The sequence below is a fragment of the Micromonospora sp. CA-249363 genome (genome assembly GCF_050950185.1).
GTDB lineage: Bacteria > Actinomycetota > Actinomycetes > Mycobacteriales > Micromonosporaceae > Micromonospora.
Genome location: NZ_CP192020.1, coordinates 2,846,884 through 2,903,014, shown reverse-complemented (window position 1 = coordinate 2,903,014; position 56,131 = coordinate 2,846,884). Strand labels below are relative to the sequence as shown.

The 56,131-nt window shown below is 73.2% G+C and carries 54 protein-coding genes, 1 pseudogene and 1 riboswitch (2 of these 56 running past the window's edge); of the genes and pseudogenes, 33 read left to right on the top strand and 22 right to left on the bottom strand.

Annotated elements, in window-relative coordinates; translation table 11 throughout:
- The 3 genes in view from ACQPZK_RS13315 to ACQPZK_RS13305 are tightly spaced (at most 10 nt apart) and all read right to left on the bottom strand, a layout consistent with a single transcriptional unit that may run on beyond the window.
- On the bottom strand, positions 1-499 hold the 5' portion of the coding sequence (locus ACQPZK_RS13315) for a PH domain-containing protein (protein WP_433538594.1). It extends 29 nt beyond the left edge of the window; only the first 499 of its 528 coding nucleotides appear in the window; its start codon is at positions 497-499; the stop codon falls past the left edge of the window.
- 10 nt (positions 500-509) lie between these two features.
- Complete coding sequence (locus ACQPZK_RS13310; protein WP_433538593.1) at positions 510-971, bottom strand: hypothetical protein; 462 nt, start codon at positions 969-971, stop codon at positions 510-512.
- Entirely contained in the window at positions 971-1,450 is a 480-nt protein-coding gene (locus ACQPZK_RS13305; RefSeq protein WP_433538592.1) for a hypothetical protein, read from the bottom strand. Before ACQPZK_RS13305 ends, ACQPZK_RS13310 begins: the two co-directional genes overlap by 1 nt.
- A 44-nt stretch (positions 1,451-1,494) precedes the next feature.
- Between ACQPZK_RS13305 and ACQPZK_RS13300 the strand changes: the two genes are divergently transcribed.
- From ACQPZK_RS13300 to ACQPZK_RS13270, 7 genes are all read left to right on the top strand, one after another.
- Positions 1,495-2,472 (top strand): helix-turn-helix transcriptional regulator, encoded by a 978-nt coding sequence (locus ACQPZK_RS13300; protein WP_433538591.1) that lies wholly within the window; start codon positions 1,495-1,497, stop codon positions 2,470-2,472.
- A gap of 93 nt (positions 2,473-2,565) precedes the next feature.
- Positions 2,566-3,198, top strand: a complete 633-nt coding sequence (locus ACQPZK_RS13295) for an ATP-binding cassette domain-containing protein (RefSeq protein WP_433538590.1) — start codon at positions 2,566-2,568, stop codon at positions 3,196-3,198.
- Entirely contained in the window at positions 3,195-4,475 is a 1,281-nt protein-coding gene (locus ACQPZK_RS13290) for an ABC transporter substrate-binding protein (RefSeq protein WP_433538589.1), read from the top strand. Before ACQPZK_RS13295 ends, ACQPZK_RS13290 begins: the two co-directional genes overlap by 4 nt.
- Complete coding sequence (locus tag ACQPZK_RS13285) at positions 4,472-6,238, top strand: ABC transporter permease subunit (RefSeq protein ID WP_433538588.1); 1,767 nt, start codon at positions 4,472-4,474, stop codon at positions 6,236-6,238. Before ACQPZK_RS13290 ends, ACQPZK_RS13285 begins: the two co-directional genes overlap by 4 nt.
- Complete coding sequence (locus tag ACQPZK_RS13280; protein ID WP_433538587.1) at positions 6,235-8,634, top strand: tetratricopeptide repeat protein; 2,400 nt, start codon at positions 6,235-6,237, stop codon at positions 8,632-8,634. The genes ACQPZK_RS13285 and ACQPZK_RS13280 overlap by 4 nt, the downstream gene beginning before the upstream one ends.
- A gap of 72 nt (positions 8,635-8,706) precedes the next feature.
- Positions 8,707-9,330, top strand: a complete 624-nt coding sequence (locus tag ACQPZK_RS13275) for an ABC transporter ATP-binding protein (protein ID WP_433538586.1) — start codon at positions 8,707-8,709, stop codon at positions 9,328-9,330.
- A complete protein-coding gene (locus ACQPZK_RS13270; protein WP_433538585.1) occupies positions 9,327-10,757 on the top strand; it encodes a DUF6297 family protein in 1,431 nt (476 codons plus the stop codon). The genes ACQPZK_RS13275 and ACQPZK_RS13270 overlap by 4 nt, the downstream gene beginning before the upstream one ends.
- A 12-nt stretch (positions 10,758-10,769) precedes the next feature.
- Here the strand turns inward: ACQPZK_RS13270 and ACQPZK_RS13265 are convergent, their stop codons facing one another.
- Both ACQPZK_RS13265 and ACQPZK_RS13260 read right to left on the bottom strand, forming a co-directional pair.
- The gene (locus ACQPZK_RS13265; protein ID WP_433538584.1) at positions 10,770-11,801 is read right to left on the bottom strand and encodes an extracellular catalytic domain type 2 short-chain-length polyhydroxyalkanoate depolymerase; all 1,032 of its coding nucleotides are present in this window, start codon (positions 11,799-11,801) and stop codon (positions 10,770-10,772) included.
- A gap of 278 nt (positions 11,802-12,079) precedes the next feature.
- Positions 12,080-12,682: an MBL fold metallo-hydrolase gene (locus ACQPZK_RS13260; protein WP_433538583.1), complete on the bottom strand. Its 603-nt coding sequence runs from the start codon at positions 12,680-12,682 to the stop codon at positions 12,080-12,082.
- A gap of 42 nt (positions 12,683-12,724) precedes the next feature.
- Between ACQPZK_RS13260 and ACQPZK_RS13255 the strand changes: the two genes are divergently transcribed.
- Positions 12,725-13,537: an SDR family oxidoreductase gene (locus ACQPZK_RS13255; protein WP_433538582.1), complete on the top strand. Its 813-nt coding sequence runs from the start codon at positions 12,725-12,727 to the stop codon at positions 13,535-13,537.
- On the opposite strand, the gene ACQPZK_RS13250 is transcribed toward ACQPZK_RS13255, so the two are convergent.
- On the bottom strand, positions 13,503-14,135 hold the full coding sequence (locus ACQPZK_RS13250) for a hypothetical protein (protein ID WP_433538581.1): 633 nt from the start codon (positions 14,133-14,135) through the stop codon (positions 13,503-13,505). The two genes, ACQPZK_RS13255 and ACQPZK_RS13250, sit on opposite strands and share 35 nt — an antisense overlap.
- Positions 14,136-14,292: 157 nt before the next feature.
- On the opposite strand from ACQPZK_RS13250, the gene ACQPZK_RS13245 reads away from it, so the two are divergent.
- The 3 genes from ACQPZK_RS13245 to ACQPZK_RS13235 all read left to right on the top strand — a co-directional run bounded on the left by ACQPZK_RS13245 (position 14,293) and on the right by ACQPZK_RS13235 (position 16,747).
- Positions 14,293-15,393, top strand: coding sequence for a DUF5919 domain-containing protein (locus ACQPZK_RS13245; RefSeq protein WP_433538580.1), 1,101 nt, complete (start codon positions 14,293-14,295; stop codon positions 15,391-15,393).
- Positions 15,394-15,466: 73 nt separating this feature from the next.
- Positions 15,467-16,339 carry a pentapeptide repeat-containing protein gene (locus ACQPZK_RS13240; RefSeq protein ID WP_433538579.1) on the top strand — a complete coding sequence of 291 codons (873 nt, stop codon included), beginning with the start codon at positions 15,467-15,469 and terminating at the stop codon, positions 16,337-16,339.
- 165 nt (positions 16,340-16,504) lie between these two features.
- Positions 16,505-16,747, top strand: a complete 243-nt coding sequence (locus ACQPZK_RS13235) for a preprotein translocase YidC (protein WP_355049949.1) — start codon at positions 16,505-16,507, stop codon at positions 16,745-16,747.
- On the opposite strand, the gene rnhA is transcribed toward ACQPZK_RS13235, so the two are convergent.
- On the bottom strand, positions 16,744-17,214 hold the full coding sequence (gene rnhA, locus ACQPZK_RS13230; protein ID WP_433538578.1) for a ribonuclease HI: 471 nt from the start codon (positions 17,212-17,214) through the stop codon (positions 16,744-16,746). The genes ACQPZK_RS13235 and rnhA overlap by 4 nt on opposite strands.
- Before the next feature lie 83 nt (positions 17,215-17,297).
- On the opposite strand from rnhA, the gene ACQPZK_RS13225 reads away from it, so the two are divergent.
- Positions 17,298-18,026: a tyrosine-protein phosphatase gene (locus ACQPZK_RS13225; protein ID WP_433538577.1), complete on the top strand. Its 729-nt coding sequence runs from the start codon at positions 17,298-17,300 to the stop codon at positions 18,024-18,026.
- A gap of 29 nt (positions 18,027-18,055) precedes the next feature.
- Here the strand turns inward: ACQPZK_RS13225 and ACQPZK_RS13220 are convergent, their stop codons facing one another.
- On the bottom strand, positions 18,056-19,294 hold the full coding sequence (locus ACQPZK_RS13220; RefSeq protein WP_433538576.1) for a lycopene cyclase family protein: 1,239 nt from the start codon (positions 19,292-19,294) through the stop codon (positions 18,056-18,058).
- Between the two features lie 283 nt (positions 19,295-19,577).
- On the opposite strand from ACQPZK_RS13220, the gene ACQPZK_RS13215 reads away from it, so the two are divergent.
- The 3 genes from ACQPZK_RS13215 (at position 19,578) to ACQPZK_RS13205 (ending at position 21,984) form a co-directional block, all read left to right on the top strand.
- The gene (locus tag ACQPZK_RS13215) at positions 19,578-20,072 is read left to right on the top strand and encodes a hypothetical protein (RefSeq protein WP_433538575.1); all 495 of its coding nucleotides are present in this window, start codon (positions 19,578-19,580) and stop codon (positions 20,070-20,072) included.
- A gap of 88 nt (positions 20,073-20,160) precedes the next feature.
- Positions 20,161-20,772 (top strand): class F sortase, encoded by a 612-nt coding sequence (locus tag ACQPZK_RS13210; protein ID WP_433538574.1) that lies wholly within the window; start codon positions 20,161-20,163, stop codon positions 20,770-20,772.
- A 105-nt stretch (positions 20,773-20,877) separates the two neighbouring features.
- Positions 20,878-21,984, top strand: a complete 1,107-nt coding sequence (locus ACQPZK_RS13205; protein ID WP_433538573.1) for a magnesium and cobalt transport protein CorA — start codon at positions 20,878-20,880, stop codon at positions 21,982-21,984.
- 160 nt (positions 21,985-22,144) lie between these two features.
- Here the strand turns inward: ACQPZK_RS13205 and ACQPZK_RS13200 are convergent, their stop codons facing one another.
- The gene (locus tag ACQPZK_RS13200; protein ID WP_433538572.1) at positions 22,145-22,858 is read right to left on the bottom strand and encodes an MBL fold metallo-hydrolase; all 714 of its coding nucleotides are present in this window, start codon (positions 22,856-22,858) and stop codon (positions 22,145-22,147) included.
- Here ACQPZK_RS13200 and ACQPZK_RS13195 point away from each other — a divergent pair.
- A complete protein-coding gene (locus tag ACQPZK_RS13195) occupies positions 22,857-23,375 on the top strand; it encodes a YchJ family protein (protein WP_433538571.1) in 519 nt (172 codons plus the stop codon). The two genes, ACQPZK_RS13200 and ACQPZK_RS13195, sit on opposite strands and share 2 nt — an antisense overlap.
- Positions 23,376-23,470: 95 nt before the next feature.
- On the opposite strand, the gene ACQPZK_RS13190 is transcribed toward ACQPZK_RS13195, so the two are convergent.
- Both ACQPZK_RS13190 and ACQPZK_RS13185 read right to left on the bottom strand, forming a co-directional pair.
- Positions 23,471-24,775, bottom strand: a complete 1,305-nt coding sequence (locus tag ACQPZK_RS13190) for an MFS transporter (RefSeq protein WP_433538570.1) — start codon at positions 24,773-24,775, stop codon at positions 23,471-23,473.
- Positions 24,776-25,736: 961 nt separating this feature from the next.
- Positions 25,737-26,391 (bottom strand): annotated as a pseudogene (locus ACQPZK_RS13185) (mechanosensitive ion channel family protein); the annotation flags it as partial.
- 164 nt (positions 26,392-26,555) lie between these two features.
- On the opposite strand from ACQPZK_RS13185, the gene ACQPZK_RS13180 reads away from it, so the two are divergent.
- The 7 genes from ACQPZK_RS13180 (at position 26,556) to ACQPZK_RS13150 (ending at position 33,527) form a co-directional block, all read left to right on the top strand.
- The gene (locus tag ACQPZK_RS13180; protein ID WP_433538569.1) at positions 26,556-27,686 is read left to right on the top strand and encodes a peptidoglycan recognition protein family protein; all 1,131 of its coding nucleotides are present in this window, start codon (positions 26,556-26,558) and stop codon (positions 27,684-27,686) included.
- A 119-nt stretch (positions 27,687-27,805) separates the two neighbouring features.
- Complete coding sequence (locus ACQPZK_RS13175) at positions 27,806-28,219, top strand: VOC family protein (protein WP_433538568.1); 414 nt, start codon at positions 27,806-27,808, stop codon at positions 28,217-28,219.
- 61 nt (positions 28,220-28,280) lie between these two features.
- Positions 28,281-29,855: an FMN-binding glutamate synthase family protein gene (locus tag ACQPZK_RS13170; protein WP_433538567.1), complete on the top strand. Its 1,575-nt coding sequence runs from the start codon at positions 28,281-28,283 to the stop codon at positions 29,853-29,855.
- Between the two features lie 761 nt (positions 29,856-30,616).
- Positions 30,617-31,318, top strand: a complete 702-nt coding sequence (locus ACQPZK_RS13165) for a GNAT family N-acetyltransferase (protein ID WP_433538566.1) — start codon at positions 30,617-30,619, stop codon at positions 31,316-31,318.
- Between the two features lie 69 nt (positions 31,319-31,387).
- Complete coding sequence (locus ACQPZK_RS13160; RefSeq protein WP_433538565.1) at positions 31,388-31,825, top strand: VOC family protein; 438 nt, start codon at positions 31,388-31,390, stop codon at positions 31,823-31,825.
- Between the two features lie 57 nt (positions 31,826-31,882).
- Entirely contained in the window at positions 31,883-33,070 is a 1,188-nt protein-coding gene (gene dinB / locus ACQPZK_RS13155) for a DNA polymerase IV (RefSeq protein ID WP_433538564.1), read from the top strand.
- A 103-nt stretch (positions 33,071-33,173) separates the two neighbouring features.
- Positions 33,174-33,527, top strand: a complete 354-nt coding sequence (locus tag ACQPZK_RS13150) for a hypothetical protein (RefSeq protein ID WP_433538563.1) — start codon at positions 33,174-33,176, stop codon at positions 33,525-33,527.
- A 75-nt stretch (positions 33,528-33,602) separates the two neighbouring features.
- Here the strand turns inward: ACQPZK_RS13150 and ACQPZK_RS13145 are convergent, their stop codons facing one another.
- Positions 33,603-34,271 (bottom strand): transglycosylase family protein, encoded by a 669-nt coding sequence (locus ACQPZK_RS13145; protein WP_433538562.1) that lies wholly within the window; start codon positions 34,269-34,271, stop codon positions 33,603-33,605.
- A riboswitch (cyclic di-AMP (ydaO/yuaA leader) is annotated at positions 34,271-34,438 on the bottom strand. Its footprint overlaps the gene before it by 1 nt.
- 224 nt (positions 34,439-34,662) lie before the next feature.
- Positions 34,663-36,579 carry a molecular chaperone HtpG gene (gene htpG / locus ACQPZK_RS13140; RefSeq protein ID WP_433538561.1) on the bottom strand — a complete coding sequence of 639 codons (1,917 nt, stop codon included), beginning with the start codon at positions 36,577-36,579 and terminating at the stop codon, positions 34,663-34,665.
- A gap of 193 nt (positions 36,580-36,772) precedes the next feature.
- Here htpG and ACQPZK_RS13135 point away from each other — a divergent pair, with 193 nt between their 5' ends.
- Positions 36,773-37,471 carry an SDR family oxidoreductase gene (locus tag ACQPZK_RS13135; RefSeq protein WP_433538560.1) on the top strand — a complete coding sequence of 233 codons (699 nt, stop codon included), beginning with the start codon at positions 36,773-36,775 and terminating at the stop codon, positions 37,469-37,471.
- A gap of 110 nt (positions 37,472-37,581) precedes the next feature.
- Here the strand turns inward: ACQPZK_RS13135 and ACQPZK_RS13130 are convergent, their stop codons facing one another.
- Positions 37,582-38,088, bottom strand: coding sequence for a hypothetical protein (locus tag ACQPZK_RS13130; protein WP_433538559.1), 507 nt, complete (start codon positions 38,086-38,088; stop codon positions 37,582-37,584).
- 130 nt (positions 38,089-38,218) lie between these two features.
- Positions 38,219-39,973 (bottom strand): M28 family peptidase, encoded by a 1,755-nt coding sequence (locus ACQPZK_RS13125; protein ID WP_433538558.1) that lies wholly within the window; start codon positions 39,971-39,973, stop codon positions 38,219-38,221.
- Positions 39,974-40,176: 203 nt separating this feature from the next.
- Here ACQPZK_RS13125 and ACQPZK_RS13120 point away from each other — a divergent pair, with 203 nt between their 5' ends.
- The gene (locus ACQPZK_RS13120; protein WP_433538557.1) at positions 40,177-42,999 is read left to right on the top strand and encodes an ATP-binding protein; all 2,823 of its coding nucleotides are present in this window, start codon (positions 40,177-40,179) and stop codon (positions 42,997-42,999) included.
- A 95-nt stretch (positions 43,000-43,094) separates the two neighbouring features.
- Here ACQPZK_RS13120 and ACQPZK_RS13115 read toward each other — a convergent pair whose 3' ends face one another.
- From ACQPZK_RS13115 to ACQPZK_RS13105, 3 genes are all read right to left on the bottom strand, one after another.
- On the bottom strand, positions 43,095-43,250 hold the full coding sequence (locus tag ACQPZK_RS13115; protein ID WP_433538556.1) for a hypothetical protein: 156 nt from the start codon (positions 43,248-43,250) through the stop codon (positions 43,095-43,097).
- A gap of 428 nt (positions 43,251-43,678) precedes the next feature.
- A complete protein-coding gene (locus ACQPZK_RS13110; protein ID WP_433538555.1) occupies positions 43,679-44,428 on the bottom strand; it encodes a hypothetical protein in 750 nt (249 codons plus the stop codon).
- The gene (locus ACQPZK_RS13105; protein ID WP_433538554.1) at positions 44,425-44,925 is read right to left on the bottom strand and encodes a SigE family RNA polymerase sigma factor; all 501 of its coding nucleotides are present in this window, start codon (positions 44,923-44,925) and stop codon (positions 44,425-44,427) included. Before ACQPZK_RS13105 ends, ACQPZK_RS13110 begins: the two co-directional genes overlap by 4 nt.
- Before the next feature lie 140 nt (positions 44,926-45,065).
- Here ACQPZK_RS13105 and ACQPZK_RS13100 point away from each other — a divergent pair, with 140 nt between their 5' ends.
- Positions 45,066-45,887 carry a DUF3152 domain-containing protein gene (locus ACQPZK_RS13100; protein WP_433538553.1) on the top strand — a complete coding sequence of 274 codons (822 nt, stop codon included), beginning with the start codon at positions 45,066-45,068 and terminating at the stop codon, positions 45,885-45,887.
- A 9-nt stretch (positions 45,888-45,896) separates the two neighbouring features.
- Here ACQPZK_RS13100 and ACQPZK_RS13095 read toward each other — a convergent pair whose 3' ends face one another.
- Entirely contained in the window at positions 45,897-46,568 is a 672-nt protein-coding gene (locus ACQPZK_RS13095) for a hypothetical protein (protein WP_433538552.1), read from the bottom strand.
- Between the two features lie 229 nt (positions 46,569-46,797).
- Here ACQPZK_RS13095 and ACQPZK_RS13090 point away from each other — a divergent pair, with 229 nt between their 5' ends.
- On the top strand, positions 46,798-47,391 hold the full coding sequence (locus tag ACQPZK_RS13090) for an AMIN-like domain-containing (lipo)protein (protein WP_433538551.1): 594 nt from the start codon (positions 46,798-46,800) through the stop codon (positions 47,389-47,391).
- A 54-nt stretch (positions 47,392-47,445) separates the two neighbouring features.
- On the opposite strand, the gene ACQPZK_RS13085 is transcribed toward ACQPZK_RS13090, so the two are convergent.
- Positions 47,446-47,772 (bottom strand): L-rhamnose mutarotase, encoded by a 327-nt coding sequence (locus tag ACQPZK_RS13085; RefSeq protein WP_433538550.1) that lies wholly within the window; start codon positions 47,770-47,772, stop codon positions 47,446-47,448.
- Between the two features lie 160 nt (positions 47,773-47,932).
- On the opposite strand from ACQPZK_RS13085, the gene ACQPZK_RS13080 reads away from it, so the two are divergent.
- From ACQPZK_RS13080 to ACQPZK_RS13055, 6 genes are all read left to right on the top strand, one after another.
- Entirely contained in the window at positions 47,933-48,613 is a 681-nt protein-coding gene (locus tag ACQPZK_RS13080) for a response regulator (protein ID WP_433538549.1), read from the top strand.
- 13 nt (positions 48,614-48,626) lie between these two features.
- Positions 48,627-50,045, top strand: coding sequence for an ATP-binding protein (locus ACQPZK_RS13075; protein ID WP_433538548.1), 1,419 nt, complete (start codon positions 48,627-48,629; stop codon positions 50,043-50,045).
- Positions 50,032-50,949, top strand: coding sequence for a Gmad2 immunoglobulin-like domain-containing protein (locus tag ACQPZK_RS13070; RefSeq protein WP_433538547.1), 918 nt, complete (start codon positions 50,032-50,034; stop codon positions 50,947-50,949). The genes ACQPZK_RS13075 and ACQPZK_RS13070 overlap by 14 nt, the downstream gene beginning before the upstream one ends.
- A gap of 111 nt (positions 50,950-51,060) precedes the next feature.
- Positions 51,061-51,690 carry a TetR/AcrR family transcriptional regulator gene (locus ACQPZK_RS13065; protein ID WP_433538546.1) on the top strand — a complete coding sequence of 210 codons (630 nt, stop codon included), beginning with the start codon at positions 51,061-51,063 and terminating at the stop codon, positions 51,688-51,690.
- Between the two features lie 33 nt (positions 51,691-51,723).
- Entirely contained in the window at positions 51,724-53,217 is a 1,494-nt protein-coding gene (locus ACQPZK_RS13060; RefSeq protein ID WP_433538545.1) for an MFS transporter, read from the top strand.
- Between the two features lie 127 nt (positions 53,218-53,344).
- Entirely contained in the window at positions 53,345-54,136 is a 792-nt protein-coding gene (locus ACQPZK_RS13055) for a maleylpyruvate isomerase family mycothiol-dependent enzyme (protein ID WP_433538544.1), read from the top strand.
- A gap of 44 nt (positions 54,137-54,180) precedes the next feature.
- Here the strand turns inward: ACQPZK_RS13055 and ACQPZK_RS13050 are convergent, their stop codons facing one another.
- Positions 54,181-55,380 (bottom strand): RtcB family protein, encoded by a 1,200-nt coding sequence (locus ACQPZK_RS13050; protein WP_433538543.1) that lies wholly within the window; start codon positions 55,378-55,380, stop codon positions 54,181-54,183.
- A 362-nt stretch (positions 55,381-55,742) separates the two neighbouring features.
- A protein-coding gene (locus ACQPZK_RS13045) for a hypothetical protein (RefSeq protein ID WP_433538542.1) crosses the window boundary here: on the bottom strand, positions 55,743-56,131 show its 3' portion. Its footprint extends 73 nt past the window's final position; 389 of the gene's 462 nt are visible here — the last part of the coding sequence; the start codon falls outside the window, past its right edge — the gene reads right to left on this strand; its stop codon occupies positions 55,743-55,745.

Here is a 56,131-nt window from a genome sequence, read left to right as displayed (position 1 = left end):
GGCGGGAAGCCCGCTCGGCGTCGAGCCGAGCGAGCATCCCTTCGAAGTCGTCCCGGGAGAGGACCGGGCCGTTGTTCTTGCGCCAGCCCACCTCCCGGGAACGCCGCTGCACCGCCGACTCGAACGCCCCGCCGGTCGTGCGCACCCAGCAGGCGTCGCGCGCGGTGGGCTCGCCGAACAACAGCGCGGGACGCGCCTCGAATCCGGTCACCTCCGACCACCGCAGCGTCCGAGTGCCGAACACGTGCCGCAGCCGCACGCCCTCGTCGTTGACGTAGATACCGGCCAGGTACATCCGCAGGACGAAGGTCAGGCACAACCCGAGGAACGGCAGCGCGACGGCCAGACCGAGGGCGGCCGGCGCGACCATGCGGCCCTGCGCCAGCCCGCGTCCGGCACTGATCACCACGGCGACAACCATCGCCGACATGGCCAGCGCCATGAATCCGGCGAACGCCTGCGTCGCACCCCAGGGGTCCATTCGCCGCCATCTGCGCATGGCCCGCAGACTAGTCGGTGGACGCTCGTGTCGATTCCATGATCCAGTTCGTCTCCCAGGTGCGTTCGCCGTCGACCGAGAACGCCTGCTCCCAGCGGGCCGTCGTCGCGGTGATCCCGGACCAGATGAACCGGCAGCGGACCGGACGCCCCTCGTGCTGATCGTCAGCGTAGAAGCGGCCCACCCCGTCGACGAAGCGACCGACCACCGGCGGCTGCTCCAGCTGACCGAGACCGCTGTTCATCCAGTAGATCGACCACTGCTCGCTAGCCGGGTCGAAGATCCTGATCGTGGCACCGGAGAAACCCCTCGTGGGAAAGGTGATCTCGTCGAAGTTGCCGCCACCGCCGAAGAAGCTGCGCGCGACCGAGACACCGGGGAACTCGTCCCACTCGTCGCAGCCGGTCAGCCGTTCGCGGAGCCGCCGGTTGACCACGTTCCAGGTGCCCACGTAGAAGTCGAAGTCGCCCATCAGCGGCCCACCGGCCCTTCCGCTCGCAAGTCGCGCAGATAACCGGCCAGATCGGGGCTCTCCGGCGTCAGCAGGTGGCGGACCCAGGCAGCCCGCTCGTGCTCCAGCACCGCCAACTCCCAGACGCAGCCGACCTCGCGCCGCCCCAGCTCGACGAAGTGGGTCGGGTCGTCGTCCGGGCAGTCCAGCACCGGCTGACCGGCCGCCGCGACGTGCACCTGCACCGCGTTGTCCCACACCCAGGTGTACGCCAGCAGGTAGGCGCCGGTGTCCGCGCCCCGATGCAGCACCACCCACCCGGCGGCCGGCGTGTCGTCGCGCACTGCGCGGGCCAGCAGCGCCGGCAGTACGTCGTAAGCGGCCTTCTCCACCGCCGGTTCGAGCGGCTGCCCCGGCTGGTCGATGTGGTAACGCTTGAGTTGCCAACCGTCCACCGTGACCGGTCCCGGCGTTCGTAGGTCCTTGTCGTGAAATGCCATGCCGGGACGGTAGGGCCACTTCACTGACAGCTAGTGTCAGTGGAGTGCGGGCCAGTCGACTCATTTCCGTCCTGCTGCTGCTCCAGTCGCACGGCCGGCTGACCGCCGCGCAGCTCGCCGAGCGGCTGTCCGTCTCCCCGCGCACCATCTACCGCGACGTGGAGTCGCTGCACGCCGCCGGCATCCCGCTCTACTCCGAGGCCGGGCACGCCGGCGGTTACCAGCTCGTCGACGGCTGGCGGACCCGGCTGACCGGCCTGACCGCCGAGGAGGCCGAGCGGCTCTTCCTGGCCGGGCTGCCCGGCCCCGCCGACGAGTTGGGATACGGCGACGTGGTGGCGGCGCTGCGACTCAAGCTGCACGAGGCGTTGCCGACGCCGTTGCGCGCCCGGGCCGCCCAGCTCCAGCAGCGCTTCCACCTGGACACACCCGGTTGGTACGCGGACGGCGACGCCTCCCCCGAACTGGCCCGCACGGCCGAAGCCGTCTGGCGACAGCAGCGCGTGCGGGTGCGCTACCGCGGTTGGCGGGGTGAGGTGACCCGGGTGCTGGAGCCGTACGGCCTGGTGCTCAAGGGCGGCCGGTGGTACGTGGTGGCCACGCACCCCGGCCGGTCCGAGCCGGCGACCTACCGGATCAACCAGATCCTCGCGTTGACCCCGCTGGCCGAGGAGTTCGACCGGCCGGCCGACTTCGACCTGGCGGCCTGGTGGCGGGAGCACGTGGTGCGGTTCCGCGCGCAGCTGCACCAGGACGAGGCGACCGTACGCCTGTCCCCCGCCGGCCGGGCGCGGCTGCGGGAGATCGGCAGTGATCCGGTGGTGGCCGCCGTGGACGCCAGCGCCGGTCCCGCCGACGCCCAGGGATGGGTGACCGCCGTGCTGCCGATCGAGTCGTTGACCCACGCCCACGGTGACCTGTTGCGCCTCGGCGCCGACGTGGAGGTGCTCACCCCGGGCACGCTGCGCGACCTCCTGGCCGCCACGGCCGCCGGCCTGGCCGCCCTCTACGCCCCCCGGTAGGCGCCGCCGCCTTCCACCACATTGGAAGATCCACGGGACATCGACTGTCGGCCACGTGTGCCACCCTGGGACGGTCGCCAGCGGTCACCGGAGGTGAGGGCAACGTTACGACTACGCGCGCTGGTCGCCGTCCCCGGCACCGGGCCGGCCACCCTCGACGTCCCGGCCGGCCAGACGGCCGCGCTGGTCGCGCCGCCCCGGGTCGGCACGGCCGTGGCCCGGGTGCTGGCCGGGCTGGCCGCCCCGGTCACCGGCCGGATCATGGTGGGCGAGCGGGACGTCACGACGCTGCCGCCGCCGCGCCGGCAGATCGGCTACGTGCCGGCGGGCGGCGCGTTGCTGCCGCAGCTCACCGTGCGCCGCAACATCGAGTACGGCCAACGCAAACGCGAACGGGTGCACGAGATGGCCGAGGACTGGACGACGACGGTGGTGGAGCGGCTGGAGTTGGCGCCGACGCTCGACCTGCTCCCGCACGTGCTCTCCGACGCGCAGCGGTTCCGGGTCGCGCTGGCCCGGGCCGCCGTCTGTCTGCCCGAGGTGCTCGTCGTCGACCTGCCGGTCGAGCCGGCCGGCGGCAGCCGCCTCGGCGACCTGCTGCCCCGACTCGCCCCGTCGGAGACGCCGGGGGTCGCCACGCTCGTCTGCACCGCCGACCCGTCCACGCTGGCCGAGATCCCGACGCGGCACCACCTGGTCACCGAGCCCGACGAGGTCCCGCGGTGACGCCGGCCGGCGGCCTCACCCGCCGTACGCTGCTGCGCGCCGCCGCGGCCGGCGCGGCGACGACCGCGGCCGGGTGCGCCGGCGGCGCCCGCTCCCTACAGGTGGCGGTGGTCTGGAGCGGCAGTGAGCTGGACCGCTTCCAGAAGGTCGTGGACGCGTACCGCGCCCCCGCCCCGGTGCGGGTGGTCAGCGCCGGCAACGACATCGACGCGTTCCTGCGGGCCCGGCACCTCGCGGGCACCTCGCCGGACGTGGCGATCCTGTCGCGTCCCGGCCTGGTCACCGAGTACGCCGCGAAGGGCTGGCTCCGCCCGGTACGACCGTCGATCGAGTACGCGGTGCCGATCGGCCTCAGCGACCTGCTGATGGCCGAGGGGCAGCGCTACGGCCTCTGGGTCAAGGCGGCGCACAAGTCCCTGATCTGGCATCTGCCCTCGATGCTGCCCGAGCCGCCGACGAGCTGGGACGAACTGGTGTCGCTGACCCGTCGTCTCGGCGCGCTCGCCCGCGACGGCGGCCCGGCGCCCCTGGCCATCGGCGCGGCGGACGGCTGGGTCCTCACCGACTGGTTCGAGAACGTGCTGGCCGACCTCGCGCCCACCGCGTACGACGCGCTCGCCGCCTCCGAGGGTGACTGGCAGGGCCGGGCGGTCCGCGACGCCCTGGACCGGCTCGCCGAACTGTGGAGCATCGACGGCGCGTTCCCCGGCGGCGGCCGACGCGCCCTGCTCACCCAGTACGAGGAGTCGGTGATCCAGGTGGTGCGCTCACGACGGGCGGTGATGGTCTTCGAGGCCGATTTCACCGCCGAGGTGGTGGGCCGGTTCCGCAGCGGCACCGAGGAGCCGGTCACCTTCCGCTTTCCGAGCGCCGGGGCGGGCAGCGGCGCGCTGATCGTCGGCGGCGACGTCGCGGTGGCGTTCGACCACGACCGGGGCGGCCTGGAGCTGGTCGAGTGGTTGACCCGGGCCGACTCGTTCGCCCCCTGGCTACAGGCCGGCGGCTACCTGTCGCCGAACACCACCATTCCGCTGGACAGGTACGACGACCCGGTCCGCCGGCAACTGGCCCGCGAGATGCGCGGTCCGGACACTCTGCACTTCGACCTCTCCGACCAGCTGCCGGGGGCGTTCACCGGCTCCGACGGCGTCGGCATCTGGCGCATCATGCAGGACTTCTTCGCCGACGTCACCGGCGGCGTGCCGGCCCGTCGGGCGATCGACAACGCCACCGGGCAGCTCGCCGCGGCGGCCCGTGACGCGGGCAGTGACCGGTGAGCGAGACCCGGGTGCTCGGCGAGCTGGCGGTGCTCGACGACGTGGGCCCTCCGCGCCGGGGCCGGGCCTACCCGGCGGCCGGTGCGACCTCCGCGCTGCTGCTGCCGGCCGCGCTGCTGCTCGGCGCGCTGGTGCTGTGGCCGGTGCTGCGCACGCTGCACGCCAGCGTCACCACCGACGGTCACTGGGTCGGCGCGGAGCACTTCCGGGCCGCCCTCGACGCGCCGCACACCGGGGCGGTGGTCGGCCGTACGGTGCTGTGGGCGGTGCTGGTGCCGGCCGTGGTGACGGCGTTGGGCTATCTGTTCGCCGTCGTGTCGCGCCGCTCGCAGGAGGGTGGCCTGGTCCGCCTGATCCTGCTGGTGCCGGTGGCGTTGCCGCTGGTCGTCACCGGGGTCACCTTCCGGCTCATGTACGACCCCGACCCGACCCGTGGCCTGGTGACCCTGCTCGCGGCGCGGGTGACCGGTCGCTCCACCGAGGACGCCCCGCAACTGCTCGGGCCGGGCCTGGTGACGGTGGCGTTGATGTCGGCGTTCGTCTGGGCGTGGGTGGGACTGGCCGTGCTGGTCTTCCGGGCCGCGCTGGACCGCGTACCGCCGAGCCTCGCCGACGCGGTACGCGCCTACGGCGGCGGCCGGCGACACGTCCTGTGGGACGCGCAGTGGCGACCGCTGTTGCTGCGTACCGTCGCGGTGGTCTTCGCCCTGGTGGCGCTCGGCACGAGCCGCACCTTCGACCTGATCCTGGTGATGACGCCCGGGTCGGTCCGCGACGACGCGTCGGTGCTCGCCCTGCGGGTCTGGCAGACCTCGGGCGGCACCACCACCGGGCAGGGCGCCGCGCTCGGCGTCGTCTGGCTGGCGGCGGTGGCCGCCGGAATGCTGGTGGCGGCGTTCTTCGTCCGCCAGGCGTGGCCGCCGCCGCGCGTCGAGGCGACGCCCGACCCGGCGCCCGTGCTGCCGCCGCGCCGGCTGTTCCGGGTGCTCGCCGCCGCCGCCGCGCTGGCCTGGCTCTTCCCGCTCGTGGTGCTGCTGGCGACCTCCGCGCACGGGCAGGTCGACGCCGCCGCGCAGGGCTGGTGGTCCGCCCCGCCCGGCGCGGGCTCCTACGCGGCCCTGCTCGGCGGCGGCGAGCTGTGGCGGGCGCTGGGCTTCACCCTGCTGCTGGCCACCGTCGTCACCGCCACGGTGCTCGTCGTCGCGCTGCTGGCGGCGTACCCGCTGGCGTGGCTGACCGGTCCGGCCGCGCAGGCGACCGGTCTGCTGTTGATGGCCGCCACCGTCGTCCCGGTGCAGGTGCTCGCCGGACCGGTCAACGAGGTGCTCGGCCTGGTGCTCTCCTCCGGCACCGCTCGCGGGTTGGCGCTGGTGCACGTGGCGCTCGGGGTGCCGTTCGCGGTGCTGGTACTGCGCAACGCCTTCGCCGACCTGCCCGCCGAGCAGGTACGCGGCGCTCGGCTGGGCGGTCGACGCTGGTGGGGAACGCTGCGTCGACTGGCCCGACACAATCTGCCCGCCGTGATCGCCGTCTCCGTGCTGGAGTTCGTCCAGGTCTGGAACGACCTCGCGGTGGGCCTGCTGTTCAGCGGCCCGGAGGCCACTCCGCTCGGGTTGTTCCTGGCCGGGCAGAGCCGCGGCTTCGTGTCCAACAGCGGGGTGCTGGCCGCCGGTTCGGTTCTCGCCTCGGTGCTGCCGGTGGCGCTCATGGTGCTCGCCCGGCGGCAACTCGTCGCCGGCCTGGTCTCCGGGGGCGTACGGTGACCCGCCCCGGCGGCGCGCCGGGCCGAGGGCCGAGATGGCCGGTGCTCGCCGCCGTCGTCTCGCTGCTCGGCGGCGTGCTCGGCAACGTGGGCATCAACCTGCTCTCCGAGCTGGTGAGCAGTGCCCTCGGCCCGGCCGCCGAGCTGCTCGGTCCGGCGAGCATCGTGATCGGGCTCGTCGGCGCGATCGGCTTCGGGGTGTACGCGCATCAGCGCCGGGCCGGGCGGGAGACCGGTCCGGAGCCCACCGAGGTGGTCAGCACGCCGGTCGAGGATGTGCCGACCCTGCCGTACACGGCGGGGTTCACGGGCCGCGACGAGCACGTCCGGGCGGTTCTCGACCTGCTCGCGCGCGAGCACGCCGTGGCGGTGCTGGGCCGGCGGGCGGTGGGCACGTCCGCCTGCGCCATCCAGGCGGCGAACCTGTGCCGGGCGGAGTTCCCGGACGGGCAGTACCACTTCGACCTGCGCCGGGGCGGTCGGCCCCGGTCTCCCCGACAGGTGCTCACCGCGCTGGCGGCGGTCCTGGGCAGCGCGCCGCCGGTGTCCGGTCGGCCGGACGCCCTCGCGGCGGCGGCCGCCGCGATCCGCCGCAAGATCGACGGACGCAAGATCCTGCTGGTCCTGGACAACGTCGACCGGCCCGAGCAGGTCCGCGCGCTGCTACCGCCGACCGCGCGCACCTGTCGGCTGCTGCTGGCCGGCGGTCCCGCGCTCAGCGGGTTGAACGGCGTGGTGGAGCACTGGATCGCCGAGCCCGGTCCGGACGAGGCGGTCGAGCTGTTCGCCGCCGCCGGGGGCGCCGCCCCGGCCGCCCGGGTCCGCCGGGCCGACCCCCGTACCGACCCGGCGGTACGCGAGATCGTCGACCTGTGCGGCCGGCAGCCGCGCACCGTCCGCGCGCTGGGCTACCGCACGGCCCAGCACGGCTGGCGGCACCTCGACGTCCTGGACGCGCTGCGCCGGGCCGTACGCACCCCGCCGCACCAGCGGGTCGCCGTCTCACCGGCGGCCCAGCTCGTCACCGAACGGGACACCGCCTACCGGGCGTTGACCCGCGAGGCCCGCCGGCTGTACCGGCTGATGTCCCTGGCACCCGCCCCGGTGGACCGGCCGACCATCGCCGCGCTGGCCCGCCGGCACCCCGAGCGGATCACGAGGCTGCTGGACCAGTTGGCCGCCGCCGCGTTCGTGATCGGCGCCCCCGGCGACCGGTACGAGGTCCGTCCGTTGCTCGCCGCGAACGCCCGCCTGCACCTGCGCGACGCCGACCCGGCCCGTTCCCGGGTCGCCGCACAGGCTCGGCTCACCCGGCATCTGGCCCGGCGGGCGGAACGGCACGCCGCCAACCTGGCCGTGCTGGGCTCACCGCCGGACCGGGAGTGGTTGCTGCCGCTGGACGACGACCCGTACGGCTGGTTCGACCTGCACCAGGAGTTGCTGCTCGCGGTCGTCCGGGTGCCCGCCGGGGCGGCCGAGACGCTGCCCCGACGGGTACGCCGGTGGTGGTTCCGGTTGGCCGTGGCGCTGTGCGGGTGGCTGGCGCACGTCGAACGGCTCGACGAGTGGGAGCAGGTGTGCCGTACGGTCCTGGCCACCCCGACGGCCGACGACCGACCGGAGATCGCCGGCTGGGCGCACAACGAGCTGGGCGTGCTGCGCCGACGTCGACACGATCCGCAGGGCGCGGCGGCGGCGCTCACCCTCGCGGTGGCCGAGCGCGGCCGGCGGGGCACCGCCCAGGCCCGGATGAACCTGGGCCTGGCCCTGCTCGATCTGGGGCAACTCGACGACGCGGTGGAGCACCTGGAGCTGTCCCGCCGGCACCGCTCGTCCGCGGACCGGGCCGGGCACGCCCTCACCCAGCTGGGCCTCGGCGCGGCGCAGCTGGCCCGGGGCGAGCTGGACGCCGCGCACCACCATCTGGTGCGGGCGGCGAACACGTTCCGGTCGGTGGGTGACGCGCGCGGTTACGCCGCCGCGCTGACCAACCTGGTGCTGGTGCACGCCAGCCTCGGCGAGCACCTGGACGCGGCGCAGGCGTGGCGGGCCGCCCTGCGCGAGTACGAGTCGGTCAACGACCCGACCAGCCGGGCCGCCGCGCTGCTCAACGCCGGGGCGACGCTGCTGACCAGCGCGCCGGGACAGGCGCGGACGGCGTACGAGCTGCTGGCCGAGAGTCGACGGCTGCGCGAGGACGTCCGGCCCACAGCGGGGCTGGGACGTACCCTGCTCTATCTGGGCGACGCCGCCGCCGCGCTGGGCGACCGGGCCGACGCGCGGCGGCTGTGGGCGGACGCGGCGGCGGTGGCCGAGGAGGTCGGCGACGACCGGGCGCTGACCGCCGCCGACGGACGCCTGGTACCCGACGTCGAAGCGCCGCCGGCCACCCCCTGAGCGGTGTGTCCCCCCGGGTCGGCGTGATGTCGATCGCTCGTCGTGGCCGGTGGCGTGGGTCTGGGAGAGTGTGTGACCGTGGACGCTCTCTCGGTACGGGGACTCAGCCGCAATTTCGGCAACCTGGTCGTGCTCGACGACGTGACCTTCACGCTGCCGCCGGGCCGGATCGCGGTGGTGCTGGGCCCCAACGGCAGCGGCAAGACCACCCTCCTGCGCTGCGTGGTGGGCGCCGACCGGCCGGACGAGGGCGAGGTGCGGGTGCACGGGTACCGGGCCGACGAGACCGACCCGCAGGTGCGCTCGCTGGTGGCCGCCGCCCTGGACGACATCGACTTCTTCCCCGACCTGTCCGTGGTCGAGCACCTGGAGCTGGTCGCGTACGCCCACGGGGGCAGCGCCGAGCCGGTCGAGGAGGTGCTCACCGAGCTGGGCCTGGAACCGGCCCGTGACCAGCTCCCGGTCACCCTGTCCAGCGGGCAGCGCCGCCGGCTCGCGCTGGCGTCCTGCTTCGTCCGGCCGCGCCGGGTGCTGATCCTGGACGAGCCGGAGCAGCGCCTCGACGTCGCCGGACGGCAGTGGCTCGCCGACCGGCTGCGGCGCGAGCGCGACGCCGGCACGACCGTGCTGATGGCCTCGCACGACCCGGAGCTGATCGACGCGGTCGTGGACGAGCGGATCGAGATCGGCCGGTGACGGCCGCGCCGACCACGATCGCCGAGGCGCCGGCCGGGCTGCCCACGGCCCGGCAGGTCCGTACGCACCTGCGCCGCGCCCGGCGCCGCCACCACGAACACTCGCTCGGCGACGTGCTGGGCGACGCGTACGTCGTGGTCCTGTTCCTGGGCATGTACGGCTGGTTCGGGATCAGCGCCAGCCGCAGACTGCTCGACTCCCCCGCCGTGGGCCAGGCCGAGCCGGGCGTGCGGTGGTGGCTGGCCCTCGCCACGCTGCTCGCCGGCACCGGGCTCGTCTGGCGCGGCCTGCGGGCGTTCGGCCCGCTGCTGGTCACCCCGGCCACGCAGAGCTGGGTGACCAGCGCGCCGATCGATCGGCGGGCCTGGTTGGCGCCGCGCCTCGCGATCCTGCTGACGGGCGCCGCGGTGGGCACGGCCGCGCTCGGGGTGGCGGTGGCGGCGCTCGGCGGGGTCAGCGACCCGGCGGCCCTGGGTTGGGCGGCCGTCGCCGGCGCGGGGTGGGGCACCGCTGCGCTGGCGCTGAGCGTCGTGGCCCAGAGCAGCCGGGCGGGGCGGCGGTGGCCGGCCCTGGCCGGCGCGGTCCCGATGGCGGTCGCGGCCGTCATCACCGCCGTCGTGGTGCTCACCGGCCGCCTCGGCGAGGGACTGCCCCGTCCGTCGGCGACGCCGACGATCGCCCTGGTCGCCGTCGCCGTGCCGCTCGCGGTCGTCGCCACGGTGCTGGCGGTACGCGCGCTGCCCCTCGTCGACCGGGCCACCCTGACCACCGGCGCGCAGTTCGCCAACGCCGCCGCCACGGCGACGATCCTGCTCGACCCGAGCCTGCTGGCCGGCCTGGTGGAGAGCCGTCGTTGGCGGCGCGTCGGCCGGGTCCGCAGCAGCCGGTTCCTGCCCGGTCCGGGCTGGTGGGCGTTGCTCCAGGCGGACGTCCGACGGCTGCGCCGGCACCCCAGCGCCCTGCTGATCTGGGTGGGTCTCGTCGGTGTCCAGTACGCGGCCGCGCTCGCCCTGCCCGGCCTGGCCGGGGCCGCGCAGGTGGTGTTCGCCTACCTCGCCGTCACCCGGCTCACCGGCGGGCTGCGCGCGGTCAGCCGGTCGACCGGGCTGCGTCGGGCGCTGGGCGGCAGCGACGCCCTCCTGCGGGGCATCCACGTGGTGGTGCCGGCCGTCGGCGCGGGCCTGTGGTGGCTGCTGACCGTGCCGAGCCTGCCCAGCGTCGACGCCGGCCCGGCCTGGCTCGCGCCGACGCTGGCGCTCGGGGTGGTGGCCGCCGCCTTCCGGGCCGGCACCCGCCCGCCGCTCGACTACGGCGGCGCGACGGTCAACACGCCGTTCGGGATGGTCCCGGTGGACCTGCTACGACAGGGTTTCCGAGGGCCGGCGCTGCTCACCGCGGTCGTCCTGCTCCAGTTCTTCGCGGGCTGAGCACCACGGCCGTCAGCCGTCCAGCCGACGGACCATGTTCATGATCGTTTCGAGCTGGGCGCCGCCCTTGATCGGGAAGTTCGTCGCACCCAGGTAGCCCCACCAGTCCCAACAGCCGTTCGGGTTGCTCAGGGCGGTGCCCGCCTGGGGATAGAGCACGATCAGGTTGTTGGTGTCGGCGTACTGGTTGAGGTTAGCCCGGTCGACGAAGGCCGTACCCACCGACCCGGCACCCTGCACACAGCCGTGCAGGGCGACCAGCAGCCGACACGACTGGCCGGCCGCGCACGCCGACGGGACGTACGCGTAGCCGTTGGCGTCCATGCTCAACCCGTTGGCCCAACCGTTGACGGCGAACGTGTTCTGGTCGAAGCGGACGAGCGTGCCGCCCAGCGCCCCCGTGTTCGGCGCGTTGACGCCGCCGAGCAGTTTGCGCAGCAGGGCGTTCTGCGGGTCGGTGCCGCAGTCGTTCAGGTAGGGCGACGCGGTCGCCGTACAACCCAGCGTGCCGTACGGGGTGACCCAGCTGTGACCGGCGGCCGAGCCGCTGTCGTACTGCACGCTGGCGCCGAAGCGCTGGTAGTAGCGGACCAGGTCGTCGGTGACGGACTTCTTGACGGCGGTGTCGTTGTTGCCGTGGAACACGTACACCGGATCACCCGAGAGATTGCCCACCGGGTCGACCCAGCCGTACGACGCCCAGGTGCGCGTGTACGTCTCCAGCGCCGGCACGTTCGTCGGGTAGATGTTGTCCCCGCAGCCGTAGAGCGCCTGGGCGACGGTGTTCTGCGAGCAGTAGTAGGGGCCGGCGGCGAAGACGGCGGCGCCCCGGATCCGGGACGAGTAGGCGATGTGCAGTTGGGTGGCCATGTAGCCACCGGAGGACACCCCTGCGACGTACACCCCGGAGACGTTGTAGGTGCCCAGCGACCCGGACACGGGTGGCCTGGTGGACGGGTTCGCGGCGTGGGCGGGGGCCGCGATGGTCAGGATCAGCAGCAGGACGGCGGTCAGGGCGGTGGCGGCTCTGCGCGGTGTGGTCATGGACGCTCTCCTCGGCAGCGCCGGCGGGGGCGTCGACGCGCGCCGAAGCTACCGTGACGCGGGCCACACCCGACATGAGCAGGACCGACATGCTTGTCGATGTCGGTGTGTGCGCCGACCACCCACGACGGCCACGGCGACGCGCCGGCCGATGGTCCATCCGGCCCCTGTCGAGCTGCCCCACAAATGGGGCAGCAGAGCAGTTGTCGCAGCTGTCATCCCCGTAACACCGCCGCGCGGACGGCGTCGGCGATTCGATGCAACGACGATCGCGTCGCTCAGGCGGTGTCGCCCGGGGCGAGGTGGCGGTAGCCCGGGATGGTCTCGGCGAACCAGCCGGCGACGCTGGCCAGGCCACGGTCGTTGAGCTGCGCGTCATGAATGGGGTACGCGGCCTCGGCGCCCACCGCCCGGGCGAAGCGGATCGCCTCGTCGAGGCGGAGCCAGGACCCCTGGGCGGGGACGAGCAGGGTGCGCACCGGCTCGTCCGGTACGTGCACGGAGTCGCCCGGGTGGTAGAGCCCGTCGCCGATCAGGTAGCCGAGGTTGGGACAGTCGGGCTGGCCTTCGTGGATCACGGCGTGCCGGCCGCCGTGGGCGCTCACCGTGATGCCGGCGGCGGTGAAGCGCTGTCCCGGGCGTACCCGGGTGACGGGCAGCGGGGCGAGGTCGGGCAGCCGGGCGCCCTCGGGGGCGTACACCGGCACGCCGAGTCCGGCCAGCCGCAGCACGTCCACGTGGTCGGTGTGCTCGTGGGTGACCAGGACGGCGTCCGCGCCGACCAGCGCGTACGGTTCGCTCCAGGTGCCCGGGTCGATCACCAGCACCCCACCGTCGTGCTCGACGCGTACGCAGGAGTGGGTGAACCGGGTGATCCGCATCCGGTGACGGTACGTCGCGCCCGGTCGGGGTACTGCCCGTCCATGCCCCAGCGATACGACACGTACCCCCGGATCGCCGTCGTCACCGGCGCGGACTCCGGCATCGGCAAGGCCAGCGCGGTCGCCCTGGCCGAGGCCGGTTTCGACATCGGCATCAGCTGGTACGGCGACGCCGACGGCGCCGAGCGGACAGCGACCGAGGTTCGCGCGGCCGGACGACGGTGCGAGGTCGCCGAGGCGGACTTCACCCGCCTGCCGGACGCGACGGCGGTGATCGACGACCTGGCCGACCGCTTGGGAGGCATCGGGGTGCTGGTCAACAACGCCGGCACCGGCGCCTCGACGCCGTTCGTCGACACCGGCTGGGAGCAGTGGCGCGAGGTGTTGGCGGTGGATCTCGACGCTCCGTTCCTGTGCGCGCAGCGGGCCGCGCGCCGGATGCGGGCCGTCGGCCTCGGCGGACGGATCGTCAACATCACCAGCGTGCACGAGCACGCGCCCCGGGTGGGCTCGGCCGCGTACTGCGCGGCGAAGGGCGGCCTGGGGTTGCTGACCCGGGTGATGGCTCAGGAGTTGGCCGCCGACGGGATCACCGTCAACGCCGTCGCGCCGGGTGAGATCGCCACGCCGATGACCGGGCAGGAGGACGTCGACCCGTTCACCCAGTCGCGGCCCGGCGTGCCGGTCGGACGGCCGGGTGACGCGCGGGAGGTGGCGGCCGTGGTCGCCCTGCTGGCCTCGCCCGCCGCCAGCTACGTCACCGGGGCGTCCTGGCCAGTCGACGGCGGCATGCTGCTGATGGGCCCGCAGGCCAGCGCACTCACCGACGACGACTGGCGTCGGATCCAGCCCTAGGTCCCCTCGACATGCGGACGATGTAGAGGAACTGGGCCCCGAACGCCGCGAGCGCGACCGCCACCCCGGCGACGACCATCAGCCAGTGCCAGCCCCCCACCATGCCGAGCACCAGGACGACGGCCGAACCGACGAGCGCCGCGTTGACCGCGCCCACGAGCGCGGCCGTGGTGAGCAGGAACTCCCAGCGTCCGGCCCGGATGCCCACCAGCTTGCGGGCCGCCTCCGCGCTGTCCTCGGACGCCACCGCGTCGACGAAGAAGTCGTGCTCGCTGGCGAGACGGTGGTGGTAGTAGGCGCGGATGCGCTGGATCCGCTTCATGTCCAGCGAGTTCTCCACGGTGGTCTCCACCAACCGCAGGAAGGTCAGCACCCCGATGACCACCAGGATCGGCAGCACCGCGCCCAGGTAGGGGCGGACCACCTGGTCGTTGCCGGCGGCGAAGCCGAGGCCGATCAGGGCCGCCGACAGCACGGACAGGAAGATGGTGGCACGGCCGGTGGCCTCGTCGATCGTGCCGGCCCGGGACGTCTGCAGGGCGTAGTGCTCGGTGTTGAGGACGCTCAACAGCGCCTTCTCGCGTTCCGCGTCGTCCACACCGTCACCGTCCGCGCTCGCCCGAGTCCGATACCGTCACCCTACGAGTGGTAGGGCGAGCACGGCCGACGAAACCGCCGGCCACGAACGGGACAGCGAGCGGCAAAGCCGGCACGTATCCTCCGCATCTCGGCGGGCCATGACGGAAGGGGACCGGATGCCCGAGTGGGCGGGTCGGGGCGACAGTGGCGGCCGGCAGCGCCGTGCCTTCGTCGTCGGTGGGGCGCTGCTCGGCGTCGCGCTCGTGATGCTGGTGGCCGCCTGGCGCAGCAGCGGCTTCCTCAGCGACCTGCTACTCAACATCGGCTCCAGCGTGGTCCTCGCCGCCATCTCGTACGTCATCTTCGACCCGCTGTTCGAGGAGGCCCGCCGGGCGCGGGTGCAGGAACACCTGAGCTTCGACCAGCACGCGTTCGTGGCCCGGCTGCACCGCTGCGCACGGCGGGTACGCATCCTGGACACCTGGACGATCCTGCTGGAGGACACGCACCGGGAGGAGACGCTGCGGGCGGTGCGAACCGCCCTCGCGAACGGCGCGCAGGTGCAGTTGCTCCTGCTGGACCCGGACTGCACGGCCGCCCAGCAGCGCTCGGAGGAGTTGGAACGGCAGCGGGTGGACGTGCCGCGCCAGATCCGTACCAACCTGCGCCACCTGGCGCTGTTCCACGACACCCTGGACGCCCGGTTGCAGCGCCGGTTGCAGGTGCGGCTCTACGACGCGTCCCCGTCGATCCAGCTCTACCAGTGGGACAGCCGGGCGCTGATCTCGTTCTTCCCGATCGGGAAGCTGTCGTTCAACGTGCCGCAGCTCGAGGTCGACATGGACAGCCCCTGGGGTGGGTTCGTGCACGCCCGCTTCGAGGAGCTTTGGGAGCACGAGCAGGCAACCGTCAACCTGGAGCGGTACTGGTCCGTCGCCGTCACGCTGCGCCACGACGACTCCGACGTCATCGAGATGCGGGTGCCCTACGTGAGCGTGGAGGGGCAGCACTACGTCGACTGCGGCGGGTTCCGGGTCACCGGGCCGCTGACCGTCCGGGCGGTGCTGCCACCGCGTACGCCGGGCGGCGCCCCGGCCGTGTTCGCGCTGGCGGAACCGGTCGACGGGGACCCCACGCCCGCGGCCACCGTGCGGAGGCACTTCGATCAGAAGTACGGCGATGCGCAACGGGAGATCCGCCGGCTGGTGCCGCCGCCGGGCGGTTCGCGTACCCCCGATCCTCGCTCCGCGGCCGCCAGCGACGCGCACGGACGGTGACCCCGGCGGGTGCCGGGACCACGGCCCCCGCGACAATGGGGTCGCCGCCCCGACCGCCAGGAGGACCGCTTCCGTGTCGACGCAACCCGTGCCGCCCGGGCCGGCGCGTCTCGCCGCCGACTGCGCGCGCTGCTTCGGGTTGTGCTGCGTGGTGCCGGCCTTCGCCGCGTCGGCCGACTTCGCCATCGACAAGCCGGCCGGGCGCGCGTGCCCGAACCTGCGTCCGGACCACCGCTGCGGCATCCACACCGAGCTGCGGGAGCGCGGGTTCGCGGGCTGCACCGTCTTCGACTGCTTCGGCGCCGGGCAGCAGGTCGCGCAGGTCACCTTCGGTGGGCGGGACTGGCGGGACGCTCCGGAGACCCTGCCGGCGATGGCCGAGGCGTTCCGGGTGCTGCGTCCGCTGCACGAACTGCTCTGGTATCTCACCGAGGCGCTGTCGCTGGGCCCGTCGACCGGGCTGCGCGCCGAGCTGGACCGAGCCCGCGTCGAGATCGCCGGGCTCACCGAGGGCGATCCGGCCCACCTGGGGACCGTGGACGTCGACGCGCACCGGGCCCGGGTCAACCCGCTGCTGTCGCGCGCCAGCGAGGCGGCCCGCGCCCCCGGGGGCCTCGACCGGCGGGGCGCCCACCTCTTCGGCGTCGACCTGCGCCGGACCGACCTGCGCCGGGCGAACCTGCGCGGCGCGCTGCTGATCGGCGCCGACCTGCGCGGCGTGGACCTCGCCCTGGCCGATGTCACGGGCGCGGACCTGCGCGGGGCCGACCTACGCGGCGCGGACCTGCGGACGACGCTGTTCCTGCACCAGGCGCAGCTCGACGCCGCGCGCGGCGACGCTCGCACGGCCCTGCCGGCGACGCTGACCCGGCCGGCGCACTGGACGGCGCTCGCGCTCACACCGGTGCGCGCCCCCGCTCCGAGCCGCCGTGGGCGGCGGCGCTGACGACGGTACGAGGTCCGCGTCCGCCTGCGGTCCCTGCGCCTGCCGCACGCCGCGCCGCAGGCGACCCCGGTCATCCAACCGGCGGCCGCCGCCGGACGAGGTTTCGCAGGTGACGACGCCGGGTAGCCACGGCCGACGCGGACCGGCATCGACGGGAGGCACGGCGTGGGCTACCGAAAGCGCGACGGTGAGCTGCCGGGCGACCCGCAGCACAGCGAGGACGAGGCCGGGCAGGTGCCGTTGGTGCAGGTCGAGGCGGACACCGAGGTTCCCGCGCCGGCGGACACCGACGAACGGCCGGACATCGTGACCGAGGGCGACAACTCGGGTGTCGCCGGTGGCTCGTCCGGCAGCAGCGGCGGCGGGTCGAGCATGCCCGGCCACCCCGACGCGACCCGCCGGGGCTAGGGCCTGGGGCCGGCCAGCGCCGCGCGCGCCTCGGTCATGCCCTTGTTGGCCAGGCCGTCCGCGCGCTCGTTCTCCGGGTGACCGTTGTGCCCCTTGACCCACAGCCAGGTGACCTCGTGGCGCTCGCAGGCCGCCTCCAACCGCTGCCACAGGTCGGCGTTCTTCACCGGCTGCTTCGCGGCGGTACGCCAGCCGTTGCGCTTCCACGACGCCAGCCAGCTCGTGATGCCGTTGCGGACGTACGTGCTGTCGGTGTGCAACTCGACGGTGACCGGCCGGTTCAGGCTCTCCAACGCCTGGATGGCCGCCATCAGCTCCATCCGGTTGTTGGTCGTCGGCGTGGCCTCGCCACCGCACAGCTCGCGCTCGTGATCGCCGTAGCGCAGCAGCGCCCCCCAGCCGCCCGGCCCGGGGTTGCCGCTGCACGCCCCGTCGGTCCAGATCTGCACGCCCCTGCCCTCCGCCATGGCAGGCAACCTACCGGGCGGCGGCCCCGTGCCGCCCGGTCGGGGGCCGCCACGCCGGGACCGGACGCACTAGGGTCTGCCGGATGGATCGACACGTCGCGTTCGACCGTCTGCACAACTTCCGCGACCTCGGTGGTTACCGCACCGACGACGGGCGTACCGTCCGCTGGCGGTTGCTCTACCGCTCGGACTCGCTGGGCAAGTTGGCGGACGCCGACCTGGACCGGTTCCAGGCCCTCGGTGTCGACACGGTGATCGACCTGCGGTACCCGTGGGAGATCGCCGCCCGGGGTCGGGCGCCGCAGATCGACGGGCTGGCCTGGCACAACCTCAGCATCGAGCACCGCACCTACGACCAGGCGACGATCGACCCCACGGTCGACCCGTGGCGTTACCTGGCCGACCGGTACGCGGAGGTAGCCGAGGACGGGGTAGCCGAGCTGCGGCAGGCCCTGGAGGTGGTGGCCGCCGCCGACACTCCCCTGGTCTTCCACTGCGCGTCCGGCAAGGACCGCACGGGCCTGCTGGCCGCGCTGCTGCTGGCGCTGCTGGGGGTCGACGAGGAACAGATCGCCGCCGACTTCGCGCTCACCGAGCTGGCCACCGAACGCCTCGTCGCCGACTGGAAGGCGCTGAACCCGGACCGTGAGCTGCTCTGGCCCGCGTACGGCCGCGCTCCCGAGGCCATCATCCGGCACTTCCTGGCCGACCTGACCGCCACGTACGGGTCGGTGGTGGGCTACGCCACCGACCGGCTCGGCGTGGACGAGGCGTTGATCGCCCGGCTGCGCGACCGCCTCCTCACCGGGTGAGGCCGGTGACGTGACTGTCGAGGACCGGGTCAGGTCTGCGGCTCGGCCACGGGCGGACCGCCCGCCACGGCGGCCGGGACGGCCGGAGCGGGACGGGCGGGGCGGAGTCGGTCGCGGACGCGGTGCGCGGCGTCGGCGGCCGTGGCGGCGATCATCGGCAGGAGCCGGGTCGAGTTCATGATCGCGATCTCCTCGGCCGGGGTGGTGACGCCGTCGAGGAAGCGCAGGACCCGCTCGGGCGGGTTGCGGTCGAAGAGCCGGTCGAAGAAGTCCGGACCGCCGACGCCACCGGAATCCAGCGCGCGCAGCGCCACCGCGTCCATCCAGCGGTGCCGGCCCGGGTACGCGGGGGCCGGCACCGGCGGGCGGCCGGCGGCGAGCGCGCGGGCCACCTGGTCGGCCTGGCGGTGCATCGCCGAGAAGGTGAAGCCGGTGGAGGGACGGGTCGCGCCGCCGGCCGTGCCGAGGCGTACGACGCGGGGCGAGGGCCGGGCCGGAAACGGCGCGTCGGTCATCGGGATCACCCCGTTCTCGACCTCGCGAACGCGCAGCCCGCCCGGGTCGAGCCCGAGCAGGTCGCGGTAGCCGGCCAGCGCCGTGTCGTACCCGGCGTCGGTGAGCAGGTCGGGCGAGAACTCGGTGTACTCGACCAGGGCGTACCGGTCGCTGACCGGGAGCACGTACCCGAAGGAGACGCCCCGGGCCGGCTGCGGGGTACGGAAGTCCATGAGGACCGCCCGTCGCGGGTCGAACACCGGCCGGTCGGCCTCCAGCCACCAGCCACGGAAGTGCTGCAACCACGTCGTACGGCCGGCGCGGGCCGGTGGACGGGGGCGCGAGTCGAGCGCCCAGCCGGCCCGGATCTCACGCCCGTCGCCGGTCCGCACGACCACCCCGGTGCCGTGGTCGTGGACCGCGTCGGCGGGTGCCGCGATCCGGACGGCGTCCAGCCGGCGCTCGGCCTCGGCAGCCCGGTCGTAGACCGGGCCGGAGCGCAGCATGGCGTACCGCAGCGGGGTCAGGTCCAGGACGCGGCGTCGCGCCGCCGTCGCCACCTCGACCTGGCGCCAGCTCGCGCTGAGCAGCGGGTCAAGGTCGGTGTCGGGGTGGCCCCAGAACGCCCAGGTGCGGTCCTGGCCGCGCCGGCGGACCGGGTCGACGACGGCGATCCGCAGGTCCCGGGCGCCGTGCCGGTCGAGCGCGGCGAGCACCAACGAGGCGGCACCCCCACCGCCGAGCAGCGCGAGATCAACGTCAAGCCGGGTCACCCGCACCACGCTCCCACACCGCACCGCGATCTTGCAGTTGCGGTGGCGACATACCGGGCAGGGCACGCATGTCGGCGACCGAAAGTGCAAGATCGGCGCAATCTTGTCGGCCCGCACCAGGACCCGCCTTCGGGTGAACACGTGACGGCAACGAAGGTTTCTCATTTTCACCTGATCGGGGTCCCAACCCACCTAGTGTTGGGCACACCGGTGCTAGTCACGGAGTTGGCCACCCGAACGACGTCCCACGCAGTCAGCGGACGAAAAGTGAGGGAAGACGCGTATGAAGGTCTCAACAGCACTCTGCTCGGCGGCGCTCGGCGTGGGTCTCGGCACGCTCCTGCTGCCGGGCGCCGCACTGGCCGACACCGTCGTGTCACCGGCCACCACCCCGGTCGGAGGAACCGTCGTGCTCACCGCGACGACCTGCAACCCGAAGTCGGGCGACGTCATCTTCCGGGTCACCGGACCCAACCGCGACCAGAACGTCCGATCCACCACGGCCGCCGCAGGCGGTGGGCTCAGCGCCGAACTGTTCACCGCCGGGTTCACCCTCGGCACCTACACGGTGGCCGCGACCTGCGGCGACGGCAGCTCGGCGGGCAGCGCCACCTTCACCGTCACGCCGATCGGCGGCGCCCCCGCCGGCTCGGGCGGCGACAACCACAACGGGCGCGACGCGGGCGCGCTCGCCGCCGGGGGCACCCTGCTCGGCACGGCCGCCGCGGGCGCGGTGCTACTGGTACGCCGACGCCGCCCGGTGTCCACCGTCGCCTGACCGGCGACTGCTCCATCCCAAGAGGTCGGGTGCCCGTGCCGGTACGACCGGCGCGGGCACCCCGACGAGCCCCTACGGAGGTGCGCACGTGTGGTGGCGGCGAAGCCTGCCGGCCGTGGTCGCCCTGCTCGGCGTCACCGGGCTGGGGCTGATCACCGTCGGCCTCACCGCCGACCCGGAACGTCCCCCCGCGCCATCGGTCGACGCGCCGAGCCGCACCCGTCCCGCGCCGGACCTGGCCCCACTCCCCCACGCGGCGCCCGTCCGGGTGCGGATCCCCGCCATCGACGTACGCGCCGAGATCGTCCCCGTCGGCGCCGATGCCGCCGGGGTACTGGAGGTCCCGCCGCTGGACAAGCCGACCCTCGCCGGCTGGTACCGGCACGGGGTGAGCCCCGGCGAGACCGGCAACGCCGTCCTGGTGGGACACGTCGACTCCCCGGCCGGACCGGCGGTCTTCTTCGACCTCGGACGGCTGCGCGCCGGCCAGGAGATCCAGGTCACCCGGGCCGACGCGCGGGTCGCCACGTTCACCGTGGACAACGTCCAGGCGTACCCGAAGGACCGCTTCCCCAGCGGCCTGGTCTACGGCTCAGCGGACGTCGCCGGACTACGCCTGATCACCTGCGGCGGCCGCTTCGACGACGCGACCGGCAACTACGTGGACAACATCGTCGTCTTCGCCACCCGCACCGCCTGAGGTGAGAACCCGGCTGTCGGACGCCGGACGCCGCTGGGCAGAATCCGGTGGCACCATGCCCTGCGAGCACCGTGGCCGCGACGGTGCGCGGGAGGGGGGCGCGTCGTGGATCAGCGAGCGGTACGGGACCGGGCCGGTCGGGGCGTACGCGCCCTGGCCCGTCGACTGCTGGGCCGTCCCGGCGGTGACACTCGGACGCCCCGCCGGTCCAACCCGGACGCCGTGGTCGACTGCGCCGTGTACGTCAGGGGTCGCCGCGAGCCGGGCCGACCACACTACGACGACGCGTACGCCCGCGCCCGGCGTGGCCGCGACGCCTTCGTGTGGCTCGGGTTGCACGAGCCGGGGCCGGCGGTGCTCGCCGCGGTGGGGCGCACCTTCGGCCTGGACGAGCTGACCGTCGAGCAGGCGCTCGCCGACGGGCACCGGCCCACGGTGCAGCGGCACGGGTCGGTCACCCTGCTGGTGCTGCGCACCGCCGGGTACGTGGAGCACGCCGAGCTGACCGACACGTCCGAGGTGATCGACACGGGTGACGTGATGGTGCTGCTCGGTGACCGGTTCGCCGTGACCGTGCGGCACGGCGCGGCCGGGGCGCTGCGCGACGTCCGGGCCGACATCGAACGCCGGCCGGAGCTGCTGGCCGCCGGTCCCTGGGCGGTGGCGTACGCGGTCTGCGCCCGGATGGTCGACACGTACCTGGAGGTGGCCGGGCACGTGGAGCGCGACCTGGAACGCGTCGAGGAGGCGGTCTTCGCCCGCGACCGGTCGGCCGACATCCAGCACATCTACCAGCTCAAGCGGGAGGTGGTGGAGTTCAAGCGGGCCGTGCTCCCGCTACAGACGCCCCTACGGACGTTGCTCGACCCGACCGGCGACGGACCGCCGCGCGCTCTGCACCGCTGGTTCGTGGACGTCGACGGTCGACTGGGCCGGGCCGTGGACCGGGTGGCCGCGTACGACGACCTGCTCACCTCGATCGTCCAGTCCCGCCTGGCGCAGCTCGCCGTCGAGCAGAACAACGACATGCGCAAGATCGCGGCGTGGGCCGCGATCGCCGCCACGCAGACCGGCATCGCCGGCGTCTACGGCATGAACTTCGACCACATGCCCGAGCTGGCCTGGCGCTACGGGTACGCGGGCGCGCTGGCCCTGATGGCGGTAACCGCGCTAGCCCTGCACCGCCTGTTCCGCCGCTCGGGCTGGCTCTGACCCTTCCCCGCGATCTTGCACTTTCGGTCGCCGATATGCACCCTTCTGCCGGCAATGCGGCGACAGTAAGTGCAAGATCGACGGCGGATCAGGCGCGGCCAGCGGGTCAGGCGCGGTCAGCGGGTCAGGCGCGGCCAGCGGGTCAGGCGCGGTCAGCGGGTCAGGCGCGGTGGCGCCTCAGGAAGGCGCGGATGCGTTCGCGGGGACGTTCGGTCAGCTCCGGGCCGTGGGTGAACGCCGCGATGTCGTACTCCAGCTCCCCGAACACGTGGGCGGTCTGCCGCGTCATCCGGAAGTCGCTGCACAACAACTTCGGCGCCCAGCGCACGCCGAGCACGTTGAACAGCGCGTCCCCGGTGATCAGCAGTCGGGTCGGCTCGTGCAGCAGCGACACGTGACCGGGCGAGTGCCCGGGGGTGTGCACCACCCGCAGGCCACCGCCGACGTCGAGCACGTCACCGTCGGCGAGCGGCTGCGCCACCCGTACGGCCGGAAATTTGCCGCCGGCAACCCGGGTGAAGAACCGGCCGCCGGTCACCGCCGGGTCGACGGGCGGATTGTGGCCGCCCTCGGCGTACGGGACGTCGGCGGCGTGCGCGGCGACCGGCGCGCCGGTACGGCGGGACATCTCCGCCGCCCCGCCCGCGTGGTCGGGGTGCGCGTGGGTGAGCACGATGCGGGTGACGTCCGCCGGCGTCCTGCCCATCGCGGCGAGCCCGGCCACGATCCGGGCCGGGGCCTTGGCCAGCCCGCAGTCGACGAGCGTCACGCTGCCGTCGTCGTCGACGAAGGCGTACGAGTTGACGGCCGAGCGCCCCACGGTGGGGATGCGCCAGACGTTCGGGGCGATCGACACCGCCGGGGCACGCGTCATGCCCGGCAGTCTAGAGACGATCGTCAACCATCAGTGCCCGGTCGACGACCGGACGGCCGGTCACCGGGGCCGCCCGGTGGTGCGGCAGGATGGCCGGGTGGGCAAGGCGGGACGAGGCCGGCGGGCGAACGCGACGACCGGCGGGCTCTGCCCGTGCGGCACCGGTCGGGCGTACGCCGACTGCTGCTCCCCCGCGCACGGTGACGCCGCCCCGGCGCCGACCGCCGAGGCGTTGATGCGCTCGCGGTTCAGCGCGTTCGCCCTGGGTGACACCGACTACCTGCTGCGCAGCTGGCACTCCTCGACCCGGCCGGAGCGGCTGGAGCTGGACCCGGCCCAGCGGTGGATCCGGCTGGAGATCGTCGAGACCGAACGCGGTGGCCTGCTCGACGCCAGCGGCACCGTGACGTTCCACGCCCACTACCGCGAGGCCGGTCAACCGGGCACGTTGACCGAACGCAGCCGCTTCGCCCGCGAGGACGGCCGCTGGGTCTACCTCGACGGCGTGCAGTCGTAACGGAGGCGACCGGCCGGCCGGGCGCGTACCGGATGGTCCGCCGGCTCGCCCGGGCCGCCGGCGTCGCGACCTGGGCGACCGCCGCCGGGCCGCGCTCAGCCCGGCCCGCGCGCGGCGACGCCGCCGCTCACGGCCGCGGCGCGCCGGCGGCGGATCAGCAGCGCCAGCGCCATGATGAGGTACGCCCCGGCGGCCACCGCGAACGCGACCGCGTTGCCGGCCAGCGTGGCAACCAACCCGTACCCGGCGTACGTCCCGATGATCAGCACGTCGGTGAGCATCCCGGCCAGCGAGGTGACGGTGGCACGGCTGCCGCCGGTGATCCGGGCCTGTAGGCGCGCGTCGGCCAGCACGGTGGCCAGCTGCGCGGCGGCGAACGCCACCGCGAGCAGCACGAAACCACCCGGATGCCGGACGAGTGCGCCCCCGGCCAGCGCCACGGCGACAAGTGCCAGCAGCGCGGCGTAGCCGCGACGGCCGAGCCGTTCGCCCACCGGGACGAGCAGCCCGCCCACGGTCACGCCGGCCCACAGCAGCAGGAGCAGCAGCGGCACCGCCTGCGCGCCGACGCCGGTGTCCAGGGCCAGCAGCGGCGTGTACTCGTCAAGCGCCCCCCAGTCGGCGGCCACCACGGCGACCAGCAGCACGGCGGCTCGCACGGGTGGCCGCGTACGGACCTGCCGCACGCCGGCCCGCAGCGTCTCGGACCAGGTCAGCTCGTCGTCGTGGTCGTCCGGGTCGTACGCCGCGATCGGCGACGCGTCGTCGTCCGGTGCGACGCGCGGCGACGCGGCGGACGGCGCGACAGGCGATCGGCGGTGTTCGGGGAACCGGGTGGCGACGGTCGCGGCGAGCAGGCAGGCGAGCACGCTGCCCGCGCCGACCGCCGGGTACCCACCGGCGGCGAACACCGGGCCGGCGAGCACCCCGGTGACCACCACGCCGAGCACACCCGCCGTACGCGCGCGGCCGAGCACGCGGGCGTACCGGTCGCTGGCGTCGAGGCGGGCCAGCTCGGTCCAGACCAGCGCCTCGAGCGCGCCGGACACCAACGCCCCACCCGCGCCCCAGAGCAGGAACCCGACCGCGAAGGCCGGGTACGACGGGAGCAGCACCCAGAGCGTGTAGCCGACGGCGGTCACGAGCGGGGCGAGGCACAGCAGCAGCCGTCGGGACACCACGTCGGCCCACGCGCCGGACGGCACCTCGAACAGGATGCCGGCGGCCGACCAGATGACGAACAGCGACGAGATCTGCCCCACCGACAGGCCGGTGTCGGCGAAGAGCACCACGTACAGCGGGTAGAGCAGGACGAGGTCACTGAGGAACGCGTACCCGTAGAGGGTCGCCGAGAGGCGGCGCACCGCCAGGTCGGGCACGCGCGAGGCGAGACGGATCATGGGGCCTTCCCGTGGGAGTGGAGACGGACACCGGACGTGCGGTGCCCGTGGCGGCCCACGGGTGCGGCCTACGGGGCGGGATCAATGTCGCCAGGTCATGTCGGCGATGGTAGACCGGCCGCGCCGACGCCGGCCAGGCGTTTCGACGGCCAGGCGTCTCGACGGCCAGGTCACTCGACGGCCGGCGAGACGCGGAGCGGGGCGGGATCCCGGTGGATCCCGCCCCGCTGGCCCGTCGCTCGGCCCGACCCGGCTCAGCGCCGGTCAGGGTCCACCGGCGGGATGACCGTCGTGGCCTCGCTGTCGTCGCTGGTGCGCTGGCCGGGCACGGCGCCACCGCTGATCACCTGGGTCGTGTCGCCGTCCCGGCGGGGACCCACCACCTGCGTCGTGTCGTCGGTGGCCTGCCGGGCTCCGGCGGCGTCGACGTCCGTCCGGGCGACGACCTGGGTGGTGTCGTCCGTCGACGACCGCGCCGGCGTGGCGTCCGGGTCGGACGGCCGGGTGACCACCTGCGTGGCCTCTGGGTCGGAGAGGTGGGGCGTCACCTGTGCGGCGTCCGCGTCGGACGGCCGGGTGACCACCTGCGTGACCTCGGGGTCGGACTGGCGGGAGGTCACCGGCGTGGCGTCCGCGTCGGCCGGCCGGGGGACGACCTGCGTGGCGTCGCTGTCCGAGGACCGGGTGGTCACCTGCGTGGTGTCCGCATCCGACGGGAGCGTCGTCGCCGACGTGCTTCCCGCCGCGAAGGGGCGACCCACGGCCGACGCGCGGTCCGCGTCGGCGCGGGCGGCGGACGACCGGGCCGCTTCGGCCTCGGCGCGGGCGGCTTCGGCGCGCGCAGCCTCGGCGCGGGCGGCTTCGGCGCGCGCAGCCTCGGCGCGGGCGGCTTCGGCCTCGGCCTCGGCGCGAGAGGCGCGGTAGGCGCGGGCGTGCGTGGCGATCAGCTGCGACTCCTGCTCGGCGCGGGTCAGCCACGACTCCCAGCGATTCTGCATCGGACGGATGAGGCCGCCACCGACTCCGACCACGAGGATGCCGCCGACCGTGGCCAGCACGGCGATCAGCACCGGGGTGGTGACCGCGGTGGCCACGCCGATCTGGTTCAGCGCGGCGATGACGCCCAGGCCGAGGATGAACACCGAGGCGATGCCGGCCAGCGCCCGGCCGTACGACAGCCCGCCGAGCGCGCCGCCGATGATGTCCTTGACGGCGTTGGCGATGGCGGCGGCGACCACGACGATGACGATCGCGACGAACGCGCGGGGCAACCACGCGACCACGGCGGTGATGAGGTCCGAGATCGGGTTGGGCCCCCAGATGCCGAAGGCGAGCTGGAGGGTGAGCAGCAGCACGGCGTAGTACACGAGCTTGGCGACGATGTCGCTCGCGTCGTACCGGGAGCGGTTCAGGGCCCGACGGATGCCGCCGCGCTCGACGGCGCGGTCGAAGCCGACCCGTTCGAGGACCTTCTCCACGATCTTCAACACGGCCTTGGCGATGAGCCATCCGGCCACCAGGATCGCCAGGAAGGCGACGGCCTTGGGCAGGAAGAGCATCACCGAGCGGAGGGCGTCGCCCACCGCGTCGCTGACGTTGTCACTCATATTGGTCATTCCTTAAGGGGCAGCGCGGACAGTCCGCCCCGACCTACCCCCACCAGCGGACACGGAAACGCGTCTGGCTCTGGCGCGCGGCCGGGTCTGGCAATATTCTCCGTGATGCGTGCGGCCATTGGAGCTACTTTTCACCCCCGCCGTCGGCCGCAGGAGGAGATGTCATGCACGTCGAGCATTCCGAAGTGGACCGCCGGACACTGCTGCGCGCCGGTCTCGGCGCGGCCACGGTCGCCGTCGTCGGAAGTGAACTCGCCTTTGCCGGCGCGGCCCAGGCCGCTCCCGGGGAGGACCTGGACTGGATCATCGGCTGCGACGAGTGGGGCGCCCGCCCACCGGCGGACCCGCTGTCGGTCAGCGCCATCGCCACCAACAAGATCATCGTGCATCACATGGCCTTCCCGAACGTCACCGACTACTCCCGCGAGCAGGCGGTCAAGCTGGCCCACGACTGCCAGGACCTGCACATGGACGGCAACGGCTGGTCCGACACCGGCCAGCACTTCACGGTGAGCCGGGGCGGCTACGTGCTGGAGGGCCGCCGGGGCAGCCTGGAACGCCTCGAAGCCGGCGACCGCCAGATGATCGCGGCGCACTGCCCGGGTGAGAACGGCCGGGCCATCGGCATCGAGAACGAGGGCACCTACGTCACCGAGACCCCACCGCAGGCGCTGACCGACTCCCTGGTCAAGCTCTGCGTGGCGATCTGCCGGCAGTACGGCCTGCACGCGTACGACATCTTCGGCCACTGGGACTTCCGCACCACCGAGTGCCCGGGCGCCGCCTTCTACCGGCAGTTCCCCGAGCTGCGGCGGCGCGTGCACGCCGCCCTCGGCACCGCGCTCGGTGACGTGCCGGCCCGCCGCTGGCCCGACCTGTGGCGGTTCGTCAACTCGCCGTCGGTCCGGGTGGTGCAGCACCTGCTGGCCTTCCGCGGCTACGCCGTGACGGTCAGCGGCACGTTCGACGCCGCGACGGTGGCCGCCGTGCAGGACTGGCAGGCCCGCAACGGCATCGCCGTGGACGTGGACGCCACGCTCACCACGCCGACCTGGGAGACCCTGGCGCCGGAGTTGGACCAGCACGCCGCCGGCGCGCCCGTCACGGCCGTCCAGGAGATCCTCGCGACCAAGGGGTACGCCGTCACCGCCACCGGGGCGTACGACCACGCCACCCGCCGGGCCGTGCAGGACGTCCAGGCGCTGCACGGGCTCCCGCGCGACGGCAAGCTCAGCACCAGCACCTGGTGCGTGATCGTCGGCGGCATGGTCCGCCAGTCGTTCAAGCGCCACTGACCCGAGGTCCCGGAGGCGGCCCGGCGTCGGTCCGCGTCGCCTCCGGTACGGGCGCGCCTCGTTGTCCACCCGCCCACTGCCTGCCACGATGGCGCTGACCAGGGCAGAAGGAGGGTGCTGTGCAGTCGCGACTCAACCCGTACCTCAACTTCCCGGGCACCGCCCGGGCGGCGATGGAGTTCTACCACCGCGTGTTCGGCGGTGAGCTGAGCGTGACCACGTTCGGTGAGTTCGGCACCACCGAGCCGGGTCTGGCCGACCAGGTCATGCACGCGCGCATCGAGTCCACGAAGGGCTTCGTCCTGATGGCCTCGGACACCGCGCCCGGCATGAACCACGTTCCCGGCACCAACATCGCCATCTGCCTGAGCGGCGACGACGCGGACGAGCTGCGCGGATACTGGGAACGCCTGTCCGCGAGCGGGTCGGTGACCACACCGTTGGAGAAGCAGATGTGGGGCGACGAGTACGGCATGTGCATCGACGCGTACGGGATCGCCTGGCTGGTCAACATCACCCAGCCGGCGGCCTGAGCAGCGCGATGTCGACGGCCGACCGGTTTGGCCGACGGCGTGGGCGGAAAGACTGCCCGGCATGACCTGGGCCCGTCGAGCCGTACCCGCCGTCGCCGCCGCGGTGGCGGCCCTCGCCGCACGCGACCTGATTCAGCGCGACCACGCGCTGCTGCGCAACTTCCCGGTGCTGGGCCGCGCCCGGTACCTGCTGGAGGCGATCGGGCCGGAGCTGCGCCAGTACATCGTGGCGGGCAACAACGAGGAGCGCCCGTTCACCCGGGACCAGCGCCGCTGGGTGTACGCGTCGGCCAAGCAGGAGAACAACTACTTCGGCTTCGGTACGGACAACGACATCGAGTACAGGCCCGGGTACCCGATCATCAAGCACCGCACGTTCGGCCGAGCCGTGCCACCGTCGTCGCCGACGGCCGGGCACGACGTACGACTGCCCTGCGCGAAGGTGCTCGGCGCGGCCCGGGGACGGGCAAGCGCCTTCCGGCCGCAATCGGTGGTCAACATCTCCGGCATGAGCTTCGGCTCGCTCTCCGGCAACGCCATCACCGCGCTGAACAAGGGCGCCGCCCTCGCCGGATGTCTGCAGAACACCGGCGAGGGTGGCCTGTCGCCGTACCACCGCAACGGCGGTGAGCTGGTCTTCCAACTCGGCACGGCGTACTTCGGCTGCCGCGACGAACACGGCCGGTTCAGTCTCGACCGGCTCAAGGACCTCGTCGCCGGCGCACCCGTGCGCGCCCTGGAGATCAAGCTCAGCCAGGGCGCCAAGCCGAGCCTCGGCGGTCTGCTCCCCGGCGCGAAGGTGTCCGCCGAGATCGCGGCCACCCGGGGCATCCCGGCCGGTCAGGACTGCGTGAGCCCGTCTCGGCATGCCGAGTTCTCCGACTGCGACAGCCTGCTGGACTGGGTGGAGCTGCTGGCTGCCGAGACGGGCCTGCCGGTGGGCATCAAGTCGGCGGTCGGCGACCTGAGCTTCTGGCAGGAGCTGGCCGGGCTGATGCGCGACACGGGTCGGGGCGTCGACTTCGTGACGGTCGACGGCGGCGAGGGCGGCACCGGCGCCGCACCGCTGATCTTCACCGACTCGGTGTCGCTGCCGTTCCAGCAGGGCTTCTCCCGGGTCTACAAGGTCTTCGCGGAGCACGACCTGCACGAGCAGGTGGTGTTCGTCGGCAGCGGTAAGCTCGGCCTGCCGGACAACGCCGTGGTGGCGTTCGCGCTCGGCTGCGACATGGTCAACGTGGGCCGGGAGGCGATGCTGTCGATCGGCTGCATCCAGGCGCAGAAGTGCCACACCGACACCTGCCCCACCGGCGTGGCGACACAGAACGCGTGGCTCGCCCGGGGCCTCGACCCGACGCTCAAGTCCGTCCGGGCGGCCAACTACCTGGCGACACTCCGGCGGGACCTGACCAAGGTTGCCGAGGCGTGCGGCGTGGAACACCCCGGCCTGATCGGCACGGACGCCGTGGAGATCCTGGACGGCCGCACCGGCTCCACCCCACTGCACGAGGTGTACGGATACCGGCCGCACTGGGGCCTGCCCTCCCCCGCCGACCAGAAGGAGATCATCCGGCTGATGACCCCGGAGGCGCCCCAGGGCGGCAGCGCCCCGCCGTCGCCCACCGCCGTCGGCTGATCCCGCCCACCCTCCAAAGCCCCACGACCCACGACCCACCTTCCACCGCACACGAGCACACAGGCACACGGGCCACCGCCCACCGGCCCACCGCCACCAGCCCGCGGTCACGCGGGACCGGCCCACCGACCACCGTCACCAGCCCGCGGGCACGCGGGCACCGGCCCCCCGCCGCTGGCTCACCGCCCACCGCTCACGGGCGCACGGACGCACGGACCACCGGCCCACCGCCACCAGCCCGCGGGCACGCGGGCAGGCGGGCAGGCGGGCAGGCGGGCAGGCGGCAGGCGGGCAGGCGGGCACCGGCTCACTACCCACCACCGCCCACCGCGCACGGGCGCACGGGCCCACGGGCGCACGGGCCACCGGCCCGCCGCCACCGACCCACGGCCCACCACCACATAGGCCAGCGACCACCGGCCACCGCCACCGACCCACGGCCCACCACCGCACGGTCCACGACCCACCGCCTCACGACCCACGGCCGCCCCGCCCCGCCCCGCCCTGAACTCGACCCGCCCCGCCCCGCCCCGGCCCGGCCTGGCCCGGCCCGGCCCGGCCCGGCCCGAAGAGCGTGATGCCTGTGAGTCATCAAGATGACTGACAGGCATCACGCTTCTCGTGGTGCTTGCGTCCCGACGCCTCTGCGATGCCATCCGGCACCGCGCAGGAAGCGGGTACGCCCGAGTTCTCCTGTGGCGTCGTCCGGCAGCTCGGGATATCTCCTGGAGGCGTGCACCCGGCGCGCCTATGGTGGCGCGGTGCTGATCAGACGCGAGACTTCCGCCGATGTCGACGCCATCCGGGCCGTGCACGCCGCGGCCTTCGCCGCCGCCGACCACGGCCCTGCAAACGATCCGGACCACCGCCCGGACCACGAGCCGGTTCACCGCCCGGACCACGGCCCGGATCACCGCCCGGACCACGAGCCGGATCACCGCCCGGACCACGGCCCGGACCACGGCCCGGACGACGCCACCAGCACGGACACCGCCACCAGGACCATCAATGGCGGTCACGCCGGCCGCCTGCCGGTTGAGGCCACGCTGGTCGACGCGCTGCGCGCGGACGACGGGTGGCTGCCCGCGTACTCAATGGTGGCGACCGATACCGACGGCCTGGTGGTGGGTCACGTGGTGGCCACGCGTGCCCGCGTTGCGGGCGCGCCGGTGGCGTTGGGCCTCGGGCCGCTCGGCGTGCTGCCCGGGTGGCAGCGGCGCGGCGTCGGCAGCGCCCTGATGCACGCGGTTCTCGGTGCCGCCGACGCCCGCGACGAACCCCTCGTGGTGCTGCTCGGGCACCCCGGGTACTACCCGCGTTTCGGGTTCCGACCGGCCGTTGAGCTGGGCGTCACGCCGCCGCAGCCGTGGGGCCCGCAGTACTTCATGGCCCGCCCACTGACCGCGTGGCGCGAGTCGATCCGGGGCGAGTTCCGCTACGCCCGCCCGTTCGACGACCTGTGACCCGATCCTGTCGGTCCGTCGCGAGAGGATGGCGGACCGACCGACCAGACCAGGATTGAGGAGGCTGTCATGGCCCGTGAAGTGCAGATAACGTTCGACGCCGCCGATCCGGCCGCCCTGTCGGCGTTCTGGGCCGACACCCTCGGCTACGAGTTGCAGGGCCCGCCCGGCGACTTCGACTCGTGGGAGGCCGCGTTGGACGCGATGGGCGTGCCGCCGGAGCGCCGCAACGACGCGTCGGCGGTCGTCGACCCGACGGGGGCCGGGCCACGGCTGTTCTTCCAGCGGGTGCCCGAGGGCAAGCAGGCCAAGAATCGGGTCCACCTCGATGTGCGGGCCGCGCCCGGGCTGACGGGCGACGACCGGATGGCGGCCCTGGAGGCGGAGGCCGACCGGCTCGTCGCCCGGGGCGCCAAGCGGCTCGCCCGACACGAGCCCGCTCCCCCGCTCGGCGCCGGCCACATCGTGATGGCGGACCCGGAGGGCAACGAGTTCTGCCTCGACTGAGCGGAAGTTCTCCCAGCTCACTGCCGTGACGAACGGCCATCATGCGAACATGTGTACGTGTCGTACGGCGCCCACATCCTGCACGCCGACCTGGACGCCTTCTACGCGTCCGTCGAGCAGCGTGACGACCCGCGCCTGCGTGGGCGGCCGGTGATCGTCGGCGGTGGCGTGGTGCTGGCGGCCAGCTACGAGGCGAAGGCGCGGGGTGTCCGCAGCGCGATGGGCGGTCACCAGGCACGACGACTCTGCCCGGACGCGATCGTGGTGCCACCCCGGATGTCGGCGTACACGCAGGCGAGCCGGGCGGTGTTCGAGATCTTCCGGCAGACCACGCCGTTGGTCGAAGGGCTCTCCATCGACGAGGCGTTCCTCGACGTGGGCGGGCTGCGCCGGCTGGCCGGCACGCCAGCCGAGATCGCCCAGCGGCTGCGCCGCGAGGTCCGCGACCGGGTCGGCCTGCCGATCACGGTGGGTGTGGCCCGGACGAAATTCCTGGCAAAGGTGGCCAGCGGGGTGGCGAAACCGGACGGGCTACTGGTCGTCGCCCCCGATGCCGAGACCGCGTTCCTGCATCCGCTGCCGGTGGAACGCCTCTGGGGCGTCGGCCCGGTCACCGCTGCGAAGCTGCGGGAACGCCGGATCCGTACCGTCGCCGACGTGGCACGCCTCGGCGAGGCCGCGCTGGTGTCCCTGCTCGGGGCGGGCGCCGGCCGGCATCTGCACGCTCTCGCCCACAACCGCGACCCACGGGCGGTGCAGGTGGGCCGCCGCCGGGGCTCGATGGGCGCGCAGCACGCGTTGGGGCGCACCCCCCACGCGCCGGAGGAACTGGACGCCATCCTGGCCGGCCTGGTCGACCGGGTCGCCCGGCGGATGCGGGCGGCCGGACGGTCCGGACGCACCGTGGTGCTACGACTCCGCTTCGGCGACTACACCCGCGCCACCCGTTCGCACACCGTGCGCAAGGCGACCGCGGACACCACTCCGCTGCTCGCCGCCGCGCGGACACTGCTGCGGGCCGCCCTGCCGGAGATCGACCGGCGCGGCGTCACCCTGCTCGGCGTCTCGGTGGGCAACCTGGACGACAACCCGGTGCAGCCGGAGCTGCCGTTCCAGGCCGACACCGGGGCTGACCTGGACGCCGCCGTGGACGCGGTCCGCGACCGCTTCGGCTCGACGGCGCTCACCCGGGCGGTGCTGCTCGGCCGCGCTCCCGGAGTCGAGATGCCGCTATTGCCCGACTAGAACGCCCCGCTCGGTGCGACCGGAGACACATCACAGCAGGTCGGCGGTTTAGCCGGTCGCACACGGGTGAAATCTTGAGGCGAAAGCCTGACGAGGGGGGCCCATGTCCGACGAGACCAGCGACCGACCGAGCCGTCGCGCCGAACGCCCGCACGACGTGACCGACCCGCTGCTCTGGCAGCTCGCGGTCGACGTGCTCGATGCCCACGAAGCCGACGACGAGGGTCACTGCCGCAATCTCCAGTGCGCCGGCCAGTCCTGGCCGTGCGCGGCGCGTACGACCGCCGAGCAGTCGTTGCGACTGGCCCGCAGCACCCCCGAGTCGGTCGAGTCGGCCGTCGACGGTGCCGGGGCCGGTGCCGGCTGGCCGGCCGAGGTTCCCGCGCCGGCGCAGCGTTGGGGCTGGAACGCCGACGTGATGGCCCGGCGCGAGGCGAGGACCGCCTCGGCGGCCTGACCCCGTCCCGCGAGGACAGCGCCAGACGAACGAACGCTCGGCCGGTTCCCCGGCCGAGCGTTCGTCTGTTGTGCGTCAGAGAGCGAGCCGCTGCCCCGGGAAGATCAGACCCGGGTCCGCGCCGATCAGCTGACGGTTGCGCTCGTACAGGGCCTGCCAGCCGCCGGTGCGCGGGTTCCGGTCGGCGATCTCCGACAGGGTGTCCCCCGCCGTGACCACGTACGTGTCGCCGCTGGCCGTCGGGGCGGTCCGCTCGTGACCGCGGGTGGCCGGCTGGTCGCCGCGCGACGACCGCTCCTTGCCGGAGGTGGACGTCGACGACTTCGAGGTCGACTTCGTCGAGGACTTCGCGGTGGACTTCGTCGAGGAACCGCCCGACGAGCCGCCCTTGCGGCCGCAGGTCGGCCACGCGCCGATGCCCTGCCCGTCGAGCACCTTCTCGGCGATCGCGATCTGCTCGCCACGGCTGGCCAGGTCGGCGCGGGCGGCGTACTTCTTGCCGCCGTAACCGGCCCAGGTGCCCTGGGAGAACTGCAACCCGCCGTAGTAACCGTTCCCGGTATTGATCTTCCAGTTGCCGCCGGACTCGCACTGGGCGATCGCATCCCAGTTGACACCGGCCTGGGCCGGAGCCGCCGGGCCGAAGAGGGCGACGGCGCCGGTGACCGCGCCGACGGCCAGGGTGCCGACGGCGACGCGGCGGGTGGTGACCCGTCGATGACGGGGGGTGTACGCAGACGTCATGGAACGTTCCTCCACGCCGGCGAGGTGAGCTGTCGGGTTCGGGCCGAGGAGCCCGGCCGCGCGCTGGCGGCTTCACCCCGAGGTGACATGCACCGAGGAACTTGGGTCCCCCGCTCCTGCCCGGGTTCTGTTTCCGACGACCGGGGGCAGGATTTGGCGTTGCCGGTCGCGGCGTCCACGGTGGTGGACCCGACCGACGGTAGGCACGGTGGGTGACGGTCGCCCACCGCTTGTGAAGTTGTTCACCGGTCCACACGAGGCGTCCCCGCCAGCGGTTGCGGACGGCATGAGGATGTGCACCGACCATCGTGGACCGTTTCCGATCAGGCGGTGTCGGTGTCCGGGAGCGGCCGGCGGGCTCCTTGCATCGGCGCCCGCCGGCCGCGAGCGGCTACAGGGTGCGCGCCAGCCGGTCGGCGAGCGTACGGGTGAACCGAGCCGGGTCGGCCAGCTCGCCACCCTCGGCGAGGACCGCCAGGCCGTACAGCAGCTCGGCGGTCTCGGTCAGGGCCGGGCCGGAGTCGCCCTGCTCGTGGGCCTTGCGCAGCCCGGCGACCAGCGGATGACCCGGATTGATCTCCAGGATCCGCTTGGTCGAGGGGACCTCGTGTCCCATCGCCCGGTACATCTTCTCCAGCGTCGGCGTGAGGTCGTGCGCGTCACCGACCACACAGGCCGGTGAGGTGGTCAGCCGCGACGACAGGCGGACCTCCCGGACACTGTCGGCCAGGGTCGTGCCCAGCCAGTCGACCAGCGCGGCGAACTCCTGCCGCTGCTGCTCGCGCTCGGCCTCGGCCTGCTGCTTCTCCTCGTCGGTGTCCAGGTCGACCTGGCCCTTGGCGATCGAGCGCAACGGCCGGCCGTCGTACTCGCCGACGCGCTCGACCCACACCTCGTCGACCGGGTCGGTGAGCAGCAGCACCTCGTGGCCCTTGGCCCGGAACGCCTCCAGGTGCGGGGAGTTCTCGATGGTGGCCCGGGACTCGCCGGTGGCGTACCAGATGTCGTTCTGGCCGTCCTTCATCCGCGAGACGTAGCCGGCCAGGTCGGTGGGCTCCGCCGCGTCGTGGGTGGACGCGACCGACAGGATCTCCAGCAGGGTGTCGCGGTTGTCGGTGTCGTCGATCAGCCCTTCCTTCACCACCGCGCCGAACTCCGTCCAGAAGGTGCGGTAGCGCTCGGCGTGGTTGGCCTTCAGGTCCTTGACGGTGGCGAGGACCTTCCTGACCAGGCGGCGGCGGACGATCTGGATCTGCCGGTCCTGCTGGAGGATCTCGCGGGAGATGTTCAGCGACAGGTCGTGGGCGTCGACGACACCCTTGACGAAGCGCAGGTAGGTGGGGACCAGCGGCTCGCAGTCGTCCATGATGAACACGCGCTTGACGTAGAGCTGGACGCCACGGCGGCCCTGCGGGGAGAACATGTCCAGCGGGGCGTGGCTGGGCAGGAACAGCAGCGCCTCGTACTCGAAGGTGCCCTCGCCCTTCATGTGCACGACCTCGAGCGGGTCGGCCCAGTCGTGGCTGACGTGCTTGTAGAACTCGTTGTATTCGGCGGCGTCGACCTCGTCGCGGGGGTGTGCCCACAGCGCCTTCATCGAGTTGAGGGTCTGCACCTCGCTGGTGGCGGGCTCACCCTCGGCGCCGGGGCGCTCGACGCGCATGCGGATCGGCCACGCGATGAAGTCGGAGTAGCGCTTGACGATCTCGCGGATCGTCCATTCGGCGGTGTAGTCGTGCAGGTTGTCCTCGGTGTCGGCCGGCTTGAGGTGCAGGGTCACCGAGGTGCCCGCCGGCGCCTCGTCGACGGACTCGATCGAGTAGGTGCCCTCGCCGGTGGACTCCCAGCGGGTGCCGCCGGTCTCGCCGGCCTTGCGCGTCAACAGGGTGACCCGGTCGGCGACCATGAACGCGGCGTAGAAGCCGACGCCGAACTGCCCGATCAGCTCCTGCGACGCGCGGGCGTCGGCAGATTCGCGGAGCTGGCGCAGCAGCTCGGCGGTGCCGGACTTGGCGATCGTGCCGATCAGCCGGACCACCTCGTCCCGGGTCATCCCGATGCCGTTGTCCCGAACGGTCAGTGTGCGGGCGTCCCGGTCGACCTCGATGGCGACGTGCAGGTCGTCGGTGTCGGCGACGAGATCCTTGTCGACGAGCGTCGCCAGCCGCAGCTTGTCCAGGGCGTCGGACGCGTTCGAGATGAGTTCCCGCAGGAAGACGTCCTTGTTCGAATAGATCGAGTGGACGACCAGCTGCAGGAGCTGACGCGCCTCGGCCTGGAACTCCAACGTCTCGGCCTGGTTGCTCACACCGTCTCCCTTCTCGGCTCGTGCGCAGGTTCGCGCAAAGGATACGAGCCGTCACCGGCGTGGGTGTGTGCGCCTCCGGGTCGTATTCCCGATTCCCGTCCGCCCGTCGCGTGAGCTAGCTGACTTTGCTTAACAGAAGTCAGCCGGATAACGTTCCTGTCGACAAGTCGCCACGAACCCTGGAGCAGTCCCCATGAAGATCGCTGGAAGCACCGCCCTCGTCACCGGCGCCAACCGGGGCTTCGGCCGACACCTGGCCGCCGAGCTCGTCTCGCGCGGGGCGACGGTCTACGCCGGCGCGCGTAACCCGGACAGCGTCGACCTGCCCGGCGTGACGCCGGTCCGACTGGACATCACCGACCCCGCCTCGGTGGCCGCCGCCGCGAAGCTGGCCGGCGACGTGAACCTGCTGGTCAACAACGCCGGCATCGACAGCCGGGCGGACCTGCTCGAGGGTGACCTCGACCTGATCCGGCTCGAGCTCGAGACCCACTACCTCGGCAACCTGTCGATGATCCGGTCCTTCGCGCCGGTCATCGCCGGCAACGGGGGCGGAACCGTCCTCAACGTGCTCTCCGTGCTGTCCTGGGTCAACTTCCCCCTGCACGGGGCGTACGGCGCGGCGAAGTCGGCCGAGTGGGCGATGACCAACGCGCTGCGCCTCCAGCTCGCCGAGCGGGGTGTCCGGATCGCCGGCCTGCACGTCGGCTACATGGACACCGACATGGCCGCGACGGTCACCGGCCCCAAGTCCGACCCGGCGGAGATCGCCCGGATCGGCGTCGACGGCATCGAGGCCGACGCGTACGAGATCGTCACCGACGACATCAGCCGGCAGGTGCAGGCCGGGCTCGCGGGCGGGGTCGCCGCGCTCTACCCGCAGCTCCCCTGACCGATTCCAGCCCGAGCAAGCGACGGGCCGCCGCCGGAGAGCACCGGCGGCGGCCCACCCCTTTCGGGTACGCGGTCAGCTCCCGCCGCGCACCCCGTCATCGCTCGCGGTCAGCAGCCACCGCAGGTGTAGAAGAGGATGTCCCAGTGGCTGCCTTCCTTGGTGTAGAGGTTGCCCGACGGCGCCCGGTACTGGTACCCGAACCCGGAGATGTAGCCGACATAGGTGTAGTTCGCGGAGATGTAGTTCTGGATGCACGTGCTCAGCGCGATGTCGAGCTTGTAGCCGTTCCAGTGGCTGTACGTGCCCCCGGCGTGCCCGACCTCGGTGCCCGCGGTGATGGTGACCGCGCAGCCACTGGCCCGCTTGAAGGTGATGATGCCGTCGATGGTGGCCTGCCGGACCCCGTCGAACGAGGTGCAGGTCGACACGTTGCGGTCGCTGCAGTTGCCGCTGGAGGTCCAGGAGATGCCCGCGGCGCGTAGCTGCGACGTGGCGCTGGAGTGGCTGATGGCGAAGGCCGGAGCGGCCAGGCCGAACGTGACGCAGACCGTCGCCAGGGTGGCCACGAGCAGCGTGAGCACGCGGCGGCGCAGGGTGGATCGAGTGGATGACATGGCACTCCCGTTCGCGTGAGGCGGAATTCTGCGAATCAGGGGCCGGCCTTGAAGGATTTCTACCAGAGATAGACGGGCGTGACCAGATGCCGGGTGGGGACGCCCGACGAGACGTCCCCACCCGACGCCGTCAGCTGGCCTGGAGCGTCACGTCGTCGATCACGAAGCTGGTCTGCAACGACGAGTCCTCGGTGCCGGTGAACTTGAGGGTGACCGTCTGCCCAGCGAACCCGGCCACGTTGAACGTGCGCTGGGTGTAGCCGGAGGCGGCGTTCAGGTTCGAGTACGTCGCCAGCGTGGTCGAGCCCACCTGCACGGTGAGCTTGTCGTACGCCGTGGAGGTGGTCGTCTCGGCGGTGTCGATGTGCAGCCAGAACGACAGCGTGTAGCTGGCGCAGCCGGCCGGCACGGTCACCGACTGCGACAGGGTGTCGGTGTGGGTGCTGCCGTACCCGTCGAGCCACGCCTTGTACGACCCGGTCCGGGCCGCCTGGCCGCTCGAGTTGGTGATCACCCCGGAGGAGGCGGTCCACGGCGTGCTGCCGCTCTCGAAGCCACCGTTGCCGACCACCTGCCCGCCGGAACACCCCCCGGTGCCGGTCACCGTGAGGGTGAGGCTGGCGGTCCGGGTGACCGAGCCGGTGCCGGTGACCGTGACCGTGACGGTCCCGGTGGTCGCGCTGGACGAGGCGGTCAGCGTCACCGTGGCCGAGCCGCCGGAGATCACCGACGACGGGCTGAACGAAACGCTCACCCCGCTGGGCGCGCCGGACGCGCTGAGGCTGACCGTCTGCGCCGAGCCGGAGGTGGTCGCGGTGCTGACCGTGGCGCTGGCGCTGGCGCCCCGGGCCACGGTGAGGGAGGTGGGGCTGACCGCGAGCGAGAAGTCGTTGGTCGGGGTGCCGCTGCCCACGGCGAGCTGCCACAGCGCGTACGCGACGCCGTCCGCGGCCCGGTTCAGCACGGTGGCGCTGACGTTGGCGGTGGTGTCACAGGACCGGTGGTAGCAGGGGTCGTACGCCGCGTTGGCGGTGCCGCCCCACTTGGCCGCCTGGCTGCTGGTCTTGCGGGCGCTCGCGCCCGCGGCGTACCCGGAGGTGGGGATGCCGGCCTGCTGGAAGTAGTAGTCGTCGGACCGGCCCTGGCCTTCGACGTTCTCCTCCGGCTGCAGCCCCAGGGAGTCCCAGTACGCCTTGAGCGGCGCCGCCGTGGTCGAGCTGACCCGGTTGATGAAGTAGCCGCCGTTGGTGGAGCCGACCATGTCGAAGTTGTAGTAGCCCTTGATGTAGCCGCGCTGGGTGGAGTTGAGCGAGTTGACGTAGAAGCGGGAGCCGTTGAGCCCCTGCTCCTCGTCGGTCCACCAGGCGAACCGGACCTTCTTCGTCATGGTCGGGTTCTGCGCGGCGAGGACCAGGGCGTTCTCGAGCAGGGTGGCCGAGCCGGAGCCGTTGTCGTTGATACCCGGACCGGCCGAGACGCCGTCCAGGTGGGCACCGAACATCACCACCTGGTCGGACGGGCCGCCGGGCCACTCGGCGATCAGGTTGTTCGACGGGTACGTGCAGCTGGAGCAGTACTGCTCGCTGACGGTGTAGCCGGCCGCCTGGAGCTTCGTCTTGACGTAGCTGAGCGAGGCGGTGTAGCCGGCGGACCCGGCTCGCCGGTTGCCGCCGTTGCTGCTGGCGATGGAGTTGAACTGGGTCAGGTGCGCCTGGACGTTGCTGACGGAGATGTCCGGCGCCGCCAGGACGGCGGCGGACGCGGCGATCGGCCGGGCCGCTGTCGTCGCGGCGGAGGGTGACGCGGTCGCCGGCTGGGCGGCCAGCGTCACCGTCCCGGTGAACACGGCGAGCGCGATTCCCGCGCTCAGCGTTCTGCCTCTCATGGGGGCTCCTCGGGGGTTGGAGAGATAACCGAGACACTTACAGAGATCTATGTAGGCGGCATCGGTCGTTCGTCCCGAACCCCCACCGGTTCGACGATGGGTACCGGCGTCAGCACAGGTGAGTAGAGGTGCCAGGATGGGTAGGTAACGCAGCAGGGGTCGTCGGGCCCGGACGGGGGGCTAGCGATGAGGCCGGGTCGAGCGTGACACGACCCCGCACCGACCTGTTCGACGGCGGCGGGGCCACCGGACGGCTGATGGCGGAGCTGGACTGGGCCGCCACGCCGCTCGGCGCGGTGTCCGACTGGCCCCAGAGCCTGCGGTCCGCCGTACGGATGGTGCTCTCCTCCCGCTACCCGATGCTGCTGCTCTGGGGCGACCGCCTCTCCCAGCTCTACAACGACGCGTACTCGGCGCTGATCGGCGACAAGCACCCCGGCGCGCTCGGCGACGACGTGCGGGTGACCCTGGCCGAGGGCTGGGACGTCCTCGCCCCCCTGATCGAGCAGGCCATGGCGACCGGGGTGGCCAGTTGGGTGCCCGCCCTGCAACTCCTGCTGGAGCGCGCCGGCTACCGCGAGGAGGCCTACTTCAGCGTCTCGCACGCACCGGCCCGCGACGACGACGGCCGCACGGTGGGCGTGCTGACGGTGTGCAGCGAGGTCACCGAACAGGTCGTCGGCGAACGGCGACTGCGGCTGCTGCGCGACCTGTCCCTGCGCGGCGACGGGCGCACCGTCGACGTGGACGCGACCTGCGCGCGGCTGATCGAGGCGATCGGCGGCCACTCGCTGGACGTGCCGTTCGCCGCGATCTACCTGCGCGACGGCGGGACCCTGCGGCGGATCGCCAGCGCGGGCGGCGACCCGGGCCACGGGACCATCACCGCGGCGCTGCCGACCGTCGTCGACCTGGCCGAGCCGGCCCCGACGGCCCGCGCCTGGGCGCTACCGGACGCGGCGGCGGGCCGGCCCACCGACGTGACCGGCGTCGACGAGCGGCTGTCGCTGCCCGCCGGCCCGTGGGGCGACCCCGCCCGCGCCGCGCTGGCCCTTCCGCTGCCCTCGGCCGCCGAGGAGCAGCCGCTCGGCGTCCTGCTGGTCGGCGTCAACCCGAACCGGGCGTTGGACGAGGCGTACCGCTCCTTCTACCAACTGCTGACGCAGCAGGTCTCGGCGGCGATTTGCAACGCCCAGGAGTACGAGCGCGAGCGCCGCCGGGCCGAGACCCTGGCCGAGCTGGACCGGGTGAAGACCACCTTCTTCACCAACGTCAGCCACGAGTTCCGTACCCCGTTGACCCTCATGCTCGGGCCGCTCGCCGACGCCCTCGCCGACACCGCCGCGCCGCTGACGTCCCCGCAGCGGGAGCGGGTCGAGACCGCCTGGCGCAGCGCGACCCGCCTGTTGACGCTTGTCAACAGCCTGCTCACCTTCTCCAGCCTGGAGGCCGGCCGGGCTCGCAGCGACGCGCACGAGGTCGACCTGCCCGCGCTCACCGCAGAGCTGGCCAGCGTCTTCCGGGCCGCCGTCGAGCGGGCGGGGCTGACCCTGGAGGTCGACTGCCCGCCGCTGCCCCACCCGGTCGCCGTCGATCCGGTCAACTGGGAACGCATCGTCACCAACCTGCTGTCCAACGCCCTGAAGTACACGTTCATCGGTGGCATCCGGGTCGCCGTGGACGCCGACCACGACGAGGTACGCCTGACCGTCGCCGACACCGGCATCGGGATCGCCGAGGCGGACCTGCCGAAGCTCTTCGAGCGCTTCCACCGGGTGCAGGGCGCACGCTCGCGCAGTCACGAAGGCACCGGGATCGGCCTGGCCCTGGTCCACGAACTGGCCCGGCTGGAAGGCGGCGAGATCCGGGTGGCGAGCCGGGTGGGCGCCGGGACCGCGTTCACCGTGGTCCTGCCCTGGTCGGCGGCGCGGCGCACGGCGACGACCGGTCCGTCCCCCGAAGGGCTGGGCGACGCGGCACGCGCCGCCGTCCAGGAGGCGACGGGCTGGCTGACCGCCCCGACCGGAGAGGTCGCCGAGCCCGCCCCGGCGCCCGGCCCGGCCGCCGACGAGCTGGCCGGTGCCCGGATCCTGTTGGCCGACGACAACAGCGACATGCGCGCGTACCTGAGCCGGCTGCTCGCCGCCCAGGGCTGGCGGGTGCGGTCGGTCACCGACGGCCGCCAGGCCCTCGACGCGATCCACCAGGAGCCACCGGACCTGGTGCTCACCGACGTGATGATGCCCGTGCTGGACGGCTTCGACCTGGTCCGCCGGTTGCGCGCGGACCCCGCGACCCGGTCGCTTCCGGTGCTCGTGCTCTCCGCCCGGGCGGGCGAGGAGGCCAGCGTGGCAGGTCTGAGCCTGGGCGCCGACGACTACCTGGTGAAGCCGTTCGCCGCCGCCGAGCTGATCGCCCGGATCCGGACCGCCATCCGGCGTGCGCGCACCGAGGTTCTCGGCGACGACGCCCCCGCGCCGAGCGCCGACGGCGACCCGGCCCCCGCCGCCCGGCCCATGGCGGTCGAGGTCCCGCCCGAGCAGAGCGCGCCCCCCGCGGATCGTGTTGTCGATCCCGCGACCGGCGACCCGGCCAGCACGTCGACGGCCGGCACAGCGACAGCCGGCACGCCGCACGACGACGGGCTCGGCGACCGGCTGGACGAGCAGTGGACGTACCCGTCGGTGCCCACCTCGGCGGCCGCCATGCGCCAGGACGTCCGGCTGGCGTTGGACGACCTGGACGTCGACGGGGAGGTGGCGGAGGATCTGCTGCTCGCCGCCTCCGAGGCGATGAACAACGCCGTCGAGCACGCGCAACGACCCAGCCGCCCCGAGGTGCGGGTCCGGCTCCAGGTGGGCGACGCGCTGGTCCGGATCTCGGTCCGCGACTTCGGCACCTGGCGGGACCGTCGACCGGCCATGGACCGGGGCCGTGGCGCGCTGCTGATGAACGCCTACGGCGACGTACGGCTCGTCTCCACCGGCGACGGCACGACCGTGACCATCGAACGCCGGTTGGCCTGAAACCAGGCAGAGGCCCCGCACGGACAACGGCCCGCCCTCTGGTCTACGGGGCGGGCCGTTCGGTGTGTGCTCTCGGTGTGGGGCTGGCGTCCCGCTCAGCTCTCCGGCGGCGGGGGTTCGTCCGCTCCCCTGGCCTTCCAGGGCTGGTGCTCCGTGATCCAGCGCTCCACGTCCTCCACCAGCCAGACGGTCCCGCCGGCCAGGTCCTCGCTCCCGTACAACCGCCGCCGCCAGGCCATTCCCCTGAGCATCGCTTCATGACCCCCCTTCCGGATCTGAAAGCCCCGGCGGCCTCACTCTCAGGTGCTTTTCAAGCCCCATATGTATGGGTAGCCACGCCACTTTCATACTTGGCAGGGGGCAGACCAATCAAGTCTGGAACGAGGCCGCGATCAGCGCGGTCGGGCCGCGGCGCTGAGCGGCGGCGGTAATGCTGATGAGCGTGATGCCTGTGAGTCATCTAGATGACTCACAGGCATCACGCTCATCAGGGTGTTGTCGCCGTCGGTCGCATGGCGTGGCGGTCGCGAAGACGCACGGTGTGCCCGAAGCGGGTGCAGTCGTTGATGTTGCCGCCCGAGAGCCCGAACGCCAGAGTCCGACCCAGTCCATCGAAGGACGTGCTATACCCTCCTCCACCAAGATCCTTTGAAGACACCGCCCAGGGGCCTGGCCGACCTCAGAGCCGGCGACCCGCGCCGTCGCGGGCGACGATGCCGTCCAGCCGCTTTCCGGGAGGGAGCGTGGTCGGATCGAACCAGAAGATCACGACCTGCTTGTCGAGACTCCAGCGCGCCAGCGTCGCGTCGACCTGCCGACCGTCGACCGTGCCGGTGATCCGCGCCGCCGGGCCGACGAAGTAGCCGAAGGTGGGCACCGGAAAGACCGACTCGCTCTCGTCGTACCCGATCTGGTGGAAACCGGGGCTGCGGTCGGCGCCCTCGACGTCGTTGACCAGGATATCCGTGCTCACCGTCCCGTCCGCGGCACGGCGACCGGCGGCCAGGCCGATGGTCACCTCGGGCGCCGCCGGAACCGTCACCGCGACGAAGAAGTAGACCCGCCGGTCGGTGCCGTGCCCTGTTCCGGAGTCGATCACCTGACCGAGGGGCTTCGGATGGGGCACGCCACGAGCCTGCGTGGGCGGTGGCGTCGGCTCGTCCGACGTCGGCGCGACACCGACCGAGGGCGAGGCGACGGCGGCCGGGGACGCGGGTTCGGCCGGCGCGGGATCGCGCGACCCGCTCGCGTCGACCGTCACGGCGGTCACGGCGACCAGCCCGGCCGCGAGCGTCGCCGCCGCCGCTCCGGTGACCCGCCGACGGGTCCGCAACCGTCGCCCGTCGCGCATCACCCGGGCCAGGTCGATCACGGCGTCGGGGCGTTCGGTCGCCCGCATGGCCTCCCGCAGCCGATCCAGCTCGTTCATCGGCGCGCCCCCTCGTCGCTGGTACGCGGCGCGGCGGTGCGCAACTTCTCCAGAGCCCGCGAGCTGGTGCTCTTGACGGTGCCCACGGACACGGCGAGTTCTCGCGCCACCTGCGCCTCCGGCAGGTCGAAGTAGTACCGCAGCACGACGATGGCCCGTTCTCGAGGGCTCAGCGCGCCGAGGATGGCGACCAACCAGCGCCGGGTCACCACGTCGTCGGCCACGTCACCACGTCGCTGTTCCGGCACCTCGTCGGTCGGGTACTCCCGCAGCGGCCGTCGCCACCGGTCCACCAGGTGGTTGACCAACGTGCGCCGCGCGTACCCGTAGGCGTCGTCGTCGTGGATCCGCGCCCACGACGCGTACGTACGGACCAGCGCGGTCTGCGCGGCGTCCTCGGCCTGGTGGTGGTCGCCGGTCATCAGGTACGCGGCGTGCACCAGCCGCGCGGACGCCGCCCGCGCGAACTCGACGAACTCCGCGTCACCCCGCGCCACCGCGAACCCTCCCCCGTGCCACATCACCTCAGACGGGTACGACCGCCGAAAGGTTGAGATCCGGATCACTTCAACTTTTCGTCGCCGCGACCCGTCTTCTCCTGTGCGCGCGCCTCCAGGCGACGCGCGAGGGGAGAGACATGTCGACGAAGGGTACCCGCCGGTGGCATCTGGCCTCGGCGGCGTCACTGCTGGTGGTGGCGCTGCTCACCGGATGTACGGGGCCAGCGGCCGGGCAGCCCGCCGGAGACCCCGGCACCGCGCCGCGGCCCGGTGGTCAGGCCTCGAGCCGGCCGACCGGCGTCGGCATCCTCGGCACCCGCAGCACGCCCAACCGTCCGGTCAGCTATCCAGCGACCGGCGGTAACCGCTGGACGATCGCCGCGGCCGAGACGACGCGTGGCGGCGCGGAGAGCGGCACTCTGCTGCGCTATCGCATTGCCGTGGAACGCGACATCCGTGGTCTCGCGGCGGGTGAGATCGCCACCGCGATCTCCGCGACGTTGAACGACCCCCGCGGATGGACGGCGGGCGGGGACTGGCGGCTGCGGCGGGTGGGCGCCGACGATGCGGCGGACTTCACCATCTACCTGGCGACCCCCGGCACCCGCGACACGCTCTGTCAGGACGTGCCGGACGGCTACACGTCCTGCCGCAACGGCGGCAAGGTGGTGCTCAACGTGGCGCGCTGGGTGTCGGGCGTGCCGAACTACGGCGCGAGCCTGGCCACCTATCGGCAGTACATGGTCAACCACGAGGTCGGGCACAAGCTCGGGTTCGGCCACGAGCGCTGCCCCGGCAAGGGTCAGCCAGCGCCGGTCATGCAGCAGCAGACGTTGGGCCTGCACGGTTGCCGTGCCAACGCCTGGCCGTACCCGAACGGCACGACCCGCTACCACGGCCCGTCCGGGGCGTACGACGACGAGATCCCCCGGCGCGAGGGCGCGTACCCGAAGCACTGAGACCGCCGGTCAGGGTCGGCGGCGGCGCTCCTGCTCGAGTCGCTCGTCCAGTCGACCCAACTCGTAGACGGCGTTGAGGCTGGTCGGGAGACGGCGGACGTTCTCCGGCCCGGGGTCGGGATCGGGGTCGGGGTCGGGGTCGGGAGTCGGCGTCGGGTCGGGGGCCGGTGCCGGAACGGCGGCGGAACCGGCGCTGCCACGACGGCGCAGCAGCAGGAGCGCCAGCCCCGCCAGGACCGCCGCCACCAGGAGATAGGACACGGGCGGCCAGCCGTCGCGGACGGGGTCGGCGATGGGTGGCGCGACGACCGGCGCCGGGGTGTCACCGCCACGCATGGGCACCGCGGGGTCGCGTCCGTTGGTGTCGGCGCTCCGCTCGGGGCGGGCGGGCGGGACCGTCGCCCGGTCTCCGGCCGACGAGCCGGCGGGCGCGGATGTCGCGCCGGGCTTCGACGGGCCGGACGGCGGGGTAGCCGCCGGCCGGCTCGCCTCGGAGGTCGGGGCGCGGGTGCCGCTCGGCGTCGGGATCGGGGTGGGCGTACCACTGCCGCCCAGCAGGTCGCCCACTATCCGGCCGACACCGCCCACCAGTTCGCCGATCGGCCCCGGAGCGACGGACACCGATGGCGTGGGCGTGGGCGCGAGGGCGAGGGTCAACGCGAGGACGACGACGGCCGGCATCCATCCACCTCCGATGTGCCGATGCGAGGCACCGTATCGCAATGTGGGACGCCGTGGGGTGCCACGCCACGCCACGCCGCAGCTGACGCCGATAGCGGCGCGTCGTCGGCTGTTACCCAGCGGTTACGCGGCGGCGAGGTGCCCGTGTCGGGGCGGGACGACGGTGGCGGCGAGGGTCACCGGCAGGGCCGCCGCGACGTGACCCCGGGACACCGAACGGAGAACGACGATGAGGATCAGGAGCGCGCTGACCGCGACGGCGGTCGTCCTCGCCGGAGTGCTCGCCACGGCGGGCAGCAGCGCGGCGGGAACCAGCAGCGCGGCGCGTACCGGCCCGGCGCGTGCCGCGACCGAGGCGGCGTACTGCGGAATCACCTGGGGCAGCGGGGAGAAGTCGGCCGGCGCGCTGAGCGACGCTCCCCTGGTCGACGTCCGCACGGGCCGGCACGACTGCTACGACCGGGTGGTGTTCGAGTTCGCCGGCCCGGTCGACGGGTACGCGATCGGCTACGGCGAGACCTGGACCGAGGGCGAGGGGCTCGCGCTGTCGCCGTACACCGCCGGAGGCGCGCTGCTGCGGGTCTCCCTGCGGGCCCCGGCGTACGACGCCGACCACCTCGGCACGGTGCCCTACCCCGTCGGCACGCACGTCACGAACGTGCTGCGCTACGCGACGCTGCGCGACGTGGTCTTCGGCGGCAGCTTCGAGGGCTACACCACCTTCGCGGTCGGCGTACGGGCCCGGTTGCCGTTCCGCGCCGTCGTGCTGGCGGGTCCGGGCGACCACAGTCGGATCGTGCTCGACGTCGCCCACCAGTGGTGACCGGCGGGGCCGGCGCCCACCACGTTCCGGCGGGCGCCGGCCGGCGTCGAGCAGCTAGCCCTGCGGGCTCGCCTCGTCGGCCAGGTGCCAGACCTCGCGCATCGGTGCCCACCAGTCCCCCGAGCCGGGCTCGGCCAACGACTCCTGGCACGGGTCGGTCAGCTTCCACCACTCCTGGGTCTGTGGGTCCGCGGCGATCAGCCGCAGGTCGGCCTCGTAGTCGTCGCCGACGTACTCGTAGTAGCCGAAGAGCAGGTCGTCGTGGAGGAAGATCGTGTAGTTGCGGAAGTTCGCCTCGCGCAGCGTCTGCTCGACGCTCGGCCAGACGGCGGCGTGCAGCCGCAGGTAGGTCTCCCGCATCTCGGGGCGGAGTCGAATCACGCAGCCATGACGTCGCACGTCGTGCCCTTTCGTGTGAGGGGGTGCCCGGAGGCACCTGACCGTAGCGGGTGGACGGTGCCGGGATGAGGACCCGACCGGCCGTCGATGACGGCCATTCCGCCAGGGTTACGCACCGTGCTCGCGGGTCTACCCTCGACTGATGGAGGGCCGCGTACTGGTGGTCGAGGACGACGTCTCCATCCGGGAGGTCACCGCCCTCGGCCTGCGCCGCGCCGGCTTCCGGGTCGACACCGCCACCGACGGACGGCAGGCGCTCGTGACCTGGCGAGCCCACCCGGTCGACCTGATCGTGCTCGACGTGATGCTGCCCGGACTGGACGGTCTGGAGGTGTGCCGGGAGATCCGGCGGACGAGCCAGGTGCCGATCCTCATGCTGACCGCCCGCACCGACACGCTCGACGTGGTGGTCGGCCTGGAGTGCGGCGCGGACGACTACCTGCGCAAGCCCTTCGACCTGCCGGAGCTGGTGGCCCGGGTCCGCTCGGTGCTGCGGCGGGTGAGCGCGCCGACGCCGTCGCGCACCATCGCCGTCGGCGACCTGGAGATCGACCCGGGCGCTTTCGTGGTACGCCGGGACGGCCGGGAGGTGGAGCTGACCGCCACCGAGTTCCGGCTCCTGCTGGAGCTGGCCCGACGTCCCGGCCAGGTCTTCACCCGGGAACTGTTGCTGGACCTGGTCTGGAACCACCGCTTCCTGGGTGACTCACGGCTCGTCGACGTGGCGGTGCAGAGGCTGCGCGCAAAGGTCGAGGACGATCCGGCGCACCCCCAGCGCATCCGCACGGTACGCGGCGCGGGCTACAAGTTGTCCGGCGGCTGACGGGAGGTCGGCGATGGCCGTACGCGCGGTGACGCCCGGCCGGCTGCGTCGCCGACTGACGATCGCGTTCGTGCTGGTCGCCGGGGTGTCCGCCGGTGTGCTCGCCGGCGGGACCGGGCTGCTGCTGCGCCAGTCCTGGTGGGACGCGTCGCTGCGCCAGGCCGCCGCCGACGCCCGTTACCAGCTCGTGCTCGCCGGACAGTTCCTGCCGTTGACCGAGCAGCGCGACGCCGAGCTGCTCACCAGCTTCGAGGGCAGCGGTCGGCACGTCGTCCTCGTCGACGGCGACACCCGTCCCTCCCATCCCGCGTACGCCCCCGCCCTGGGCGCGCGCCTGCGGGCGTCGGTCGCGGACGGGCAGCTGGCGTTCCAGCGGTCGACGTCCGCGCAGCGGTCCCGCCTGCTGGTGGTGGGCGGGCGCATCCCCGGTTCGAGCGCCGAGCTGTACGTGATCACCGAGGAGGACGACATCGCGGCCGACCTGCGCCAGGTGTACGCCGCGCTGCTGACCGGCTGGGTGGTCGTCGTCCTGGTCGCCGCCGGGGTGGGCAACCTCCTGGCCCGCCGCACCCTGGAGCCGGTGGGCCGGGCCAGCCGCGCCGCCCGGGCGCTCACCGAGGGGCTGCTCGCCACCCGTCTGCCGGTACGCGGGCGGGACGAGTTCAGCGCGTGGGCGGCGTCGTTCAACGAGATGGCCGAGGCGCTGGAGGCGAAGATCGCCGCCCTGTCGGCCGCACAGGCCCGGGAGCGGCGGTTCACCGCCGACGTCGCGCACGAGCTGCGTACCCCGGTGACCGCCCTGGTGGCGGCGGCCTCGCTGCTGCGCGACCAGCTGGACCGGCTGCCCGACGACGCCCGGCCGGCCGCGCGGCTGCTGGTCGGGGACGTGGTCCGGCTGCGCCGCCTGGTCGAGGACCTGATGGAGATCTCGCGGCTGGACGCCGGGCGGGAACGCCCGAGCCTCGAACCGGTGGACGCGCTGGCGCTGCTCCGCGCGATCGTCGCGGCGCGCGGCTGGTCGGACCGGGTGCTGGTCGCCGGCGATCCCGTCGCGCTGGAAACGGACCCTCGCCACCTGGAGCGTGTCCTCGCCAACCTGGTCGCCAACGCGGTCGAGCACGGCGGCGGCGAGATCTGCGCGAGAGTGAGCGCGGCGGAGCGGATCGTCGCCGTCGAGGTGGCCGACCAGGGGCCCGGCATCCCGGTCGCCCACCTGCCGCTGGTGTTCGACCGGTTCCACAAGGTCGATCCCGCGCGCTCGGCCCCGGGCAGCGGCCTCGGTCTGGCGATCGCCCGGGAACATGCGGCCGTGTTGGGCGGGATGCTGACCGTGCGCAGCGCGCCGGGCCTCGGCACAGTGTTCCGTCTGGAGCTGCCCGCGCGGGGTCCCGACGGTGGCGCGCGGGAGGGGGTGCGGGATGAGCCGCCGTGACCGGTGGCGCGGGGCAGGCGTCGTGGCGCTCGTCGCCGCGCTCGCGGTCGCCGGCTGCGGCACCCCCCGCTCCGGTGTCCTGGGCGCGGCGCCGACCGCGCCGCCGCCCACCCCTGCCCCGCCGACCGTCGCGCCCGCCACGACCCCGCCGGCCGCTCCGGCTCCGCCGACGCCCACGGCCACCACCACCCCGCCGCGTCCGCCGACGCCGACGGTCACCGGGACCCGCCGGCCGGACACGGTGACGATCGAGCTGTGGTACGTCCGCTCCGGCCGACTCGTGCCCACCCGGCGCACCCGACCGGCCACCGTCGCGACGTCCCGGCTCGCCCTGAGCGAACTGGCCGCCGGGCCGACGCCGGCCGAGGCCGCCACCGGGATGGTCACCCTGCTGCCGACCGCCGTCGAGGTAAGCCGCATCGCCGACGGCGTGGCGACGCTCGCTTCCGTCCCGTCCGCCGACGACTCGCCGGACCGTCGGCGGCTACGCGAGGCGCAGGTGGTGTGGACGCTCACCCAGTTCCCCACCGTCCGGCAGGTCCGCTTTCCCGGTGGCCCACCGGTGGGTCGGGCCGACTATCCGGGCCTGCTCGCGCCGATCGTGGTCGCCGGGCCGAGCGTCGGCGAGAGGGTCACCGCTCCGCTCACCATCAGCGGTACGGCGGACGTGTACGAGGCCACGGTGAGCGTCCGGGTGCTGGACGACGCCGGACGACAGGTGGCCGCCGGCTTCGGCACGGCGAGCTGCGGCAGCGGCTGCCGGGGCGAGTACCGGGTGGTGGTCACCTGGCGTACGACCAGGGATCAGCACGGCACGATCGAGGTGTACGAGGTGTCGGCCCGCGACGGCACACGGATCAACACCGTGGCCGTACCGGTGCTCCTCACGCGGCACGGCAGCTGAGCGGGAAACGTGACCGTTTCGCTCGTCTGATGCGACGCACCTCATAAAACCCTGCATGAAGGGCTCCGAGCGAACTAGGGTCAGTACGACATCGTTTCACGGGGGGTTCGGGTGCTGGACGGTCAGCAGGTGAGCGCGGGCGTCGGCGTGCCGGCCGCGCGGTCGGCCCGGTGCACGACCCCCGACCTGTTCAGCGTGGTGATCGACCTGCTGCGCGAGGTCGGGTTCGACCGGCTCACCATCGACGCCGTGGCCGCCCGCGCCCACGTGAGCAAGGCCACCATCTACCGGCGGTGGGACGGCAAGGCCGAGCTGGTCGTCGCCGCCCTGAGCGACCGCCAGGTCGGCGTGCTCAACCCACCCGACACCGGCTCGTTGCGGGGTGACCTGATCGAGCTGCTCCGCGCCACCGCCGCCATCTGTGTCGCGGACTGCGACCTGATGCAGGCCCTGACCTTCGCCATGCGGACCAGCCCGGAGCTGGAACGTCTGGTCCGCCACCAGGTGCTGCCCGCCGGGCGGGTGGCCAGCACCGCCGTCCTCGTCCGCGCCGCCGCCCGTGGGGAGATCCCCCCGGAGGCCGGCGAACGGGACCTGTTCCACGACCTGGCCCCCGCCCTCCTCATGTCCCGACTGGTCGCGCACGGCCTGCCCGCCGACGACGCGTTCCTCACCCAGGTCGTCGACCAGGTGCTGATCCCGGTTCTCCGCTACCGGCACGACCGCCCGTCCCAGGCCTGATCCATCAACATCCGCACCACGGAAGGCTTCACCATGCCCGGAACCACCTCGACCGCCCCCGGCGCACCCGGCGCCGGGACGTCGACAGGCGCGCCGCACCCGCGGCGCTGGATCGCCCTGGCGGTCATCGCGGTCTCGCAGCTGATGGTCGTCCTCGACGCCACCATCGTGAACATCGCGCTCCCCCAGGCCCAGGCGGACCTGGGCATCACCGACGCGAACCGGCAGTGGGTGATCACCGCCTACACGCTGGCCTTCGGCGGTCTGCTCCTGCTCGGCGGCCGGATCGCCGACTACTGGGGGCGCAAGCGCACCTTCCTGGTCGGCATGACCGGTTTCGCGCTGGCCTCCGCGCTGGGTGGTCTCGCCACCACCGGTGGGATGCTCTTCGCCGCCCGCGCGTTGCAGGGCGCGTTCGGCGCGCTGCTCGCGCCGGCCGCCCTGGCACTGCTCACGGTGCTGTTCACCGAGGCCACCGAGCGCGCCAAGGCGTTCGCCGTGTACGGCGCCATCGCCGGTGGCGGCTCCGCGGTCGGGCTGCTGCTCGGCGGGGTGCTGACCGAGTACGCCGACTGGCGCTGGTGCCTGCTGGTCAACATCCCGGTCGCCGCCGTCGCGATCGCCTTCGCCCTTCCGCTCGTGCCGGAGAGCCGGGCGCACGGCAACACCCGCTACGACGTGCCCGGCGCGGTCGTCGTCACCGCCGGCCTGGTCTCCCTCGTCTACGGCTTCACCAAGGCCGCCGAGGACGGCTGGGACGCCACCGCCACGCTCGGCTTCATCGCCGCCGGCGTGGTGCTGCTGGCCGCCTTCGTGGTGATCGAGCTGCGCACCAACCACCCGTTGCTGCCGCTGCGGATCATCCTGGACCGCAACCGGGGCGGGGCGTACCTCACCTCGACGCTGATCGGCGCGGGCCTGTTCGGGGCGTTCCTCTTCCTGACCTTCTACTTCCAGGTGGTCCTGCAGTACAAGCCCCTGGAGGCCGGCCTCGCGTCGCTGCCGGTCACCGCCGGCGTGTTGATCGCCGCGGGTGGCGCCAGCCAGCTCATGCCACGACTGGGCGCCAAGCCGCTGATGGTCGCCGGCGCGGTGCTCGCCGCCCTGGGCATGCTGGTGCTGACCCAGATCGACGTGGACACCCCGTTCCTCACCCACCTGCTGCCCGCCCAGGTCATCCTCGGCCTGGGGCTCGGCTTCACCTTCGTCCCGCTGTCCAGCCTCGCCCTGGTCGGGGTGCCGGAGCACGACGCCGGCGCGGCCAGCGCGACGCTCAACGCCACCCAGCAGGTCGGTGGCTCGCTCGGCACCGCGCTGCTGAACACCTTCTACACCAGCGCGGTCACCGCGTACCTGGTCGGCCGGGCGCCGAACCCGGTGACGCAGGTGGAGGCGCTGGTGCACGGGTACCGCGTCGCGTTCGCCTGGGGCGCGGTGCTGATCGTGCTCGCCGGACTGGTCACCCTGGTCCTGGTGAAGGTACGCAAGGAGGACATCCCGGCCGGCAACGCCGTGCACATGGGCTGAGCCGAACGACGCCGCCCGGCCCGCGCCCGATGGGGTGCGGGCCGAGCGGCGCACACCGGGTACGTCCGACCGGCGCAGACCGTCCGGTAGCGTCCCGACCATCGTCGAAGATCCGTTGAGGAGACACATGTCCACGCCTGCCGACCAGATCATCCACGCGCTACGGGCGGGCCACGAGGAGCTTGCCGCGCTCGTACGCGACCTGAAGGACGACGACCTGCGCCAGCCCTCCGGGGCCAGCGAGTGGCAGGTCTCCCAGGTGCTCAGCCACCTGGGCAGCGGCGCCGAGATCGGCCTCGCGGGGTTGAACGCCTCCATCGAGGGCAAGCCCGCCCCGGACGGCGATTTCAACCGCGGCGTGTGGCGGCGCTGGGACGCCATGTCCCCCGAGGAGCACGCCGCCGGCTTCCTGGAGTCCAACGAGCGTCTGGTCGAGGCGTACGAGGCGCTGGACGCCGAGACCCGCCAGTCGCTGCGGATCAACCTCGGCTTCCTGCCCGACCCGGTCGACGTCGCCACCGCCGCCCGGTTCCGCCTCAGCGAGTTCGCCCTGCACCAGTGGGACGCCGAGGTGGGGTTCAACCCGTTCGCGGCGGTGACGCCGGAGGCGGTGCCGCTGCTCCTCGATCAGCTCGGCGGCATGCTGAGCTGGACCAGCCGCCCCAAGGAGCTGGACGGCCGCGAGGCCACCCTGCTGGTACGGCTGCGGGACCCCGAGCGGACGTTCGGGCTGCGGCTGGGCGAGCAGATCACGCTCACCGACGCGCCGGAGCAGCCGGACGGCGAGCTGTCCCTGCCGGCCGAGGCGTGGCTGCGGCTGGTGGTCGGCCGGCTCGGGACCCGCTACACCCCGGACGGGGTGCAGGTGAGCGGTCCGGTGACCCTGGACGACCTGCGCCGGGTCTTCGTCGGCTTCTGAGGACGAACGCGCGGGCCGGTGCTCCCGGCCCGCGCGTACCCTCGTCAGCCCTTCACGCACACGACCTGCTTGAGGTGCGCGACCACCTCCACCAGATCGTCCTGCTGGGCCATCACGGCGGTGATGTCCTTGTACGCGCCGGGGATCTCGTCGACCACCCCGGCGTCCTTACGGCACTCCACGCCCGCGGTCTGCGCGGCCAGGTCGGCGGTGCTGAAGGTCCGCTTCGCCTGCGCCCGGGACATCCGCCGCCCGGCCCCGTGCGACGCCGAGCAGTACGCGTCCGGGTTGCCCCGGCCCCGCACGATGTACGACCCGGTGCCCATCGACCCGGGGATGATGCCCAGGTCACCTCGGCCGGCCCGGATCGCGCCCTTGCGGGTGACCAGCACGTCGACGCCGTCGTAGCTCTCCTCGGAGACGTAGTTGTGGTGGCACGAGATGGGCTCGTCGTAGCCGACCTGCGGGAACTGCTCGCGCACCACGTTGCAGAGCAGGGCCAGCATGACGGCCCGGTTGCGCCGCGCGTACTCCTGCGCCCACCACAGGTCCCGCCGGTACGCCTCCATCTCCGGCGTGCCGGCGAGGAACACGGCCAGGTCCCGGTCGGGCAGGTCGGCATTGTGCGGCAGGCGCCGGGCGACGCCGATGTGCCGCTCGGCCAGTTCCTTGCCGATGTTGCGGGACCCCGAGTGCAGCATCAGCCAGACCCGGCCCTCGTCGTCGCCGCCCTGCTCGAGGCAGACCTCGATGAAGTGGTTGCCGCCGCCGAGCGTGCCGAGCTGCCGCTGTGCCCGCGTCTCGAGCTGCGCCACCCGACGGTCCAGGCCGGCGAAGCGACCCCAGAAGTCGTCCCAGCCGCCCTGCTCCAGCCCACGGACCCGACGCGGGTTGACCGCCTCGGTCCGCTGGGCGAAGCCGACCGGGATGGTGGCCTCGATGGCGGACCGCAGCCCGCCCAGGTCGTCCGGCAGGTCGGCGGCGGTCAGCGAGGTGCGTACCGCCGACATGCCGCAGCCGATGTCGACGCCGACCGCGGCCGGCGAGACGGCCTGCCGCATGGCGATCACCGAGCCCACCGTCGCCCCCTTGCCGAAGTGGACGTCGGGCATGACGGCGACACCCTGCACCCAGGGCAGCGCGCCGATGTTGCGCAGCTGCTTCGCGGCCTGCGGCTCGATGGCGTACGGGTCGGTCCAGACCCGGACCGGCGCGCGGGTGCCGGCGAGCGGGGTGAATCCCATGATGGTCTCCTTCTGTCGCGCGCGGGTGACCGATATCGATCAGCATCGGGCGTCGGCTGCCGGATGGCGGGCCGTGGATACGGAAAAGGCCGCCCGATCCCGATTGGGAGGGCGGCCGGCGGACGCGTCAGCGTCAGTCGCGCCACCCCGGCCCGGTGCCCCGCAAAGGGTTACAGGTGATGGTCGTGGATTGGGTGAGCAGATAACCGCCGGCAGGAGGCAGGCGCCGGGCGGCGTCGGTGCGGACGCGTCGCGACACGGCGTACTCCTCTCGTGGTTGCTCTTGACCTTGCACCGGTGACAGTAGAAGGGCGGCGGCGCGTCCGCAATGGATATCGCCGCCGCCCGGTGGCTCGTGCGGCTCAGGTGTCGTAGCAGCCGTCCCACGGCGGATCGAACCCGAGGTCGTCGGGGAGGAACTCGGCGTGGTCGTTGCCGTCGTACTCCTCGGACCAGTCGACCAGCCCGAACACGTGCCCGTCGACCTCGACCTGGAACAGCCGGATGGCGATGTCGGCGAAGACGCGACCGGGCAGCGCGTCCAGCCACTCGGTGAGGCGGGCCTCCGCCCGGTCGATGGAGGCGTCCTCGTGCTCGCTGGTGCCCGCGAACCAGATGTCCGAGTCGGTGTGCGCGCCGTCGGCGTCGAAGCGGTGCAGCACCGCGTACCACCGCTTGTGCCGGTACCAGTCGTCTTCGGCCCCGGCACCGTCGGTGAGGGTGGCGGTGACGGAGCCGAAGAACTGACCCT

Bases quoted from the DNA above. Each gene is read 5' to 3' on its own strand.
- ACQPZK_RS13310 (WP_433538593.1), bottom strand. From the start codon at position 971: ATGGGCGACTTCGACTTCTACGTGGGCACCTGGAACGTGGTCAACCGG.
- ACQPZK_RS13305 (WP_433538592.1), bottom strand. From the start codon at position 1,450: ATGGCATTTCACGACAAGGACCTACGAACGCCGGGACCGGTCACGGTG.
- ACQPZK_RS13265 (WP_433538584.1), bottom strand. From the start codon at position 11,801: ATGACCACACCGCGCAGAGCCGCCACCGCCCTGACCGCCGTCCTGCTG.
- ACQPZK_RS13260 (WP_433538583.1), bottom strand. From the start codon at position 12,682: ATGCGGATCACCCGGTTCACCCACTCCTGCGTACGCGTCGAGCACGAC.
- ACQPZK_RS13255 (WP_433538582.1), top strand. From the start codon at position 12,725: ATGCCCCAGCGATACGACACGTACCCCCGGATCGCCGTCGTCACCGGC.
- ACQPZK_RS13245 (WP_433538580.1), top strand. From the start codon at position 14,293: ATGCCCGAGTGGGCGGGTCGGGGCGACAGTGGCGGCCGGCAGCGCCGT.
- rnhA (WP_433538578.1), bottom strand. From the start codon at position 17,214: ATGGCGGAGGGCAGGGGCGTGCAGATCTGGACCGACGGGGCGTGCAGC.
- ACQPZK_RS13225 (WP_433538577.1), top strand. From the start codon at position 17,298: ATGGATCGACACGTCGCGTTCGACCGTCTGCACAACTTCCGCGACCTC.
- ACQPZK_RS13215 (WP_433538575.1), top strand. From the start codon at position 19,578: ATGAAGGTCTCAACAGCACTCTGCTCGGCGGCGCTCGGCGTGGGTCTC.
- ACQPZK_RS13195 (WP_433538571.1), top strand. From the start codon at position 22,857: ATGCCCGGCAGTCTAGAGACGATCGTCAACCATCAGTGCCCGGTCGAC.
- ACQPZK_RS13200 (WP_433538572.1), bottom strand. From the start codon at position 22,858: ATGACGCGTGCCCCGGCGGTGTCGATCGCCCCGAACGTCTGGCGCATC.
- ACQPZK_RS13190 (WP_433538570.1), bottom strand. From the start codon at position 24,775: ATGATCCGTCTCGCCTCGCGCGTGCCCGACCTGGCGGTGCGCCGCCTC.
- ACQPZK_RS13180 (WP_433538569.1), top strand. From the start codon at position 26,556: ATGCACGTCGAGCATTCCGAAGTGGACCGCCGGACACTGCTGCGCGCC.
- ACQPZK_RS13170 (WP_433538567.1), top strand. From the start codon at position 28,281: ATGACCTGGGCCCGTCGAGCCGTACCCGCCGTCGCCGCCGCGGTGGCG.
- ACQPZK_RS13160 (WP_433538565.1), top strand. From the start codon at position 31,388: ATGGCCCGTGAAGTGCAGATAACGTTCGACGCCGCCGATCCGGCCGCC.
- ACQPZK_RS13150 (WP_433538563.1), top strand. From the start codon at position 33,174: ATGTCCGACGAGACCAGCGACCGACCGAGCCGTCGCGCCGAACGCCCG.
- ACQPZK_RS13145 (WP_433538562.1), bottom strand. From the start codon at position 34,271: ATGACGTCTGCGTACACCCCCCGTCATCGACGGGTCACCACCCGCCGC.
- ACQPZK_RS13135 (WP_433538560.1), top strand. From the start codon at position 36,773: ATGAAGATCGCTGGAAGCACCGCCCTCGTCACCGGCGCCAACCGGGGC.
- ACQPZK_RS13130 (WP_433538559.1), bottom strand. From the start codon at position 38,088: ATGTCATCCACTCGATCCACCCTGCGCCGCCGCGTGCTCACGCTGCTC.
- ACQPZK_RS13125 (WP_433538558.1), bottom strand. From the start codon at position 39,973: ATGAGAGGCAGAACGCTGAGCGCGGGAATCGCGCTCGCCGTGTTCACC.
- ACQPZK_RS13115 (WP_433538556.1), bottom strand. From the start codon at position 43,250: ATGCTCAGGGGAATGGCCTGGCGGCGGCGGTTGTACGGGAGCGAGGAC.
- ACQPZK_RS13110 (WP_433538555.1), bottom strand. From the start codon at position 44,428: ATGAACGAGCTGGATCGGCTGCGGGAGGCCATGCGGGCGACCGAACGC.
- ACQPZK_RS13100 (WP_433538553.1), top strand. From the start codon at position 45,066: ATGTCGACGAAGGGTACCCGCCGGTGGCATCTGGCCTCGGCGGCGTCA.
- ACQPZK_RS13095 (WP_433538552.1), bottom strand. From the start codon at position 46,568: ATGCCGGCCGTCGTCGTCCTCGCGTTGACCCTCGCCCTCGCGCCCACG.
- ACQPZK_RS13090 (WP_433538551.1), top strand. From the start codon at position 46,798: ATGAGGATCAGGAGCGCGCTGACCGCGACGGCGGTCGTCCTCGCCGGA.
- ACQPZK_RS13080 (WP_433538549.1), top strand. From the start codon at position 47,933: ATGGAGGGCCGCGTACTGGTGGTCGAGGACGACGTCTCCATCCGGGAG.
- ACQPZK_RS13075 (WP_433538548.1), top strand. From the start codon at position 48,627: ATGGCCGTACGCGCGGTGACGCCCGGCCGGCTGCGTCGCCGACTGACG.
- ACQPZK_RS13070 (WP_433538547.1), top strand. From the start codon at position 50,032: ATGAGCCGCCGTGACCGGTGGCGCGGGGCAGGCGTCGTGGCGCTCGTC.
- ACQPZK_RS13060 (WP_433538545.1), top strand. From the start codon at position 51,724: ATGCCCGGAACCACCTCGACCGCCCCCGGCGCACCCGGCGCCGGGACG.
- ACQPZK_RS13055 (WP_433538544.1), top strand. From the start codon at position 53,345: ATGTCCACGCCTGCCGACCAGATCATCCACGCGCTACGGGCGGGCCAC.
- ACQPZK_RS13050 (WP_433538543.1), bottom strand. From the start codon at position 55,380: ATGGGATTCACCCCGCTCGCCGGCACCCGCGCGCCGGTCCGGGTCTGG.